The organism is Pseudomonas sp. MIL9 (assembly GCF_016887925.1).
In the GTDB taxonomy this organism is placed as follows: Bacteria; Pseudomonadota; Gammaproteobacteria; order Pseudomonadales; family Pseudomonadaceae; genus Aquipseudomonas; species Aquipseudomonas mohnii.
This window is the reverse complement of record NZ_JAFEHE010000036.1, coordinates 1-55,222: the sequence shown is the minus strand read 5'-3', so window position 1 is coordinate 55,222 and position 55,222 is coordinate 1. Positions and strand designations below refer to the sequence as shown.

At 59.6% G+C, this 55,222-nt stretch carries 55 protein-coding genes and 4 pseudogenes; 25 read left to right on the top strand and 34 right to left on the bottom strand.

Translation table 11 applies throughout. From position 1 onward, the window contains the following. Positions 1-110 precede the first annotated feature (110 nt). From gcvH to JQF37_RS29755, 3 genes are all read right to left on the bottom strand, one after another. Positions 111-494, bottom strand: coding sequence for a glycine cleavage system protein GcvH (gcvH, locus tag JQF37_RS29765; RefSeq protein WP_130211166.1), 384 nt, complete (start codon positions 492-494; stop codon positions 111-113). Between the two features lie 435 nt (positions 495-929). Next, the gene (locus JQF37_RS29760) at positions 930-2,438 is read right to left on the bottom strand and encodes a sigma-54-dependent transcriptional regulator (RefSeq protein ID WP_130211167.1); all 1,509 of its coding nucleotides are present in this window, start codon (positions 2,436-2,438) and stop codon (positions 930-932) included. A 76-nt stretch (positions 2,439-2,514) separates the two neighbouring features. Continuing rightward, a complete protein-coding gene (locus JQF37_RS29755; protein ID WP_130211168.1) occupies positions 2,515-3,438 on the bottom strand; it encodes a LysR family transcriptional regulator in 924 nt (307 codons plus the stop codon). Between the two features lie 150 nt (positions 3,439-3,588). Between JQF37_RS29755 and speB the strand changes: the two genes are divergently transcribed. The 5 genes from speB (at position 3,589) to JQF37_RS29730 (ending at position 10,179) form a co-directional block, all read left to right on the top strand. After that, positions 3,589-4,587, top strand: a complete 999-nt coding sequence (speB, locus tag JQF37_RS29750) for an agmatinase (RefSeq protein ID WP_090323432.1) — start codon at positions 3,589-3,591, stop codon at positions 4,585-4,587. Between the two features lie 53 nt (positions 4,588-4,640). Continuing rightward, positions 4,641-6,152: an aldehyde dehydrogenase family protein gene (locus tag JQF37_RS29745; RefSeq protein ID WP_130211169.1), complete on the top strand. Its 1,512-nt coding sequence runs from the start codon at positions 4,641-4,643 to the stop codon at positions 6,150-6,152. Between the two features lie 187 nt (positions 6,153-6,339). Further along, positions 6,340-7,908, top strand: a complete 1,569-nt coding sequence (locus tag JQF37_RS29740; protein ID WP_130211170.1) for a cytosine permease — start codon at positions 6,340-6,342, stop codon at positions 7,906-7,908. A gap of 2 nt (positions 7,909-7,910) precedes the next feature. Continuing rightward, on the top strand, positions 7,911-9,599 hold the full coding sequence (gene betA, locus JQF37_RS29735; protein WP_130211171.1) for a choline dehydrogenase: 1,689 nt from the start codon (positions 7,911-7,913) through the stop codon (positions 9,597-9,599). A 121-nt stretch (positions 9,600-9,720) separates the two neighbouring features. After that, a complete protein-coding gene (locus JQF37_RS29730; protein ID WP_130211172.1) occupies positions 9,721-10,179 on the top strand; it encodes a GNAT family N-acetyltransferase in 459 nt (152 codons plus the stop codon). A 28-nt stretch (positions 10,180-10,207) separates the two neighbouring features. Here the strand turns inward: JQF37_RS29730 and JQF37_RS29725 are convergent, their stop codons facing one another. Continuing rightward, positions 10,208-10,513 carry an NIPSNAP family protein gene (locus JQF37_RS29725; RefSeq protein ID WP_130211173.1) on the bottom strand — a complete coding sequence of 102 codons (306 nt, stop codon included), beginning with the start codon at positions 10,511-10,513 and terminating at the stop codon, positions 10,208-10,210. A gap of 73 nt (positions 10,514-10,586) precedes the next feature. Continuing rightward, a pseudogene (locus JQF37_RS31595) lies at positions 10,587-10,703 on the bottom strand (LysR family transcriptional regulator); the annotation flags it as partial. A 191-nt stretch (positions 10,704-10,894) separates the two neighbouring features. Here JQF37_RS31595 and JQF37_RS29720 point away from each other — a divergent pair. The 4 genes and pseudogenes from JQF37_RS29720 (at position 10,895) to JQF37_RS29705 (ending at position 12,350) form a co-directional block, all read left to right on the top strand. Then, positions 10,895-11,230, top strand: coding sequence for a hypothetical protein (locus JQF37_RS29720; protein WP_130211174.1), 336 nt, complete (start codon positions 10,895-10,897; stop codon positions 11,228-11,230). A gap of 181 nt (positions 11,231-11,411) precedes the next feature. Beyond that, positions 11,412-11,801, top strand: a complete 390-nt coding sequence (locus JQF37_RS29715) for a cytochrome c family protein (protein ID WP_130211175.1) — start codon at positions 11,412-11,414, stop codon at positions 11,799-11,801. A gap of 190 nt (positions 11,802-11,991) precedes the next feature. Beyond that, positions 11,992-12,081, top strand: a pseudogene (locus tag JQF37_RS31870) (GNAT family N-acetyltransferase); the annotation flags it as partial. Positions 12,082-12,089: 8 nt separating this feature from the next. After that, the gene (locus tag JQF37_RS29705; protein ID WP_130211176.1) at positions 12,090-12,350 is read left to right on the top strand and encodes a DUF2252 family protein; all 261 of its coding nucleotides are present in this window, start codon (positions 12,090-12,092) and stop codon (positions 12,348-12,350) included. Between the two features lie 173 nt (positions 12,351-12,523). Here JQF37_RS29705 and JQF37_RS29700 read toward each other — a convergent pair whose 3' ends face one another. From JQF37_RS29700 to JQF37_RS29635, 14 genes are all read right to left on the bottom strand, one after another. Beyond that, positions 12,524-13,408 carry a ChaN family lipoprotein gene (locus tag JQF37_RS29700; RefSeq protein WP_130211177.1) on the bottom strand — a complete coding sequence of 295 codons (885 nt, stop codon included), beginning with the start codon at positions 13,406-13,408 and terminating at the stop codon, positions 12,524-12,526. A 47-nt stretch (positions 13,409-13,455) separates the two neighbouring features. After that, entirely contained in the window at positions 13,456-14,223 is a 768-nt protein-coding gene (locus JQF37_RS29695) for a heme ABC transporter ATP-binding protein (protein WP_130211178.1), read from the bottom strand. Beyond that, positions 14,223-15,206: an iron chelate uptake ABC transporter family permease subunit gene (locus tag JQF37_RS29690; RefSeq protein WP_189340505.1), complete on the bottom strand. Its 984-nt coding sequence runs from the start codon at positions 15,204-15,206 to the stop codon at positions 14,223-14,225. The genes JQF37_RS29695 and JQF37_RS29690 overlap by 1 nt, the downstream gene beginning before the upstream one ends. Before the next feature lie 50 nt (positions 15,207-15,256). Beyond that, complete coding sequence (locus JQF37_RS29685; RefSeq protein WP_130211180.1) at positions 15,257-16,141, bottom strand: ABC transporter substrate-binding protein; 885 nt, start codon at positions 16,139-16,141, stop codon at positions 15,257-15,259. A gap of 329 nt (positions 16,142-16,470) precedes the next feature. After that, positions 16,471-17,913: a catalase gene (locus JQF37_RS29680; protein ID WP_130211181.1), complete on the bottom strand. Its 1,443-nt coding sequence runs from the start codon at positions 17,911-17,913 to the stop codon at positions 16,471-16,473. A gap of 135 nt (positions 17,914-18,048) precedes the next feature. After that, the gene (locus JQF37_RS29675) at positions 18,049-18,426 is read right to left on the bottom strand and encodes a response regulator (protein WP_130211182.1); all 378 of its coding nucleotides are present in this window, start codon (positions 18,424-18,426) and stop codon (positions 18,049-18,051) included. A 233-nt stretch (positions 18,427-18,659) separates the two neighbouring features. Further along, positions 18,660-19,178, bottom strand: a complete 519-nt coding sequence (locus tag JQF37_RS29670; RefSeq protein ID WP_130211183.1) for a hypothetical protein — start codon at positions 19,176-19,178, stop codon at positions 18,660-18,662. 183 nt (positions 19,179-19,361) lie between these two features. Beyond that, complete coding sequence (locus JQF37_RS29665) at positions 19,362-20,072, bottom strand: AraC family transcriptional regulator (RefSeq protein WP_321197737.1); 711 nt, start codon at positions 20,070-20,072, stop codon at positions 19,362-19,364. A 48-nt stretch (positions 20,073-20,120) separates the two neighbouring features. Further along, a complete protein-coding gene (locus JQF37_RS29660; RefSeq protein WP_130211184.1) occupies positions 20,121-21,575 on the bottom strand; it encodes a PAS domain-containing sensor histidine kinase in 1,455 nt (484 codons plus the stop codon). Positions 21,576-21,837: 262 nt separating this feature from the next. Further along, entirely contained in the window at positions 21,838-22,098 is a 261-nt protein-coding gene (locus JQF37_RS29655) for a transmembrane sensor/regulator PpyR (protein WP_130211185.1), read from the bottom strand. A gap of 96 nt (positions 22,099-22,194) precedes the next feature. After that, entirely contained in the window at positions 22,195-23,397 is a 1,203-nt protein-coding gene (locus JQF37_RS29650) for an NAD(P)/FAD-dependent oxidoreductase (protein ID WP_130211186.1), read from the bottom strand. Positions 23,398-23,620: 223 nt separating this feature from the next. Further along, positions 23,621-23,995 carry a response regulator gene (locus JQF37_RS29645; RefSeq protein WP_130211187.1) on the bottom strand — a complete coding sequence of 125 codons (375 nt, stop codon included), beginning with the start codon at positions 23,993-23,995 and terminating at the stop codon, positions 23,621-23,623. A gap of 97 nt (positions 23,996-24,092) precedes the next feature. Further along, positions 24,093-24,746 (bottom strand): response regulator transcription factor, encoded by a 654-nt coding sequence (locus tag JQF37_RS29640; RefSeq protein ID WP_130211188.1) that lies wholly within the window; start codon positions 24,744-24,746, stop codon positions 24,093-24,095. Between the two features lie 145 nt (positions 24,747-24,891). Then, complete coding sequence (locus JQF37_RS29635) at positions 24,892-26,382, bottom strand: ATP-binding protein (protein WP_130211189.1); 1,491 nt, start codon at positions 26,380-26,382, stop codon at positions 24,892-24,894. A gap of 385 nt (positions 26,383-26,767) precedes the next feature. Here JQF37_RS29635 and JQF37_RS29630 point away from each other — a divergent pair, with 385 nt between their 5' ends. Beyond that, positions 26,768-27,742, top strand: coding sequence for a LysR family transcriptional regulator (locus JQF37_RS29630; RefSeq protein ID WP_130211190.1), 975 nt, complete (start codon positions 26,768-26,770; stop codon positions 27,740-27,742). On the opposite strand, the gene JQF37_RS29625 is transcribed toward JQF37_RS29630, so the two are convergent. From JQF37_RS29625 to JQF37_RS29580, 10 genes are all read right to left on the bottom strand, one after another. After that, entirely contained in the window at positions 27,718-28,146 is a 429-nt protein-coding gene (locus JQF37_RS29625; protein WP_130211191.1) for a nuclear transport factor 2 family protein, read from the bottom strand. The genes JQF37_RS29630 and JQF37_RS29625 overlap by 25 nt on opposite strands. A 25-nt stretch (positions 28,147-28,171) precedes the next feature. Next, positions 28,172-28,903 (bottom strand): SGNH/GDSL hydrolase family protein, encoded by a 732-nt coding sequence (locus JQF37_RS29620; RefSeq protein ID WP_130211192.1) that lies wholly within the window; start codon positions 28,901-28,903, stop codon positions 28,172-28,174. Between the two features lie 107 nt (positions 28,904-29,010). Further along, entirely contained in the window at positions 29,011-29,412 is a 402-nt protein-coding gene (locus JQF37_RS29615; RefSeq protein ID WP_130211193.1) for a hypothetical protein, read from the bottom strand. A gap of 197 nt (positions 29,413-29,609) precedes the next feature. Beyond that, entirely contained in the window at positions 29,610-30,179 is a 570-nt protein-coding gene (locus JQF37_RS29610; RefSeq protein ID WP_130211194.1) for a chorismate mutase, read from the bottom strand. Positions 30,180-30,262: 83 nt separating this feature from the next. Beyond that, positions 30,263-30,562 (bottom strand): hypothetical protein, encoded by a 300-nt coding sequence (locus tag JQF37_RS29605; RefSeq protein ID WP_130211195.1) that lies wholly within the window; start codon positions 30,560-30,562, stop codon positions 30,263-30,265. A 136-nt stretch (positions 30,563-30,698) separates the two neighbouring features. After that, positions 30,699-31,100, bottom strand: a complete 402-nt coding sequence (locus tag JQF37_RS29600) for a hypothetical protein (RefSeq protein ID WP_204149912.1) — start codon at positions 31,098-31,100, stop codon at positions 30,699-30,701. Between the two features lie 232 nt (positions 31,101-31,332). Beyond that, entirely contained in the window at positions 31,333-32,175 is an 843-nt protein-coding gene (locus JQF37_RS29595; RefSeq protein WP_130211199.1) for a DUF2950 domain-containing protein, read from the bottom strand. Positions 32,176-32,255: 80 nt separating this feature from the next. Further along, positions 32,256-33,785 carry a DUF3300 domain-containing protein gene (locus tag JQF37_RS29590; protein WP_204149911.1) on the bottom strand — a complete coding sequence of 510 codons (1,530 nt, stop codon included), beginning with the start codon at positions 33,783-33,785 and terminating at the stop codon, positions 32,256-32,258. 246 nt (positions 33,786-34,031) lie between these two features. Beyond that, positions 34,032-35,588 (bottom strand): glycosyltransferase family 39 protein, encoded by a 1,557-nt coding sequence (locus JQF37_RS29585; RefSeq protein WP_130211576.1) that lies wholly within the window; start codon positions 35,586-35,588, stop codon positions 34,032-34,034. Positions 35,589-35,857: 269 nt separating this feature from the next. Continuing rightward, positions 35,858-36,337 carry a hypothetical protein gene (locus JQF37_RS29580; RefSeq protein WP_130211575.1) on the bottom strand — a complete coding sequence of 160 codons (480 nt, stop codon included), beginning with the start codon at positions 36,335-36,337 and terminating at the stop codon, positions 35,858-35,860. A 278-nt stretch (positions 36,338-36,615) separates the two neighbouring features. Here JQF37_RS29580 and JQF37_RS29575 point away from each other — a divergent pair, with 278 nt between their 5' ends. Then, a complete protein-coding gene (locus tag JQF37_RS29575; RefSeq protein ID WP_103406909.1) occupies positions 36,616-37,110 on the top strand; it encodes a cupin domain-containing protein in 495 nt (164 codons plus the stop codon). Positions 37,111-37,292: 182 nt separating this feature from the next. Here the strand turns inward: JQF37_RS29575 and JQF37_RS29570 are convergent, their stop codons facing one another. Together JQF37_RS29570 and JQF37_RS29565 are read right to left on the bottom strand one after the other, a co-directional pair. Then, a complete protein-coding gene (locus JQF37_RS29570) occupies positions 37,293-37,613 on the bottom strand; it encodes an isochorismate lyase (RefSeq protein ID WP_130211574.1) in 321 nt (106 codons plus the stop codon). Between the two features lie 84 nt (positions 37,614-37,697). Then, a complete protein-coding gene (locus JQF37_RS29565; protein ID WP_130211573.1) occupies positions 37,698-38,627 on the bottom strand; it encodes a LysR family transcriptional regulator in 930 nt (309 codons plus the stop codon). A 323-nt stretch (positions 38,628-38,950) separates the two neighbouring features. Between JQF37_RS29565 and JQF37_RS29560 the strand changes: the two genes are divergently transcribed. The 6 genes and pseudogenes from JQF37_RS29560 to JQF37_RS29535 all read left to right on the top strand — a co-directional run bounded on the left by JQF37_RS29560 (position 38,951) and on the right by JQF37_RS29535 (position 44,179). Beyond that, positions 38,951-40,387 carry an NAD-dependent succinate-semialdehyde dehydrogenase gene (locus JQF37_RS29560; RefSeq protein WP_130211572.1) on the top strand — a complete coding sequence of 479 codons (1,437 nt, stop codon included), beginning with the start codon at positions 38,951-38,953 and terminating at the stop codon, positions 40,385-40,387. 11 nt (positions 40,388-40,398) lie between these two features. Continuing rightward, the gene (locus JQF37_RS29555; protein WP_130211571.1) at positions 40,399-40,737 is read left to right on the top strand and encodes a carboxymuconolactone decarboxylase family protein; all 339 of its coding nucleotides are present in this window, start codon (positions 40,399-40,401) and stop codon (positions 40,735-40,737) included. Next, positions 40,734-41,735: an NAD(P)H-quinone oxidoreductase gene (locus tag JQF37_RS29550; RefSeq protein WP_130211570.1), complete on the top strand. Its 1,002-nt coding sequence runs from the start codon at positions 40,734-40,736 to the stop codon at positions 41,733-41,735. The genes JQF37_RS29555 and JQF37_RS29550 overlap by 4 nt, the downstream gene beginning before the upstream one ends. A 69-nt stretch (positions 41,736-41,804) precedes the next feature. Beyond that, positions 41,805-42,044: pseudogene (locus tag JQF37_RS29545) on the top strand (metallophosphoesterase family protein); the annotation flags it as partial. 445 nt (positions 42,045-42,489) lie between these two features. Next, complete coding sequence (locus JQF37_RS29540) at positions 42,490-43,299, top strand: glycosyltransferase (RefSeq protein WP_130211569.1); 810 nt, start codon at positions 42,490-42,492, stop codon at positions 43,297-43,299. 76 nt (positions 43,300-43,375) lie between these two features. After that, positions 43,376-44,179, top strand: a complete 804-nt coding sequence (locus tag JQF37_RS29535) for a 2OG-Fe(II) oxygenase (protein ID WP_130211568.1) — start codon at positions 43,376-43,378, stop codon at positions 44,177-44,179. A gap of 271 nt (positions 44,180-44,450) precedes the next feature. Here JQF37_RS29535 and JQF37_RS29530 read toward each other — a convergent pair whose 3' ends face one another. Beyond that, positions 44,451-45,089, bottom strand: a complete 639-nt coding sequence (locus tag JQF37_RS29530) for a LysE family translocator (protein WP_204149910.1) — start codon at positions 45,087-45,089, stop codon at positions 44,451-44,453. Positions 45,090-45,441: 352 nt separating this feature from the next. Between JQF37_RS29530 and JQF37_RS29525 the strand changes: the two genes are divergently transcribed. Then, positions 45,442-46,431, top strand: coding sequence for a DUF1254 domain-containing protein (locus tag JQF37_RS29525; RefSeq protein WP_223272744.1), 990 nt, complete (start codon positions 45,442-45,444; stop codon positions 46,429-46,431). Positions 46,432-46,506: 75 nt separating this feature from the next. Here the strand turns inward: JQF37_RS29525 and JQF37_RS31590 are convergent, their stop codons facing one another. Then, complete coding sequence (locus tag JQF37_RS31590; protein WP_130211584.1) at positions 46,507-46,725, bottom strand: hypothetical protein; 219 nt, start codon at positions 46,723-46,725, stop codon at positions 46,507-46,509. A 385-nt stretch (positions 46,726-47,110) separates the two neighbouring features. Here JQF37_RS31590 and JQF37_RS29515 point away from each other — a divergent pair, with 385 nt between their 5' ends. The 5 genes from JQF37_RS29515 (at position 47,111) to JQF37_RS29495 (ending at position 51,689) form a co-directional block, all read left to right on the top strand. After that, entirely contained in the window at positions 47,111-48,076 is a 966-nt protein-coding gene (locus JQF37_RS29515; RefSeq protein ID WP_130211583.1) for an amino acid ABC transporter permease, read from the top strand. Between the two features lie 15 nt (positions 48,077-48,091). After that, positions 48,092-48,862, top strand: a complete 771-nt coding sequence (locus JQF37_RS29510) for an amino acid ABC transporter ATP-binding protein (protein ID WP_130211582.1) — start codon at positions 48,092-48,094, stop codon at positions 48,860-48,862. A gap of 75 nt (positions 48,863-48,937) precedes the next feature. Further along, the gene (locus tag JQF37_RS29505; RefSeq protein ID WP_130211581.1) at positions 48,938-49,777 is read left to right on the top strand and encodes a transporter substrate-binding domain-containing protein; all 840 of its coding nucleotides are present in this window, start codon (positions 48,938-48,940) and stop codon (positions 49,775-49,777) included. 105 nt (positions 49,778-49,882) lie between these two features. Next, a complete protein-coding gene (locus JQF37_RS29500; protein WP_130211580.1) occupies positions 49,883-51,190 on the top strand; it encodes an FAD-binding oxidoreductase in 1,308 nt (435 codons plus the stop codon). 28 nt (positions 51,191-51,218) lie between these two features. After that, a complete protein-coding gene (locus JQF37_RS29495) occupies positions 51,219-51,689 on the top strand; it encodes an Lrp/AsnC family transcriptional regulator (RefSeq protein WP_130211579.1) in 471 nt (156 codons plus the stop codon). Here the strand turns inward: JQF37_RS29495 and JQF37_RS29490 are convergent. Then, positions 51,686-52,369, bottom strand: a pseudogene (locus JQF37_RS29490) (LysR substrate-binding domain-containing protein); the annotation flags it as partial. The gene JQF37_RS29495 and the pseudogene JQF37_RS29490 sit on opposite strands and share 4 nt — an antisense overlap. 303 nt (positions 52,370-52,672) lie before the next feature. Here JQF37_RS29490 and JQF37_RS29485 point away from each other — a divergent pair. Continuing rightward, positions 52,673-53,215, top strand: coding sequence for a DinB family protein (locus JQF37_RS29485; protein WP_130211578.1), 543 nt, complete (start codon positions 52,673-52,675; stop codon positions 53,213-53,215). 388 nt (positions 53,216-53,603) lie between these two features. Next, entirely contained in the window at positions 53,604-55,055 is a 1,452-nt protein-coding gene (locus JQF37_RS29480; RefSeq protein WP_130211577.1) for a DUF1254 domain-containing protein, read from the top strand. Positions 55,056-55,222 lie beyond the last annotated feature (167 nt).

The following is a 55,222-nucleotide window of genomic DNA, read 5'->3' as shown; positions in this document are numbered from 1 at the left end:
GAGTCGAAGCCGAGGCTGTTGAGCATCGCTTGCTCGTCGCCGGCGCGCGGGCCGATGTGGCGGGCGATGAATTCGTTACGGGTGTCGAGGAGGGTGGTCATACGGAATCCTCACGCGTCGGTCTGGTCTTGGATCAGGCGTTCGTAAGCGGCTTGATCGAGCAAGCGGGAGATTGCCGAAGCGTCAGCAGGCTGGAAGCGAAAGAACCAGCCTTCGCCCAGCGGATCTTCGTTGACCAGCTCTGGGTTCGCGTCGAGCGCCAAATTCACTTCCACCACCTCACCGTCCAGCGGCATGCCGATGCTGCTGGCGGCCTTCACCGACTCCAGCACCGACACTTCGGTGCCGGCGTCGAAGCCGCCCAGTTCAGGCACCTGGACAAACACCACATCCCCCAGCGCCTGTTGCGCAAAAGCGGTAATGCCAACGGTGACCGTGCCGTCAGCTTCGGTGCGCAGCCATTCGTGGTCGACGGTAAAACGCAATTCGCTCATGTCTACTCCTCATTGTTCTGGCTCATTCGCTGCAGGTGGCGAATGACGATGGGCAGGCTCGTTTGGGTGACGAGCGTGGCTGGAGGAGTCATAGCAAGGGCGGTGCCAGAATTGATTAATTGTTATTAATCAATGGCTTGAGATGGTTTCTGGCAGTTTCGTGGAGGTCTTGTGTATTGAAATCAATACAGGTAGGCGAAGGGAAGGGTGCGAAATCCGGACCAGACAGGTTGAGAGGGTGTTGTCTTGGATTCAATACGCTGTATCGATTTGTATACATTGTTGGATGGCACTCGAACCCTGTGGGAGCGGGCTTGTCGGGTCGCCGCATCGCAGCGATTGCGGTGTGTCAGATAACGAAAATGGTGACTGACATGGCCTCATCGCGGGCAAGCCCGCTCCCACAGGGATTTTCAGTGTTGCTGAAACCGGCGGTCAGGACTTGGAGGGAATCCCGTACTTGCGCAAGCGAATGGCGATGGCGCTGTGGGAGGTTTGCAAGCGTGCCGCGAGCAATCGACTGGACGGATAGCTGCGATACAGTTGCTCCAGCAGGTTCCTTTCAAAACCTTCGACAGCCTCCTCCAGGCTACCCACCTCGCCATCGTTCTGCCGTTCCACGGCCGTGCGCGCAATGTCGAGGTCGTCGAGGTCGACCAAGGGGTTTTCGCAAATGGCCGCCGCGCGGAAGATCACGTTTTGCAGCTGCCGCACGTTGCCCGGCCAGCGATTGTCGAGCAGGGCGGAAAAGGTGCCCGGCGCCAGGCGGCAGACCGGTCGCTGGATCTGCGCGCACGCTTGCTGCATGAAGTGCTGGGCCATCAACAGGATGTCATGGCCGCGTTCACGCAGCGGCGGCACTTGCAGGTTGAGCACGTTGAGGCGGTAGAACAGGTCTTCGCGAAAGTGACCTTCGCTGACCATTTTTTCCAGGTTGCGGTGGGTCGCGCTGAGGATCCGCACGTTGACCTTGACCTCGCGATCGCCGCCCACCCGGCGGAAGCAACCATCACTCAAAAAGCGCAACAACTTGGCCTGCAGGTACGGCGACATTTCCCCCACTTCGTCGAGGAACACCGTGCCCTGGTCGGCCAGTTCCAGCAGCCCGAGTTTGCCGCCGCGCTGGGCGCCGGTGAAGGCGCCGGGGGCATAGCCGAACAGCTCGCTTTCGGCGAGGCTCTCCGGCAGTGCCGCGCAATTGAGCGCCAGGAACGGCTTGTCGCGACGGCCGCTGATGGCGTGACAGGCGCGGGCCACCAGTTCCTTGCCGGTGCCGGTTTCACCCTGGATCAACAGCGGCGCATCGAGGGCCGCGACCCGCTGGGCCCGGGCCTTGAGCGCGCGGATCGGCGGCGACTCGCCCAGCAGCGCATCGAAGCCTTCGGCGTGATCGTGATGCAGCGCCGACAGGCGTTCGCCGATGCGGTTCGGTTGATAGAGGGTGAGCAGGGCGCCGGCATCGGTGATCGGCATGGCGTCGAGCAGCAGGGTGTGGCCGCCGAGGCTGACTTCGCGCATGGGCAGGCGGAAGCCCTGGGCGATCAACGTCGGTTGCAAGTCGGGATCATCGAACAGCGTGCCCAGGGATTCACCGGCCGGCTCGCGGCCGCACAGGGCGATCAGCGCCGGATTGGCCAGCAGCACATGACCACGTTCATCCACCGCCAGCACGGGGTCGGAACTGGCGGCGAGCAAGGCATCCAGTTGCAGGCGCCGGCGTTGTCCCGGAAGGATGTCGACCAGGGTCACCGCTTGCACGCCACGCACGCCGAAGAGGGCTTCGCGCAACTCCTCCAGGACTTCGGCACCGAGGGTCGGGGCATCGATATAGACGTTCGGCGGCACCATCTCCACGGCGTCGAGGTTGAAGCTGCGTCCGCCCAGCAGGGCCAGGACTTCCTGGGTGATGCCGACGCGGTCGATGAAGGTGACGTGGATGCGCATAGGTGGCCTTGAGCGGTGATGAAGCGAAACGTTGCGTCGATGAGTATGGCCGGGGCTGTTTGAATTTGGCGAGCCGTCAATGCTTCTCGGCTGCAGGCGCTTTACGGGAACAGGCCGCCAGGTCTTCGAGAAACGCCTGCAAAATCGGCGGTGGCGCCGTGCCTCGGCGAGTGATCACGTCGAACGGCGACATCAGCTGCAAGCTGCCGGGCGCCAGTTGGTGCATCTCGCCGGTCTTGATCCACTGCGCGGCGAAGTGCGCCGGCAGAAAGCCCAGGTAAGCGCCGGAGATGATCAGGATTGCCAGGGCTTCGATGTTGTCCACGGTCGCCGCCGCCTTGCTGACGCCCAGGTGTTCCAGGTCGTATTGCTGCATGTAGCCGCGCACGACAATGCGGCTCGCGGCGATCTCTTCGAGCAATTCCTCGCCTTCGGCCTGGTTGCCAAACAGCGGATGCCGTCGCCCGCAATACAGCCCCAGCGCTTCCTGGTACAGCGGCGAATGCAGCAGGCCCGGCACGTGGATCGGGAAGTGCCCGATGGCCAGGTGCAAGCGCCCGTCGAGCACGCGCTCTTCCAGTTCGGCGGGAGTGCCGACGTACACGTTCAAGTGCACATCGTGCCCACGGGAGACGAAGCGCTGGGTGGTGCGCGGGATCGGCGAATCGGGGTCGGTGATGGTGGTGTCGATGATCCCCAGGTTGAGCTTGCCGCTGATGTGCTGCTTGAGCACGTCGGCGTCCATGCAGAAATTTTCCACCGCCGAGAGCAGGCGCTGGGTGGCTTCGTGGATCGCCACGCCTTGCTCGGTCAGGCGAAAACCGCTGCGTCCGCGCTGGCAGAGTTTGACCCCGAGCCGGGTTTCCAGATGGGTCATCTGTTCGCTGATGGTCGACTGGCCGGCGTTCAGCGCCGCCTGCGCGGCCGAGAAGCCGCCGCAGCGGACAATGGTGGCAAACACCCTGAGCAGTTTCAGGTCGACATCATGCAGTTGAATCACTTGGACCTCCCGCGTGTGGATGCATCGGTAATGCCGATATGAGTATCTGATGTTTAGCATTTTTTCCACGAAAAGCTGCGCCCATAGTCTTTCCAACGGCGGTCGCCTTGCAGTCCGCCAGGCCGAAAACAAGAAGTGGAGAGGCTCGACATGTCGAACAATGGTTATGAATCCGGTCGCCTGAACCTGCCATTCGTGGGTCATTGCACCTTTGGCAAGTCCCCGGTGTGCACCGACTGGGATGCCCTGGATGCCGACGTCGCGGTGCTCGGCGTGCCCAATGACATGGGCACCCAGTGGCGCTCCGGCGCACGCTTCGGACCACGCGGGATTCGTGAAGCATCGACGCTGTTTTCCTTCGGTCATGCCGGCGCCTACGACCACGAAGACGACGTGATGTACCTGACCGCCGCCGACGTGCGCATGGTCGACGTGGGGGATGCCGACATCGTCCACACCGATATGGAAACCAGCAACAAGAACACCGAATACGCGGTACGCAAGATTCTCGATGCCGGTGTGATGCCGGTGGTGCTCGGTGGCGACCACTCGGTGCACGCCCCGGTGATCAAGGCCTTCGAAGGCCGTGGCCCGATCCACATCATCCACTTCGATGCGCACCTGGATTTCGTCGACGAGCGCCACGGCGTGCGCTACGGCCACGGCAACCCGCTGCGCCGCGCCTCGGAAATGAACCACATCGTCGGCATGACCCAGATGGGCATCCGCAACGTGTCCTCGTCCAACCGCGACGACTACGAAGCGGCCCACGAAGCCGGCTCGAAAATCCTTTCGGTACGCGATGTGCGCCGTCTGGGCGTCGAAGGCGTGCTGGCGCTGATCCCGCAGAACATCAACTACTACATCACCATCGACATCGACGGTTTCGACCCGTCCATCGCCCCCGGCACCGGCACCCCGAGCCACGGCGGCTTCCTCTACTACGAAGTGCTGGAAATCATCCAGGCCCTGGCCAAGCGCAGCAAAGGCAACATCGTCGGCATGGACCTGGTGGAGGTTGCACCTGTCTACGACCCGACCGGCATGACCTCGATCCTCGCCGCGCAACTGCTGCTCAACAGCATTGGTTTCATCTTCCACGAGCGGGGCAAGGTGCGTGCGGCCCAGAGCGAAGCCACTCCAGCCTGATATCGAAACCACCAAACCCGGCAGGACCCGACTGCCGGGCAGAGAGAATAAAAATGGACACGATCGTCAAAAGTTACCTGCAAAAATTCGGCGTCTCCGAGGCCACCCAGACCTTCCTTGGCAAGGTCCAGAAAATGTTCATCGGCGGCGCCTGGGTCGAGGCCAGCGATGGCCAGACGTCCGAAGTCATCGAGCCATCCACCGAAGGCCTGATCACGCGCATTCCCATGGGCACCACCGCTGATCTGGACCGTGCCGTGCAAGCCGCCCGCGCCCAGTTCGACGGCGGCGCCTGGCGCCAGGCCAAACCGGCCGAACGCGAGCGGATGATGCAACGCCTGGCCGACCTGATCGAACAGAACGCCGCCGAGCTGGCGGAAATCGAATCGATCGACATGGGCAAGTCGGTCGCCTTCGCCAGGGACGTGGATATCCAGGGCACCGTCGATACCTTGCGCTACTTCGCCGGTTGGGCCACCAAACTGCACGGGCGTACCGTCGAGCCGTCGCTGCCGGGCAATTACCTGGCCTACACCCGCAAGGAAGCGGTGGGCGTAGTCGGTGCGATCGTGCCGTGGAACTTCCCGCTGCAAACCATGGCGTGGAAGCTTGGCGCGGCCCTGGCCACCGGTTGCACCGTGGTGGTGAAACCGGCCGAGCTGACGTCGCTGTCGGCCCTGCGCTTTGCCGAGCTGGTACAGGAAGCGGGCATCCCGGACGGGGTGATCAACATCGTCACCGGGCGCGGCAGCGTGGTCGGCGCGGCCATGGCCACCCACCCTGGCATCGACAAACTGACCTTCACCGGCTCGACCCCGGTCGGCCGTACCGTGGGGCGCGCCGCGCTGGATGACATGAAGCGCCTGACCCTGGAACTGGGTGGCAAATCACCGGTCATCGTGTTCGCCGACGCCGACATTCCGGCGGCTGCGCAGGCGGTCGCCAACGGGGTGTTTTTCAACTCGGGACAGGTATGCGACGCCGGCACACGGGCCTATATTCACAGCAGTGTCTATGACGATTTCCTGCGCGAGCTGATCGCCTACACCCGCACCCTGAGGATCGCGCCGGGGATGGACCCGGACTGCTTCATCGGCCCGCTGGTCTCGGCCCTGCAAAAGCAGCGCGTGAGCGAGTACATCGAGACCGGCAAGCAGGAGGGCGCCCAACTGGTCTACGGCGGCCAACCGGTCGAGGGCCCTGGCTTCTTCGTCGAGCCGACCATTTTCGCCCATTGCCGCAACGACATGCGCATCGTCCAGGAGGAGATCTTCGGTCCGGTGCTGGTCACCGCCCCCTTCGACGATGAGGAACAGGTACTGGCGCTGGCCAATGACTCGCCCTATGGCCTGGCGGCGGCCCTGTATTCCAATGACCTGGGCAAGGTGCACAGCCTGATTCCGCGACTGAAGGCAGGCTCGGTCTACGTCAACGCCCACGGCACCCTCGACCCGTCGATGCCGTTCGGCGGCTACAAGCAGTCCGGGTTCGGCAAGGACCTGGGCGCCGAGCAGCTGGACTACCTGCTCGAGACCAAGGCTGTGTGGATCACGCTGCCGGGCTGATGCTGATCAGGTAAGACAAGGAACAATGCAATCCCTGTGGGAGCGAGCTTGCTCCCACAGGTTTTGCGCCAAAGTTGAAAGCAATTGCACATTTGAAATTCGGGAACGGCAAGGACGCGCCCCGGGAGTCGTTCACCCGAAAGAATGCGGTTTTTTCGTCATGATCTTCCAACAATAAGAGTCCATCATGAACACAAACGCCAAGTCCGCCCCGAGCGTGTCGGTCCTCGACGACAAAATCGTCGTCGAAAGCCATTCGATCGATTTCATCCCCGAGCACGAGCGCACCGACAAACTGTCGAGCCAGGGCCCGTTCTGGTTTCTCGGCAATTTCACCTTCTTCACCATGACCATCGGCTTCGTCGGCCCAAGCGTTGGTCTGACCGCGCTCTGGACCACGCTGGCCGGTACGCTGGGCATCATGTTCGGCACGCTGTTCATGGCCTTTCATGGCTCGCAAGGCCCGCACCTGGGCCTGCCGCAGATGATCCAGTCCCGTGCGCAGTTCGGTTATCGCGGAGTGATTCTGGTGCTGTTGGCGACACTGTTCGTGTTCGCCGGTTTCAACATCGTCAACCTCGTGCTGATGATGCAGGGGCTGCACACGCTATTCGGCTTCAACCCCGCCGTGATTGCGGTGGCGGTGACGATACCGGCAGCCGTGCTGGCGATCCTCGGCCATGACTGGATGCACCGCAGCTTCAAATGGGCGCTGTACCTGTCGTTGCCGCTGTACGGTCTGGTGACCCTGGCGGTGCTGATGGGCTGGGTGCCGGATGCGGCGTTGCCGGCGCTCGGCGCCGGAGAAGTGGCCCCGGCGCCGTTGGGGTTCAACTGGACCGGTTTCATCGCGCAATTCGCGGCTGCGGCGAGCTACAACATCGCCTACGCCCCGTACGTGTCGGACTACTCGCGTTACCTGCCGAAGAACACCTCCAGCGGCAAGCTGATCGCGGTGGTGTTCCTGGGCGCTTCGTTGTCCGGTGCCTGGATGATTTCCGTGGGTGGCTGGCTGGCCGATCACCTGCACTCCACTGACGTGCTGGTGGCTCTCGGGCAAGTCGGCAATACCGTATCGCCGCTGATGGGCACGGCGGTCGTGGTGATCACCATCCTGGCGTTCCTGCCAGTGATCGCGATGAACATCTACAGCGCCAAGCTGACCACGCTGACCTGCGTCGACTCGATCAAGCACATCGAACCGACCCGCAAGGCGCGGATCCTCGCCATCGCCTTCGTGATCCTGTTGCAACTGGGCGTGGCCCTGAGCATCCAGAGTTCCGGTAAAGGCCTGTCGGTGCTCGGCATCTACCTGGTGGTGATGCTGTACTTCCTGGTGCCCTGGACCTCGGTCAACCTCACCGACTACTTCTTCGTGCGCAAGGGCCGCTACGCCATCCCGCACTTCTTCATGCCCCACGGCAACATCTACGGCAGCTGGGGCCTGCGTGGCATCGCCGCGTACGCCATCGGCTTCATCTCGATGATTCCGTTCTTCTACATCTTCGACGGCGTCGAACAGCGCGAAGTGTATGTCGGCCCACTCGCCAAGGCCCTGGGCAGCATCGACATCGCCTGGCTGGTCGGGTTGATCGTATCGGGGGTGGCCTATTACGTGCTCAGCCGCTCGATCGATCTCAAGCGCGAAGAAGCGGTCATCCAGCACATCGAAAAAACCTCCCCGCAATTCACCACCGGCGACAAATTGACCAAATCGTCGAGTCCCGTTTTCAGCGAATCGACGGTCCGGAGATAATCATGGCTACGCAAAAATACGACTACATCATCATCGGCGCAGGCTCGGCAGGTTGTGTGTTGGCCAACCGCCTGAGCGAAGACCCGGCCACCTCGGTGCTGGTCCTGGAATTCGGCGGCAGCGACCGCAGCGTGGTGATCCAGATGCCCAGTGCGTTCTCGATCCCGATGAACACCAAGAAGTACAACTGGCGCTACGAAACCGAGCCGGAAACCTACCTCAACGGCCGTCGCATCCACTGCCCACGGGGCAAGGTGCTGGGGGGGTCGTCGTCGATCAACGGCCTGGTGTACATCCGTGGTCATGCCTATGACTTCGACGAGTGGGAATCCCTCGGCGCCCAGGGGTGGGGTTATAAAAACTGCCTGCCGTACTTCAAGCGCGCCGAGAGCTACGAGTCCGGCGGTGACAGCTATCGCGGGCAAACCGGACCGCTGCACACCACCAACGGCAACCACATGAAGAACCCGTTGTACGGGGCTTGGGTCGAAGCCGGCGCAGAAGCGGGCTACATCAAGACCGATGACTGCAACGGCTACATGCAGGAAGGTTTCGGCGCGATGCACATGACCGTGAAAAACGGCGTGCGCTGTTCCACCGCCAACGCCTACCTGCGCCCGGCCATGGACCGTCCGAACCTGACGGTGATCACCCATGCGATGACCCGCCAGGTCATCCTCGAAGGCAAGCGCGCCGTGGGCATCAGCTATGACCACGGTGGCCAGACTCACCAGGTCTATTGCAATAAGGAAGTGCTGATCTCGTCGGGGCCGATCGGCTCGCCGCACCTGCTGCAACGTTCCGGCATCGGCCCGGCCGAGGTCCTGCGCAAGGCCGGAATCGCCGTGCGCCATGACCTGCCGGGGGTAGGGGAGAACCTGCAGGATCACGCCGAGGTGTACATCCAGTTCGGCTGCAAGGAACCGGTGACGCTCAACAGCAAGATGGACCCGCTGAGCAAACTGATGATCGGTTTGCGCTGGCTGCTGTTCAAGGATGGCCTGGGGGCCACCAACCACTTTGAGGCCGGTGGTTTCATCCGTTCCGACAAGGGCCTGCGCTGGCCGGACATTCAGTTCCACTTTCTGCCGGCGGCCATGCGTTACGACGGCAACAAGCCGATCAAGGGCCATGGTTTCATGGTGCTGACCGGGCCGAACAAACCGAAGAGCCGCGGCTATGTGCGCGTACGTTCCGCCGACCCTTACGAGCATCCGGAAATCCGCTTCAACTACCTGGAGCGCGAAGAGGACCGCGAAGGCTTCCGCCGCTGCATCCGCCTGACCCGCGAGATCATCGGCCAGAAAGCCATGGACCGCTTCCGCGATGGTGAGATAGCCCCCGGCGCGCACCTGACCAGCGATGAAGACCTCGATGCGTTCGTGCGTGACAACCTGGAGAGCACCTATCACCCTTGCGGTTCGTGCCGCATGGGCGAGGACGACATGGCCGTGGTGGACTCCGAGTTGCGCGTGCATGGCATCGCCGGGCTGCGGGTGATCGACTCCTCGGTGTTCCCGACCGAACCGAACGGCAACCTCAACGCACCGACCATCATGCTCGCCGAACGGGCGTCGGACCTGGTGCGCGGACGCAAGATGCTGCCAGCGTCGGATGTGCCGGTGGGACTGGTCGAGAACTGGGAAAACAGCCAGCGTTCGACCCTGCCGGGGCGTAATGTGCGGGTGTAACGCGAACCAATGTGGGAGCGAGTTCGCTCCCACAGTTCATCGGTACCGGGAAAAAAATTCCGTTTGCGTTCCATTGTGGTTGCTAGGCTATAGAACCTTGAGACCGCAAAGGAGCACCCTCATGGCTATTCAGGCCCTGCGCGCCGACGCTTCCCACATCGACAAGATCGCCCCGTTATTCGACGCCTATCGCGGCTTCTACGGTCAGCCATCGAACCTGCCGCAATCCCGTGACTTCATCGCCGAGCGCATCGCCCGCGACGAATCGGTGATTTTCTACGCCGAGGACGCCAGCGGCGAAGCCCTGGGTTTCGTGCAGATGTTCCCGACCTTTTCCTCCATCAACGCACATCGCACCTGGTTGCTCGGCGACCTGTTCAGCGCGCCCGCCGCTCGCGGCAAAGGCGTCGCCACCCTGTTGATGAACACCGCCCGCGACTTTGCCCGGTTGAGCGGCGCCATGGGCATGACCCTGGAAACCGCCACCGACAACCTCACCGCGCAGCGCTTGTATGAGTCTCTGGGGTATGTACGTGATCCGGGTTACTACACCTATTGCCTGGACTTGAAGCAGGGCTGAGCCCGGCGCTTCAAGTCGCGGATGTTCCCTAACCGAACACCGGCCGGAAGAAACTGCGCTCATAGCTGAGGATGCAGCGGGTTTCTTCGGCGTACTTGAACGCGGCAATGCACGCCGGGTCGTTCATCGACTCTTGGCGATAGGTTTCATAGGCCGCCAGGCTGGGGAAGGTGAACATCGCCAGGGCAATATTGCTGGCACCCTCGGACGGCAGGAAGTAGCCGTGATGCTGACCACCGAATTTCTCCACCAGTGGAATCCACAACTTGCCGTAGTGCTCGAATGCGTCGAGCTTGTAGGGGTCGAGTACGTATTTCAGGTAGCAAGTGACCATCTGTTTTCTCTCCTTGAGTGACATTTTCATTGCTTGCAGCAATTACCGGGCGACGCAGCATCCGGGCTCGTTTTTACCGGTTGGCGCGAACAAACTCAATGAACGCCTTGAGCGGCGCCGGAACATGGTGACGGCTCGGTCAATAAAGGTGCAATCCGGGGTAGTAGGGGCACCAGTCGGCGAGCACCTTGCCCTCGGAACTGGGGGAGTGGAATGAGCTGGCGCTGTCTATCGATTTCAAGGACTGAAGTCGGCGTTCAAAAAAACAGGTCAATCAGGGTAGGCGCCGATTTTTTGGGTGATATCCAATGGCCACTATCTCCATTAGAATGCGCGCCGCCCGAGAGATGGGTCCCGGGCGCTTTCTCATGGAGTTGTACAGTGAAATACCTCAGTAAAGTCGTTGCCGGTGCCCTGTTTGGTCTGATTCTGGCAGGCTGCAGCGGCACACCGATGAACACCCGGCATTACGACAGCAGCCAGTACACCGTTCTGGGCCACAGCGAAGCGAGCGCCACGGGACTGATGCTGTTCGGCGTGATCCCGATTCGGCAGAACAGTCGTTTTGTGCGCGCACAGGACGAGGCGATCAAAGCCAAGGGCGGCGACGCCATGATCAACACCCAGGTGCAGGAACGCTGGTTCTGGGCGTGGGTCCTGAACGGCTACACCACCAAGGTGTCCGGTGATGTGATCAAGCTGAAAAACGTTCAGTAAGCACGGTAGCCAAAAAAATCCGGCGTCCTGTAACAGGCCCCGGATTTTTTGTTTTTGAGGGGGGCCGTCGCCGGTCAGTGGCATGAGGGTGGACGCGGATTTCGATGAAAGTCTTCGGTCCGTCGCCCAGTCATGATGAAATAGCCGCCACTTTTTGCTGTGCGCAAGACCCGGAGCGGTGATGAAGAAAGCTGTCTTGATGACCTTCGTGTGCATCCTCGGTGCAGGATTGCTCGCTACACAAGCCCAAGCGGCCGGCGATGCCGAGGCCGGGGGCAAACTGTTCAAGCGTATGTGTGGCGGCTGCCACCAGATCGGAGAATCGGCGCGGGCGTTTTTTGGCCCGCAGCTCAATGGCATCGTCGGCCGCGCGGCCGCAAGCACCACCGATTACCAATACTCCGACGCCATGAAGTCATCGGGCGTGGTCTGGACCCGGGAAAAACTCGCCGCGTATATCGAAGATCCAAAGGCGGTGGTTTCCGGCACCCGGATGATTTTCTGGGGCATCAGCGACCAGGAAAAAATCGACGATCTGCTGGCGTATCTGGAGACCTTTCCGGCGCCGTGATCGGCCCGAGAAATTGCACCCCACTTGAACACCTGTTTGCGTTCGACCCGACTACCGATTGCATCGGATTCGACCCGCACGCTTTTGCTGATTCACCATGGGGTGACTGAATTGGGCTACCTTGTTGACGCATTGACGCATTGACGCATTGACGCATTGACGCATTGACTCATCGCTCAGGGAGAGCGCCATGGCTGTGGAAATCAAGCTATCGGAAAACGCCACTGAAGAAGAGCGGTCAGGCATTTTGACCCCGTTGCTGGCCCATAATTTCGCCAACCCTTTGACATGAAGTACACCGCCCCGGTGGAAAAATTCTCGGCTGCGCAGCTCAAACGCTATGCGCAGGTGTGCGGATGGACACTGGCCAGGGCGCATGCCAAGTCCGGAGACGCAGCGAGCATCAGCGGTTATCTGGGGGGGAGCGATACATTTGACCTGGCTCTGGCGGCGTTTGCCCAATCCTATGCGGATGAGACCGAGCGCGATCATGCGGCCCTGGTGGAAGCTGTACGCGCGGGGCGGATACACGCGCAGATCAACGAGTAGCCCGCTTTGGTCATTGGCGGGTCAACGCAAAGGACCTTGACTGACCCCCTGTCGGGCTGACGCTCTTGAGCATAGTGCACCGAGAATCCCGGCAGTTTCCTCGGTGACCCATGCACCTGACAGCGCCGTCAAGCCCATGCAATGACACGCGGCCGGCCCTTTTGCATTTCCGCTCACTGACGCAACGACGCGCAATGATCCTGTTCCGGTTGAGCCGCCGTGTACCACACGTAATCAGCGTTCTCGGCGCTCACGGTCTTGCCCGCTTCGGCCAACACCAACACCACGTTGCCCTGGGCGGCGCCGAGGTCTTTGAGGTGCAACGGCACCCCCAGGTCCTTGCGCACATGGAACGCCCCGGCCAGCAACAGGGCAGGGGTTGGCGCGGTCAGCAGGCGTTCGGCCATGCGCCGGTCGCGCTGCTGTTGCACCGCGAGCATGGCCGGTAGCAGCGCTTCAGGCAGCAACCCGCAATGGGACCCTCGGATGTCGTCCAGCAGCGTGGCTTGAACCTGTGGCGTGGTGGAGGCTTCGCCACTCAGCGTCGGGCGCTGTTGGTAGATCTGCAGGATCTGCGACCGGTCGAGGTTGGCCGCCAGCAGCGGGTAGGGTTGACGCAGCGCGTAGTTGACCACTGCCCCGTAAACACCCCAATCCCAATTGGCTTGCCAGGCCAGCGCCTGATAAGGATCGGCCGGCGGTTGACCGGCACGGCTGGCGGCCTGCGCCGCATCGACCCTGGCTTGTTGGTCGGGGTTGAGCATTTCCATCAGCAGACTGCCCTGGGGACGTTGCGCCGCCAGTTCGCGCAGCAGCCAGAGTTGCAGCGCGTGGTGATCGGGGTTGTCGTGTTGTTCACCGACCAGCAGCCGGGGTGCGCCAGCCAGGTGTTCGACCAGTTCCTGCGGGGTCAGGGCGCGGCCGGTGGCCAGTTCACGGATCACCCCGAAATCGGCGTGATCCCGGCCTTGCGGAGCAATCGGTGCCGGTGGCGCTGCGGCGTGATGGGATTGGCAGGCAGCCAGCAGGCTGAACAGGCAGAGCAACAGAATGCGCATCGGTTTTCCTTATCAGGGCCCTTGATTCACCCCCTGAGGATGGGTGATCAGCGCGCGATAATCAAAGGATGGCCACGTTCCGGGTGGCGCTGAATCAGTACCTGCAAGCCATAGACCGCTTCCAGCGCTTCGGCGGTCAGGACTTCGTCCGGGGTGCCGTAGGCGTGGGGGCGACCGTCCTGCAACAGCAGCAGGTGATCGCAATAACGCGCGGCAAGATTGAGGTCGTGCAGGATCACCAGCACCGCCGCGCCGCGCCCGGCGAAGTCGCGCACCGCTTGCAGGATGGTGTGCTGGTGCAGCGGGTCGAGCATTGACGTCGGTTCATCGAGCAACAGGGTCTGCCCCTCGGCGCCCGGCCACAATTGCGCGAGCACCCGTGCCAGGTGCACGCGCTGGCGCTCACCCCCGGACAGCGCCAGATAACTGCGTCCGGCCAGGTGCAAGGCGTCGGCGGCACTGAGCGCCTCGGCGACGATTTGCGCATCGCGCACCCGGCCACTGGCATGGGGCAAACGGCCCATGCCCACGACTTCATTGACCGAAAAGGCGAAGTTCAGGCTCGAACTCTGGGGCAACACCGCCAGGCGTCTGGCCCGCTCCTGACCCGGCCAGTCGCTCAGCTTTTGCCCGTCAAGGCTGACCGTGCCTTCGCTGGGCGCAAGCTCATCGCACAAGGCCGCGAGCAAGGTACTTTTGCCGGCGCCGTTCGGTCCCAGGACGCCGAGGACCCGGCCCGGATGCAACTGGACATCGATGCCCGCCAGCACGGTGCGACTGCCGCGCCGTACCGCCAGGTTGTTTGCGCGCAACATCAGGAACGCCCCCGCACCAGCAAGTAAAGGAAGAAGGGCGCACCGATGAGTGTCGTGACGATGCCAATCGGCAATTCGGCCGGCGCCAACAGCAAACGGGCGACCAGATCCGCCAGCAGCAACAGGCTGGCACCGGCGAGCAATGACGCCGGCAACAACACCCGATGATCCGGACCGACCAGCAGGCGCATCAGGTGCGGAACCACCAGGCCGATGAAGCCGATCAACCCCGCGGCGGCCACGGCGGCACCGACGCCCAGCGCCGTGCACAACACCAGTTCCCGTTTGATCCGCTCAACGTTGAAGCCCAGGTGACGCGCTTCCGACTCGCCCAGCAGCATCGCATTGAGTGCCGCCGCGCGACGGGGCAACCACAACGCCACGCCCACGGCCACGATCAGCAACGGCCACAAGCGTGAGTAACTGGCACCGTTGAGGCTGCCCAGGTTCCAGAAGGTCAGGGTGCGCAGCGTGGCGTCATCCGCCAGGTAGGTGAACAGCCCGACCCCGGCGCCGGCCATCGCCGTCATGGCCACGCCTGCCAACAGCATGGTCGCAACGTCGGTCTGGCCATTGCGGCGCCCGAAGCGATACACCACCGCCGTGACGATCAGGCCACCGATGAACGCGCTGACCGACAGCAGATAAGGTTCGATGGCTGGCGGCAGTCCACCGATCAGGCTGCCGCCGACAATGGCGAGGGCCGCGCCCAGCGCCGCACCGCCGGACACGCCGACCAGACCCGGATCAGCCAGCGGATTGCGAAACAACCCCTGCATGGCCACGCCGGACAAGGCCAGCACCGAACCGACCGCGATGCCGAGCAAACTGCGCGGCAGACGGATTTGACCGAGGATCAGCTGCGCCTGCTGGGTGTCGGCGCCGTGAACCGGCAGTCCGAACAGCCGCAACCCGGCCAGCAAGGTATCGCTCAGCGGCAGGCTCACCGGGCCCAGGGCCAGGGACAGCCAGAACACCAGCACCAGCAACAGGCCGAGGAACGTCAGCATGGGGCGCGGCCGGACGATCGCCGTCATCGGCTGACCCCGGCTGTCTGGGGCGATGCTGACGGGTAGAACGCGTTCGACAGTGTTTCCAGTGCGTCCGGCACGCGCGGGCCAAGGCCGCCGACCAGCAGTGTCGCGTCGATCTCCAGCACCCGGCCTTCGCGACCGGCCCGGGTTTGCGCCAGGATCGGGTTCTGTTCCAGCAGGGCCGCCTTCGCGGCATCGCCTTGAAGACGGCTACTGGCGATGAGGATCACTTGTGGGTCCAGGGCCAGCATGGCCTCGTTGGACACGGGCTTGTAGCCGTTGTGTTCGGTCAGGTTCTGCCCGCCGGCCTGGGCAATCATCCAGGCCGCCAGCGTGTCCTTGCCAGCGGCCTGAAGGTTGCCGCCGGCATGGCTGAGCAGCATCAGCACCCGAGGCGCAGGCTGTTGCTGTCGTGCCTGTTCGACCCACGCGGCCTGGCGTTCCAGACGCTGCTGATAAGCGGCCATCAGCCCCTGAGCTTCTGTCTCCTTGCCGAGCCATTGCCCGATCCGGGCCAGGTTGTGTTGCAGCGACGGCACGTCCGGCTTGGCCGCGAGCAGTTCAATGCGCACCCCGGCGGCCTTGAGTTGCGCCAGCACCGGTGGCGGCCCCGTTTCGGCGCTGCCCACCAGGATGTCCGGTTTCAACGCCAGAATGCCCTCGGCCGCCAGCGCCCGCTGATAGCCAATGCTCGGCAGGTTGCGCAATGAACGCGGGTACTGGCTGGTGCTGTCGACACCCACCAGTTTGTTCTCGCCGCCAAGGGCCACCACCCATTCGCTGAGTGCTCCACCGGCGCTGACCCAGCGCTGGGGCAGGGCGTCGGCGACGGCCATCTGGCTGAGGAGCACACCGGCACAGGCCAGCAGTGTTTTCATACGCATCGGGGGGACTTCCTTGGTCGATCGGTGGCGGTATCTGCCAGGACGCCGAACAGCTGGATGAGCCGTTCAGGCACCGGAACCTTCGTAACGGGTGATGATGCCATCGACACTCGCCTTGCGCACACGTCACCGCGAGGCCACGCCGGGTTTTGAGCGGCGGGTTGAACAGACGGTCGATAACAGATTGCGCATGATAATTATTAGCAGTTGCGCGTCAAGTCGTTATCTTCATGCCCGACTGAGTCAAATGATTGCAGCCAATGCAGCGCTCACCCTCGCATCAATCGATTTCCCTGTGGCGGCGGGCTCGCCACCACAGGTTGGGTGTGCTACCGATCGAGAGCGGCCAGCGCGCGGGAAACCCCTGCGCCGTAGAACGGGTCGGCCTTCGTGCAGTGGTTGATGTGGCGCTGTTGAACCGCTTGGGATACGCCGCTGAGCGAACGCGCGGTGTTTTCGAACAGCGCTTGTTTCTCCGACTCGGTCATCAAGCGGAACAGCTTGCCGGGTTGCTCGAAGTGGTCCTCATCCACACGATGATCCCAGTGCCCGGCCGCCCCCGACAGGTGCAACGGTGGCTCGCGCCAGTCGGGCTGGTCGGCCCATTGGTCCTGGCTGTTGGGCACATAGGCCAACTGTCCGCCGTAGTTGCCGTCCACGCGCATGGTGCCGTCCCGGTGGAAGCTGTGCACCGGGCAACGGGCGGCATTGACCGGAATCTGATGATGATTGACGCCCAGGCGATAGCGCGCGGCGTCACCGTAGGCGAACAGGCGCGCCTGCAACATCCGGTCAGGTGAAAAGCCGATGCCGGGAACGACGTTCGACGGGGAAAATGCAGCCTGCTCGACTTCGGCGAAGACGTTTTCCGGGTTGCGGTTGAGCTCGAAGTCACCCACCTCGATCAACGGATAATCCTTGTGCGGCCAGACTTTGGTCAGGTCGAACGGATTGACGGCGTGGTCCCTGGCTTGTGCCTCGGACATGACCTGGATGTAAAAGGTCCACTGCGGAAAGTCGCCCGCTTCGATGCTGTCGAACAGATCCCGATGATGACTTTCCCGATCCCGGCCAATGAGATCCTGAGCTTGTTCATCGCTCAGGTTCTCGATGCCTTGCCGGGATTTGAAGGTGAACTTGACCCAATGCCGCTCGTTGTTGGCGTTGATCAGGCTGAACGTGTGGCTGCCGAAGCCGTGCATGTGCCGGTAGCTGCGCGGAATGCCGCGCTGGCTCATGACTATCGTCACCTGGTGCAAAGCTTCGGGCAGTGACGTCCAGAAATCCCAGTTGGTTTGCGCGTTGCGCATGCCGGTACGGGGATCACGCTTGACCGCGTGGTTGAGGTCCGGGAAGCGCAGCGGATCACGGAAGAAGAACACCGGGGTGTTGTTGCCCACTAGGTCCCAATTGCCTTGTTCGGTGTAGAACTTCAAGGCAAAACCCCGGATATCGCGCTCGGCATCGGCCGCGCCACGTTCGCCGGCAACCGTCGAGAACCGGGTGAAAATCGGCGTTTGCTTGCCCACTTCCGAGAACAGGCGGGCCTTGGTGTAACGCGTCACGTCGTGGGTCACGGTGAAGGTGCCGTAGGCACCGGAGCCCTTGGCATGCATGCGTCGCTCAGGGATCACTTCGCGGTCGAAGTGCGCGAGCTTTTCCAGCAGCCAGACATCCTGCAACAAGGCGGGGCCGCGTGGGCCGGCTGTCTGGATATTGAAGTTATCGGCGACAGGGGCGCCGTTGATCGAGGTTAGTTTGTTTTTTGGCATGGACTGGTCTCTTCAAGTTGATGTTTAAAGTTGCGCGGAAGATAGTCGGTTGTAACTAATTGAAGGTGTGGAAGATCCGGGTCGGTTATACGAAAGTGTTAAAGGTTGCTTGTTCTTGAAGTTGGAGGCAGAGGCTCAAGTGCGGCGTTTTTTCAATGCATTTTCAATGCACGCCACCAGTGCGTCCGTGTGGAAAGGTTTGGAGAAATATCCTTCGGGCTTTCGCACACGGGCGCTGAATGCAGGCGGCAAACCGGGCTTTCCGGTGATGAACAGCGTGGGGATATGGGTGTTTCGCGCCGCCAGCGCTTCGTACATCTGTACGCCGCACATGCCGGGCATCTGGATATCCGAAATCAGGCAGTCGGTCTGTTCAGGTCCGCTGGATTGAAGAAATGCATAGGCACTGGCGTAGGTTTTTACCGTGTAACCGTAGGAACGCAATAAACTGTCCAGCGCGATAAGAATGAGTTCGTCATCATCAATAACTGAAATGATAGCTGAGTTGAACATGTAAAAACCTTGCGTCATTGCGAGTGGCGCGAAGTGGCGCCCGCCATACCGGCAAGATACGCGCTCAAAAAAAGCGGAATAGTATACTTGGGTATGTTTAATGGCTTTTCACGGGAGCAGTACCGAAGACTGCGATCATTTGAATTTCTATCGATCCTGATTCGTCTGACTATCAAAAGATCGCAGCTTGCAGCAACTTGTTGTTTGCATTCTGAAAAAGTCACCCGGGTTGTTCAGCGCAAAAGATTGTTCTCGATCAACGCGAGAAAGTACCCGTTGCGCCGAGTGCATTCTTCAAAGAAGCGTTTGCTGGCGCTGTCCTTGTTGGCGACGGCGCTCTCGCGGTAATCACGCAGCAAGGCATCGACGGCGCGCAGTCGAAGCGTCCCTTGGCCGATGCTCGCCAGGCAATCGGAAAAACACTGGGGCTCGCGAATGTCATTGAGGCTATAGAGCGCATAGGTTTCGGTGTAGCCGCCCAGGTCGCCGATGCCGGTGGCGAGGAAGTCGGCGTAATCGGCATTGGCGCGCACCAGGCGGTTGAACAGCTGTTGGACTGGCAGGAAGCTGACGTTACGCAACGTCTGCCGTCCCCGTTCGAGCTGCGCGAGGAGGCTCAGTGCGGTGCCCATTGCGTCGGTCAATGCCTCGATGATTTCCACGCGCTCGGCCGCCGACAGGGAGGTATGCGCGCCATAGCGGCTGATGCGCAGCGGATGACTGACGATGTGCAGTTTCGATAATGCGTTCATGACAACCGTCTCCTGGCCAGCGCATCGGCGCGGTGAGTTGATCCGTTTGATGTGGCCAGCGTAAATCGACGCGTCCTCGATGACACTCCTACCTCAAGACAGCGGGCTAGCCCATGGGGCCAGGTCTTTCATACCAGGGTATGGACGATTGGCGCCCGCGAGGGTGACCTGCCGCAATGTCGATCAGGTGTTGGCGGGATACTGCGATTGCAGCAGCGGACTCCATTGTTCCTGATTGTCCGGGCGTCGGTAGTGCACCACCAGTCGCCGGGCGACCTGCATCGCCAACTCACGGCCGTCATCGGCCTCGATCAGCGCCAGGGCCAGGTCGATCCCGGCACTGACCCCGGCGCTGGTCCACACCGAATCCTGCCGGACGAAAATGGCCCCTCGGTCGAGTTCGACCTGGGGGAACAGACGCTCGAACAGGTCGGCCATCGCCCAGTGGGTGGCCACGCGCAGGCCATCGAGCAAACCGGCCCGAGCCAGCAAAAAGCTGCCGCTGCACACCGACGTCGTGCGCCTGGCGGTGGCTGAAGCAATGCGCAACCAGTCCATCAACGGCGCGCTGTCGGCCATGACCTGGCGAATGTGCGCGGAGCCGGGAACGATCAGCGTATCGATCGGGCGATCGACCCACTCGTCCAGGCGTCGGGTTTCCACCACCAGACCCTCGCCGGTCTGAATCGGTCCGCCGTCCAGACTCGCGGTGTGCAGGGCATAACCGGGCAAGCCGCGTTCGTTCAGGCTGCGGGTCGCGACCCAGAAAACGGTCTGGGCACCGGTCAGGTCCAGCAGGCCCATTCGCGGATAGGCCACAAACACGACGCTGCGCGGTTGTGCTTGTGCGAGCTCGGTGCGTTCAGGGTTGCAGCTCATTGGATTGATCGACACTACAGGGTCTCCATGTCGCCGGCTCGCGGCATCGGGTGTGGATGAGGGCTATTGATCGTGTCTCAGGGCCGTCAGCGGAATCGCAAACAGGAACTGCGTCCCGACCCCCACCGTGCTGCTGACCCAGATCCGGCCGCCATGGAACTCAATGATCGAGCGACAGATCGAGAGCCCCATGCCCAGACCGTTGTGCTTGGTCGTGAAGAACGGGTCGAATAGCGACGGAAGAATGTCTTCGGCAATGCCGGTGCCGGTATCGGCGACTTCCAGCACGACTTCGTGGTCCTGCACCGAGGTGTGAATCCGCAGGGTTCGCGCTCGGTCATGCACGTTGGTCATGGCCTGGCAGGCATTGATGATCAGGTTGATGATGACCTGTTGCAGTTGCACCCGGTCGCCTTTGACATACGCCCCGGCAGCCCCCAGATGCACGTTCGGCCGCACCTGATGATTGGCGGTGTCATGTTGCATGAGAGTCAGCGAATCGTTGACGATCTCATCGAACACTTCGGCCTTGCGCTGCACATCGCTCTGGCGCGACAGCGCCCTGATGCAGGCGATGACTTTCGAAGCCCTGGTGGAGTTCTGGATGATCCGGTCCAGTGAGCGACGCGCCTCTTCGAGATTCGGTTCGGGGCGATTGATCCAGCGTTTGCAGGACTCCCCGCTGGTGATCACCGCCGCCAGGGGTTGATTGATTTCATGGGCGATGGAAGCGGCCAGCTCGCCCATGGACGTCACCCGCGTCACATGCGCGAGTTTTGCCTGGGAGTGAAACAGCGCCTCTTCGGACTGTCGGGAAGCGGTCACGTCCATCAGCGCACCGACATATTCAAGGCGGCCACCCTGGTTTGACAGCGGGTTGGCGATCATCTGCACATGCTTGATCCGCCCATCCGGCATCAGCAGTCGATGCTCCACTTCGATCAGGTTTTCCTTGCGCGCAGCCTGTTCGAAAACGCTTTCGACAATGCTCAGGTCTTCGGGGTGGGTGCGCGCCCTGATCATGGTGGTCGTCGGTGTGACATCCATCGGGTACTCGAAAATTCGTGTGGTTTCGTCCGACCACCACACGGTTTCCTTGTCATCGAAGGTAAAGCCGATGCTGCCGGTATGGCTGAGTTTCTGGGCGCCCAAAAACAGGGCTTCCTTGCGGCGCAACCTGTCGGTCGCGCGCTTGCTGCGCAGGGCCAGCAGGGTGATGGTGGTCAGTGCGATCAGGCAACGCACGAAACCGGCGATGAGGCGGTGATCACGATAGCCTTCCTCGACAACGAAACTGGCGCTCAGCATGGCGATGCAACTCAAGGCGACAGTGAGGAAGACCGGCACAGAGAAAATGTTCGCCGACATGAATACCAGCGTGATGTAGAAGAGGGTCGGTGCGATATCCAGATCGAGGTACGAGTTGGTAATGAAAATCATGCTGCCTGCCGCAATGGCGGCCAGAAAGGCTAAGGCATCGGATAACAAAAGTTGTTTGCAACGTTGAGTGATAGACATTTGTACTTCCAGTGTTTGCTATCGAACGGCAACTCGCACGGCCTATACCGGCAAACTCTTTGTGAGGGGCGTGAGGGGAGTGGAGCAATGGCACTACTGAAATGGGCTGTTCATCCGTCCTTTGGCGCAACTGTTCATCGGGGTTTGCGGGCGATCTGGCTTGAGAAAAAACGCCCGCCAGAAAAAGCAGTGGCGGGCGCTTGGGAAAAGCCCCGATCCAGCAAGGAGGGGGCTGGTCGGGATACAGGCATTGAGCTTCACATCACCGGGCGATGCCCGGCGAATGAATGACAGACTGGCGTCGCAGCCGGTTGATCATCAGCAAGCGCAGCACGTAACCGAGTTTGATGGCTGTCGGACCGAGGATCGTCATGGCATGGGCCGCCACCAGGCTGGGCAGCGATAGATACGGGTCCAGACCATAGGCGAGCGTTGCCCCGACGAGCAGTGCAATCATTCCACCCAGCAGCAGCGCGTGGGACACCTTCAACAGCCGATGCGGATTCTCGAAAAAACCATTCATACCGGTTACCTGGGGGTTTGCGTCATGAGCTGGCGTGAGTGACCACCGCGGACGGGTTGCCGGTATGCGGCCCGGCAACCCCGCGAGGCCTGCGTCTCAAGCCACCGGAATCAGCGGGTCGGCGGCGGCCAGCGCTGCGGCACGATCAGCCGCCGGCGGATAGATCCACACGGTGTTGATCTGGGTCTTGAGTTCCTTGGCCTCGCGGCCCAACAGCTTGACCCGGCGATCCCAGCCCTCGGTGAACACCGAGCCCCAGGCACCCAGGTCCAGACAGGTCACGTACTTGGGTTGGCTGTAGGGGATCGGCGCCACGCCCAGCAGTTCGGCTGCGACGTTGTTGCCGGCGTAGCGGCCCAGGGCAATCGCATGCTGGCAGGACATCGCCGCGAAGTTGCCCAGGTCATCGGTGGCGGCATAGGCGACGTCACCGGTGGCGAACACATCGGCGTGGCCGCGCACTTTCAGGTGCTGGTCGACATGCAAGCGACCCTGATGATCACGGGTGCCCTGGATTTGCCCGGTCAGCGGGCTGGCGCGGAAGCCGACGGTCCAGATCACTGTCTTCGCCTCGATGCGCTGGCCATCGGCGAGCGTCACGCCGTTGGCATCGACCGTCGCCACGGTTGCATCGAGCACCCAGTGAATTCCCAGATGTTGCGATGCCTCGACGATCGAGGGACGAATAGCGTCGCCCATCGCGGCGGCGATCTGTGGGCCACGGTCGACGACGATCACCCGGATATCGGCGTCGTCACCCAGGGCCTCACGCAGGCGGGCCGGCATTTCGGTCGCGGTTTCGATACCGGTGAAACCGCCGCCGGCCACCACCACGGTGTTGCGTGCCGCGCTGACCGGCAGATTCTTCAGCGACTTGATGTGGGCTTCCAGGCGTGTTGCCGCTTCAATCGAGTCAACGTCGAACGCGTGCTCAAGCATGCCATCGACCGGTGGGCGCATCAGGTGGCTGCCGGCGGCCAGCACCAGGCGGTCGTAGCTCAACTGACGCTGAACACCCTCGGCATCGGTGAAGCCGACCTGTTTGTTTTTCTCGTCGATCACCTCGGCCGAGCCCTGGACGAACTTCACCCCCACGGCGTCGAACAATTCATTCAAGGGCGCTTTCATGTTGTGCACGTTGGGTTCGTAGAAACGCGGGCGAATCCGCAACTCGGCCTGAGGAGCCAACACGGTGATCTCGACGTCATTTCGATCGTGCTGGTCCAGCAGGCGGGCAGCGCTCAGTGCGCTCCAGACACCACCGAATCCCGCACCAATTATCAAAATATACTGTTTCATTGTTTGGCTCCTGAAGAACAAAAGGTGTTGCGATGTCAGCGCGACCGCTTTGTTTGAATGGTTGCGAAGTAACCAGGCAAAACAAAACAGACGGCCTCGGCTTGATCTGAAACAGATGTTATTAGAGGGGATGTGTCTCTGGCACTTCTACAAAGGGTCAGCTGGAGTATGACTAGGCATTAACAAGTTATACCAAGGTGTTAGTTGTTCGGGGTGGTCGATGTTAGTTGCATCGGCTCAAGGCCATTTCGATACACTCGAGCAACTTTTCGGTGGAAAAGGGCTTGGGGAAAAAAGCGATCGGTTTCATCGCGCCGGCGCTGATCGGGCGTTGTGCGTCGGGGTTTCCGGTGATGAAGATGACCGGAATGTGAAAGCCCAGGGCCGACAGTACTTCATACATTTTTATTCCGTCCATTACCGGCATCTGGATATCGGAAATCAAACAGGAAGCAGCCTCTGGACCATCGGAGAACAGGAACTCGTGGGCACTTGCGTAGGTGTGCACGCTGTATCCGCTGGAACGCAATAAACTGTCCAGTGACATTCGAACCGATTCATCATTATCGACAACGGCAATGATTTCCTTATTGCGCATAGTTGTGTCCTGCGTGGCAGCGGTAGCACTTAGAGACTGTCCGCCATCATCGCAAGATACGCCGTCCTGAATGGGTGCGCAGTATACGTGCGTATAGTCACCTGATTGCCGGCGAAGCGGAGACCACTTCGGCCATGCGCACCAGGTCGGCGAATGATCGCGCGCCCATCTTGCGCATGGCCTGGCCGCGATGGATCTTCACAGTGATTTCGCTCAAGCCGATTTCTCCGGCAATTTGCTTGTTCATCAAACCCGACGCCGCCAACGCCATGACCGTTTGCTCCCGTGCAGTCAGGGTCTGGTGGCGCACACGCAAATCCTCGGCATGACGCTGGGTTTCGCGACGTTGTTTGTCTTGGGCATGGGCGGCGCACACGGCGTCGATCAAGTCCTGCTCGCGGAAGGGCTTGGTCAGGAAATCCACCGCGCCGGCCTTCATCGCCCGCACCGTCATGGCGATGTCGCCGTGCCCGGTGATAAACACGATTGGCACATTAATGCCGGCGGCGGCCAATTCCTTTTGAAAGTCCAGGCCGCTACTGCCTTGCAGCCGGACATCCAGTACCAGGCAACTGGGCGTGTCCGGTCGCTTGCACTTCATGAATTCGGCCACCGAGCCGAACAACTCGACCCGCAGGCCAATGGAGCGCAACAGGCTGCCGAGGGACTCGCGCAGAGGCGCGTCGTCGTCAACGATAAAAACCATGGATTCGTTGCAGGTGCTTTTATTCAGGGGATGTTGTTCGTTCATTGTTGATTCCCAAGGGAAGTGGACATACAACCGCCCTGCCGTGTTCCTTGCGATGGGCGCTACATTAAGTGCAGGCGGGGCTTGAGACACTCATACCTGTGGGCAGCCACGCCACGCCTTGGCGTGCCCCGGTCATACCTTTGTATCAGATGGCCGCTGCGTAGCCGGCGTCGTTGGCGACCCGTATCGGCAGGGCAAACAGAAACGAGCTGCCCTGGCCGGCGGCGCTGGTGGCCCAGAGCCGCCCTTCATGGAATTCGATGATCGAGCGGCAAATGGAAAGCCCCATGCCCAAGCCGTTTTCCTTGGTGGTGAAGAACGGCGTGAACAATTGCGCCAGCACATCGGAGGCGATGCCCGGGCCTTGATCGGTCACCTCCAGCACCGCCTCGTTGTCCCTCACCCAGGTGCGAATGCACAGCGCCCGGTCGTTGGGGTCGATGGCGTCCATGGCTTGGCACGCGTTGATGATCAGGTTGATGATGACTTGCTGCAGCTGGACGCGATCGGCACTGACCTGGGCGCCGAAAGCGGCGAGCTCGATTTGCGGGGTGATCTTGTGGTGGGCCAATTCGTATCGGACCAGGCCCAGGGTCTCGCTGACGATGTCGTTGAGCGATTCGTTGCGCCGCAGCGGGTCGCACTGGCGGGCCAGGGCCCTGATCCGGCGCGTGACCTCGCTGGCGCGGTTGGCGCTGGCGATGATCCGCTCCAGTGCCAGGCGTGCTTCGACCAGATCGGGCTGCGGTCGGCTCAACCAATTGCGGCAGGCTTCGCCGCTGCTGTAGATCGCCGCCAGCGGTTGATTGACTTCATGGGCGATGGACGCCGCCAACTCGCCGAGCGACGTCACACGGGTGACATGGGCCAACTGGGTCTGGGCACGGCAGAGTGCTTCTTCAGCTTGCCTGCTGGCGGTCACGTCCATCAACGCGCCCAGGTATTCAAAACACCCGTGCCGGGTCAAGAGCGGGGTGGCGAACAGGTGCAAATGCTTGATGCGCCCGTCGGGCATCAACAGGCGGTGTTTGACCTCGATCAGGGTTTCATGGCGTGCAGCCTTTTCGAAACCGGCCAATAGAAGGGGCAGGTCATCGGGGTGCGTGCGCGACAGCAACAAAGGCACAGAAGGGCGCGCGTCCACCGGAAACTCAAGTATCTGCGCGGCCTGTTCCGACCAGGAAATTCTCCCAAGGTCTGCGCGAAAGCCGAAACAAGCGGTCTGGGTCAGGCGCTGGGCACCGACCATGTAGACCTCCTTGTGACGCAGGTTGTCGGAGACCTGTTTGTTGCGCAGCGCCAGAAAGGTAATCGCCGCCAGTACGGCCAGACTGTGCAGCAATTGCGTGGTCCAATCCCAGCTGTGAAACCCGCCCTGATAAAGGTACATCGACGTCAGCACCCCCATGCAGAACAACGCGACGATGATCACCGCGCTGATCGAAAACAGGTTGATGACCATCAGCAGTAACACGATGTAAAGCGTGGTGGCGGGGAGGTCAGTCCGGGTTTCGGCGTTGCTCAATATCCCGCCCGCCACCATCAGACCCAACAGCCACACCAGCGTGTGTTCCAGCGGCTTGAGGTTGATGCCGGTCAGTAGGCGAGAAGTCCTTTGGCCTGTTTTGTACAGCATCTTGCTGCAGGTTCCTTTCAGGAAGAGATGCGCGCTGCGTGCATGGGCAGGCTTTTCGGTTCGGGTTTCGATCATGCGCGCCTCGGTTTTTTTTCGGCTGGGGGCGGAGAATCGGTTCAGTATCCTAGGAGCGCGCCCGCCCATTCCGTTAGGACAAAAAACCCGAAAAAACTGCCATGACGATGTCGCGCCTGCTGTCCGCTGAGTTCGTGCAAGTCATTAATCACATTGGTTTTTTTTCGTTGACGCTATACCGGGGTATCAGCGTGCCCACCTAACGCATGATCGTGATGTCCCCCTGTACGACAGACGTTTTTCATCCGCCGCCATAACCTGTTCACGCCACTTCCCGAACTCAATGGCCACGTGCCGGGTAGTCAACCTCATGAACAGAAACGACCTGCGTCGTGCCGATATCAACCTTCTGGTGGTCTTCGAGACAATGATGCATGAGCGAAATGTCACCCGCGTCAGCAAAAAACTGTTCCTCGGGCAACCCGCCATCAGCGGCGCCCTGAGCCGTTTGCGGGTGTTGTTCGATGACCCGTTGTTCATTCGTTCGGGACGGGTGATGGAGCCGACCGCACGGGCCGAGGAAATCTTCGCCAATCTGGCTCCGGCCCTGGACGGCATCGCCTCGGCATTGAGCCGTTGCCAGTCCTTCGATCCGTTGACCAGCGACGCGAGCTTTCATATCGGGCTTTCCGACGACGTCGAATACGCGCTGTTGCCGCGACTGTTACGACAGCTGCGTGTCGAGGCGCCGAACAGCACCTTGATCGTGCACCGCGTCGATCAGCAGCAGATGTCGCAACGGTTGACGAATGGTGACATCTCCGTGGGCATCAGCCACATCCTGGATCTGCCGGCCAACGCGCACCGCAAAGGCTTGCGGCCGATCCGGCCGATGTTGCTGCGGGCCGACACCCGATCCGGTCCGCTGGGCCTGGAGGAGTTTTGTCGCCGGCCTCATGCGGTGGTGTCGTCCATGGGCAATGCCATGGATGGCACCGACCACGCCCTTGGCCTGCTGGGCCGGCAACGCAAAGTCGTGCTGACCGTCCCGCAGTTCAGCACATTGCCGGTGTTGCTGGCGCAAAGCGACATGCTGGCCGTGGTGCCGGATTACGTCGCCAGGGCCATGACGTCTGTCGGGGGGATGAGGGCCGAGTCGGCGCCGCTGTCACTGCCGACCCGGGAGCTTTCCATTGCCTGGCGCGCGGCGGTGCACAACGATCCTGGCCAGCGCTGGTTACGCTCGCGTTGCTGCGCGTTTCTTGGCGAACCGGTCGAATTGCAGGTGGTGCCGACCTATCGACCGGCGTTGCGCCATGATCAGGCCTTGCTGGCGGCCAGGTAAGCGCCGAGGCGCCGTCCCATTTCCTCGCCCAGGGCCTGCAAGCCACTGAGCGGACGAACCATCACCTCGAACTCAACGATTTTTCCCTGCTCGTTGAAGCGGATCAGGTCGATGCCTTTGAGCTGTTTCTCGCCGACCCTGGCGCTGAATTCCAGCACCACATTCAAGCCGTCGGCGGCGGCCAATTCGCGGTGGTAGGCAAAGTCCTGAAAGACGTTGAACACCGTGTTGAGAATCATCGAGACCACCGGTGCCCCGGGATACGGCGTGTGCGCCATGGGCGAGCGGAACACCGCGTTGGGGTCGAGCAAACCGGGCAGGGCACTGAGGTCGCCGCTGCGGATCATCGCGTGCCACTGCTCCAGGGACGCGGCGGCGTCGGCTTGCAGTTTCAGTTCAGACATTTTCAACTCCTTTTTTTGTTGTTGTTCAAACCTTGCCTGATGCGGTTTCTCGACGGCGCCGGGTAATGGCCTCGACGGCATCGTCCGCCCACACACTGTAGATCGCCGGGCCGGGATGAAAACCATCCCGCGCCATCGAACCGGCCACGGGCGCCAGGCGGGTGGTCAGCATCGTACAGTGATCGTTGCCAGTCGCCAGCCCGGCGAGCCGTGTATTGAAACGCGCCGCCCGATTGCCCAGGTACCAGCGCAGCGGCTGCGGCAATGCTGGAAACAGGTGCATGGGTGGAAGAGGGGACATGACGACCTGCGTCGCCGCGAATTTATCGCGCAGCACATCGATCAACCGCTGTTGCAGGGTGATCCACTGATCGACCGACAACGTGCTGGTGACATCGTTGACGCCAATGGACAGCAGCACCACATCGAAGGGTTGCGGCGGGTGCTGTTCGAGCAGATCCAGCAGCGCCCGCGAGTCCAGGCCGGAGCGCGCCCAGAGCTTCCAGAGCACCCGATGATCCTTGGCCAGACGGCTGACCACTTGACCGCTCAGGGCTTCGGTCTGAGTCGATGCGCCGACACCGGCAGCGGCGCTATCACCCAGAATCAGCACACGAAGGTCCTTGCCGGAGCCCGCCACACCTTCGCGCTCGCCCTCGGCCTCCGGGAGCTTTGGCGTAACCCGCCGGGTGTGCGCACCCTGCATGAGTAACAAGGGGCCGAGCAGGATGTGGGCCAGCGTTTCAATCTTGCTCATGCCGAGGCTCCTGAGAGAAGAGCCATAGATTCGCTTAAAAATCGCCCACGAAAAAGCCCGGCTGATCAGGCCGGGCTTTTTGCGGGTATTGCGGTGAGGCGATGTGTTCAGGCGACGGTGTTGCCTTGCAGGTGGTCGGAGCCATCGGCAGCGACGGTGTTGCCTTGCAGACGGTCGGAGCCATCGGCAGCGACGGTGTTGCCTTGCAGGCGGTCGGAGCCATCGGCAGCGACAGTGTTGCCTTGCAGGCGGTCGGAGCCATCGGCAGCGACGGTGTTGCCTTGCAGACGGTCGGAGCCATCGGCGGCGACGGTGTTGCCTTGCAGACGGTCGGAGCCATCGGCAGCGACGCGGTTTTCGATCAGGCGGTCAGAGCCACCTTCAGCCACACGGCTTTCAATCAGGCGATCCGAGCCGCCTTCAGCGACTACAGGTTGAGCAGAGGTGGCGGCAAAAGCGTTCACTGCAAAGATCGAAAAAGCGATGCTGAGGATGGTTTGGCGTTTCATGATCGTGTGCTCCAAGGGTGTTGTTTGTTGGGTATGGAGCCCATGTTACGCCGCGGATTTTTTAAGAGAACTTCATTGAGTCAATGGTGACTATCGACGCAGTCAATGAATGGACCAAGGCGCTTTGTGCAGTCACTGGCTTGCCGGCGATGGCCATCTCAAGGGCGCCATCACCATCCCGCTGGATATCGCTGGCCTCATTGCTCAGCGATACAAAGCTCCCCGGTGGCGCGTATCAGCGCCTGGCCATGCAGCGCATCCTTGATCAGGCCGGAACGCTGGGCGGCCAACCAGGCCGGGCAGTCCGGGTCCACGCGATAAGGCGCGAAATCGGCGTATTGCTGCAACAGTCGGTTTTGCAATTCGTCCAGTTGTGGCCTGATTTTATTGAGGTCCGGCCGTGGCACGTCAGGCGCCTTGCTCGCCGCTTGCCACTGCGCCAGCAAGCCGTACTGCACCAGTTTGTTGGCTTCGATCTGGGCGGCGATCAACTCGGCTGCGTCCTCCGGGTCCACTTTGTGTTCGATCGCCTGCCGGCGGGCATTGGCGATGACCAGCGTCTCCCGGGCGGTATCCTGGATCGGCTTGCCACTGTCCCATTTGGTCAGTGCCACCTGATCAGCAAGATTCAAGCGCTCGTTGATCGTGGCCAGCAGCGGTTGCAACGCATCGGGTGCCGGGGTGGGAGCAGCGGCCTGGGTGCCGCTGGCGAGAACGCCAAGCAGGGCTCCCGTCAGCAACTGTGAAAGGCGTGGAAAGTGGAGCATAAGCAGACCTCATCGGGCGCGGAGTTCATACAGAGGTGTTATGTAGCACAGGCGCGCCGAACGAACGAGTGGTCGCGGCGCAATCAAGCGGACTCATGCCCGGCCAGCCGCCGCTCAATCTGCGCCAGTTCCCAGGTGCTGAGCAGACTCACCGGGTCGGTGCCGTAACGCTGCCAACCGGCGAGCGTCCGACCGTCCGAGCTGAGGCAATGCAGGCAGTGGCGCAGCTGATGCGCCTCGACCTCCAGCGTCAGGCGCCAACCCTCGATGTCTACCTGCAGCTGGCCGGCCACGGCTTGTTCGTCCAGGCGCTTTAATGTGCGAATGCCTTGGGCGACGTCACGTAATTGCTGATAAACCTCGCGGGCGGTCAAGGGGGGCACAAGTGTCTCCGACAGATACAGGGCAGGGGGGAATGGGGTGGCACAGGATAATCGATCAAGCACAAAACGGGTGCCCATGAAAAAGCCCGGCTGATCAGGCCGGGCTTTTTGCGGGTATTGCGGTGAGGCGATGTGTTCAGGCGACAGTGTTGCCTTGCAGGCGGTCGGAGCCATCGGCAGCGACGGTGTTGCCTTGCAGGCGGTCGGAGCCATCGGCGGCGACGGTGTTGCCTTGCAGGCGGTCGGAGCCATCGGCAGCGACAGTGTTGCCTTGCAGGCGGTCGGAGCCATCGGCAGCGACGGTGTTGCCTTGCAGACGGTCGGAGCCATCGGCGGCGACGGTGTTGCCTTGCAGACGGTCGGAGCCATCGGCAGCGACGCGGTTTTCGATCAGGCGGTCCGAGCCACCTTCAGCCACACGGCTTTCAATCAGGCGATCCGAGCCGCCTTCAGCGACTACAGGTTGAGCAGAGGTGGCGGCAAAAGCGTTCACTGCAAAGATCGAAAAAGCGATGCTGAGGATGGTTTGGCGTTTCATGATCGTGTGCTCCAGGGGTGTTGTTTGTTGGGTATGGAGCCCATGTTACGCCGAGGTTTTTTTAAGAGAACTTCATTGAGTCAATGATGACTATCGACGTAGTCAATGACTGTACGGCGGCGCTTTATGCAGGCGTCGGCTCGTTTTTTTCAAGTGCCCCCCGGTACAGATATCACCGCGCAATCGCCAACTACGAGTACCCGTCAACAACCTGCCGCGCATGACACCTGAATCAATCCGGCTGCTCGTCATCCGCAGGCACCAACTTCCAACTGTCATCCGGATCAAACAGCTTCATCGACTGCGCCAGCTTCTCACCGTCGGGTCCCAGGTCTTTCTCGAATACCTGACCGTCATGGCTGATCATGAAACTCATCACGCCGCTCTCGCCGTACTTCGCCGGCCAGGCGATCAGTGCAAAGCCCCGGCTCATCTTGTCGCCGATCAGGTAGCTATAGGCGCCGCCTGGCGCCGAAGGGCCCTGGCCATCGAGGATGCGGAAGCGGTAGCCATGCCAGTCCTGGCCGGCAATGGTCTTGCCGAACTCGGGGCCCAGCGGGCTGATCTGACCACTGTTGTCGTCCGCCCAGTAGAGCCCGTCGTGCTGGCCCGGGGTACTGAAGATTTTCTGCGCGTATTCAAGTGCGCCGTCACCGTCACGGTCCACTGACGCGTAGTCCATCTGGGCGTCGTGGTAAGCCAGCGCCGATTGCACCGCGGCGAGTTCGTTGCGACCAATTTGACGAGCGCGGATCTCGGCGTTGCCGGCCTTGATGTCGAAGCGCCAACCCTGCGCGCTTTTGACCAGGGGAATAGGCAATGTCCAGTGGTCACTTCCTACCGACAGAATCGCCTTGCCGTCGCTGGTTTTCTCAATGCTGTGTTGCTCGCGGTAATGCTTCAAGAACGCATCCACATCCTTGCGCTCCGCGCCTTCGCGCGGGATGTAGGTGCGCCATTCGTTGCCCAGCAGCTCGGTCAGGCGTTTCTGATCGGCGTGTTTTGTGCCCAGGGCTTCGACGAACGCCTGGGCAGCCTTTTCCGGGGTCGGAAATGCCTGCTGCGCCATGACCATGCATGACCAGGCCAAACCGGCCGTGATCGCCAGGGCATGACCCAGCAGGCCCTTGAAAACCGGTACTCGAGGATGGTTATTCAACGGCGGCCCCCCCTTTGACGCGCTGGTGGAGTGGACGGCCGACTGATCTGTTGACCGGCTGAACGCGAAGCGCTGGGACGCTGGACGGATGCCTGACTGGCCCGGCCACGACTGGCTTGCTGGTTGGCCTGGGACGGCGAGCGCGCGCCGGCGAAGGCATTGTCGCGGGCACTGCCCCGGCTGGCGGGCTTCGCGGCCGGCCGGTTTTGCGTGGTCTGGCGTGCCTGTGCATTGCCCTGTGCGCGTTGATTGCCTTGCGCGTTCTCTTTTCTGGGCTGCTGATTGTCCCGAGTATTCCTGGCCGCGCCCTGGCTTCTGTCAGCCGCTTGCGGTCTATCCGTGGCCTTGGACCTGTCGGCTGCCTTGGGCCTGTCTGCACCGGCTTGCAACCGATTGCCCGAGTCTCGCGCCTGGGCTTCGCGGGCCCGATCCCGGGCTTCGAGGTTGCTGGTGGCGGGGCGTTCGATGCCGTGTTTGTCCATCGAGCTACGGGCCTTCTCACGCGCCTGGGCACGCTGGGCATTGTCCCCCCGGTAGGCCTCACGCTGATTGGCACCGTCCAGTTGACGGCCGTACTGTTCGCGGCTTCTGGTGTCTCGATAGGGCACGCCATTGCGATGCACGGGGTTGTGCTGCCAGCTGTTATTGGTGATTCGGTTGTTGCCGTTGATGTTGTTGTAGCGATTGACGTTGATGTCGACGTCGTTAGTGCCCCAGTCGCATTCCCCCCACAACGCGCCGACGATTGCCACACCGGTCCCGAACGCCAGCCCGGCCATCAACGCCTGACCGGGGTAATAGGCCGGTGGCGGTGGATAGTAGGCCGGCGGCGACGCTGGATAAGGCCAGGTGCCGTAGGTGGTGGTCGGGTTATAGGTGGGGACGTACACCACCTGCGGATCGGCGGGCTGAATGATGATGGTGGAGCTGCTGGCAGGGGCCGGAGCGGGGGCCGAACTCGTCGCGGCGGGTGCCGGTGCCGGGGCGGGTGCCGCCACATTCTGGATCGTCACGTTCTGATACTGGTTGCTCTGCAGGTTGCCGGCGGCTTGCGCCTGACGACGCAAGCGTTGCACCCCCTCCATGACCTCGTCCGGTTGTGCCAGGAAGGCATCACCCAAGCGCTGAACCCACACCGGGTCCTGTCCCAGCGTCGCCAGCACCTGGGGGAAGGCGACCAGCGCCTGCACACTGGGGTCCCATGGCTGGTTTGCCACTTGCTTGACCGCGTCATCGCCCTTGGCGTCCGGATTGGCTTTCGACCAGGTGACCGCTTCGGCGACTTCCCCGGGGTAGGTCGTGGCCATCAGTACCTGTGCCAGCAGCGGGTCCGGGTAAAGCGCGATGGGCGCCAGCATCTGATCCAGTTGCTCCTGGGTAAACACGGCATCTTTCGCGGGCGCCGGGACCGGCGTGTCGGGGGCAGGGTTGGCGGTGGGGGTGGCGGTCTCTGCGGTCTGCGCAATGCAGGGCGCGCCGCTCAAAAAGAGGAACGCTGACAACGCATAAAGAATTGGAAGACGCATCGCAGCTCCCTGTGATCTGGCGATTGGAAAGGAGTGGATCAATGCCAGGGAGGTGACAGCGGACTTTGCAAGCCACAGACCTCGATGCCGTCCAGTAATAGTAGCAAACAAAAAATATCTGCCACTGAGATCGGCGGCGCAGCGAGGGAGGGACTGACTGCGCGGTAAGCAGGTGGGCGCCAGATGGGGCAGTCGGCCGACTACCCCGAAAATCCACGAAGGTTATGCACGCGGAAAAGAGGGGCCTCAGTCGCCCGTTTTCACCTTGGGAATGTACGCGGCACTGCCGGATTCATGGGCGTGAAACAGGCGGGCGCCGTTGTCGGGCCTGGTGGTGATCAACTGATGATCGGCAGTCAGATAACCCAGCGGCAACCGATTGATGTTTTCGTACTGTTCGAAAATGATCGTGCGTTCGGGATTCCAGCGCTCGCCACTTTTCTTCTCCAGCCACGCCATGAGCGCCGTGCTGTCACCGGTTTTTGGGAGGTCCGAGTCCGGCAGTACGTAGTAGAACGGTGAGCCGTGGTTTTGCAGGTACATGGGCAACTTGTTGTCGACGTCTACCAGCACCAGGCGCCATTCGTTCCACGGCGCCGTTTTGCTGGCTTCGGCACGCACATCCCTGGTGAACTGCATGACGCCGCCGTCTCCGCCGTTGGTCCAGGGGTAGGCGACACCCAGAATCAACCATAAAAAAACCGCCGCACCGGCAATGCCCTTGGTCCAGCCGGGGCCGCTGACTTTACCGGCAGCCTCGCGTTCGGTCATGCGCCGGGTGACCCACCAGGCCGCCAGCAACTGGGCAAACGGCACCAGCGGCAATACGTAATAACTGCGCCGGCTGCCACTGGCGGTGAAGAACAGGAACAACAACCCCAGGCCGCCGATCAGCCAGCGAACGTTGGGCTCGGTGTGCTTCCAGCTGCGCACGGCCACCCACAGGCCGAGTATCCAGCAGGGAGCCCAGGGCAGGGTGTAGACCGGCAGATAAAGCAGATAGGTGTAGATCGGGCCAAATTGGTCGAAAGGCTGAAAGAATCGGACCACATTTTCCCGAAAGACCAGCGCAAGCCCGCTCTCTCCATAGGTTGGCGTGCCATAGCGATGCGACAGCAGGAACGGCAGCATATAGAACGCACCCGCCACCAGAATCGCCAGGCACAGGCGTGGATTGAGATGGTTTTTCCAGCGCCCTTCGCCCAACAGGTGCGGCAGCAGGATAAGCCCGGGAAGAATGAACCCGATCAAACCCTTGAACAGCGAGGTCAGCGCCAGTATCAGGAAAAATACGATGTAGCGACTCAGGCGCGTGTCGTTGGGGCCGCGCCAATACCACCAGACCGCGCCCAGGACACCGCAAACCGTGAGGATGTCCGCCGTGGCGACCCGAGCCCAGAACACGAAAAAAAACGTCGTTGCCAGAAACCAGCCAGCGATCAGGCCCGTGCCTTTGCGATACAACTGTTCGCCGATCAGGTAGACCAGCCAGACGCTCAGCCACGCCGACAAGACCGAGGGCAGGCGTAGGGACCAGTGCCCGAGGCCACCCATCAAGTGGGCCGTGGCCGTGATCAACCAATAGGAGGGCAGTGGCTTGTCGTAATAGGGCATGCCCTTGAGATAAGGGTCGAAATAATCGCCAGTTTGCAACATTTGCAGGGCGATGTTGGCCCAACGGGTTTCCGGGCCCCAAAGCTCTCTGGCGCCCAGCCCGAAAAGCAACAAGAGCGCGGACACGCCCAGCAAAAGTAACAGCGCACCCTGATCACTTTTCAGAAAGCTGACTAACGATTTTTTCATGAGTTTTTCGCGCGTTGCGCTCACCGTGACGTCGGCGAAGCGGCTGAATCGTCAAGGCTATCGGTTGAAATGTGATGGAATTGTCAGTAGATCGCGAACAAATCATTGGTTGCGATTCAAGTCCAGTTAACACATGCATTAATGCAGGGCTGTGAACAACGGCATGAACAATTGTTCATGTAAGAACATTAGAGGGTGGAATTGCACCGAACACGAAAAAGCCCGGCTGATCAGGCCGGGCTTTTGCGGGGTACTGCGGAGCGAATGGCTTAGGCAGCGCGGTTCTCGATCAGGCGATCGGAACCACCTTCGGCAACGGTGTTGCCTTGCAGGCGATCCGAGCCATCGGCAGCGATGGTGTTGCCTTGCAGGCGATCGGAACCACCTTCGGCAACGGTGTTGCCTTGCAGGCGGTCGGAGCCATCGGCAGCGATGGTGTTGCCTTGCAGGCGGTCGGAGCCATCAGCGGCGACGGTGTTGCCTTGCAGGCGGTCGGAGCCATCGGCGGCGACGGTGTTGCCTTGCAGGCGGTCGGAGCCATCGGTGGCGACGGTGTTGCCTTGCAGGCGGTCCGAACCATCGGCAGCGACGCGGTTTTCGATCAGGCGGTCAGAGCCACCTTCAGCCACACGGCTTTCAATCAGGCGATCCGAGCCACCTTCAGCGACAACAGGCTGAACAGAGGTCGCGGCAAAAGCGTTAACGGCGAAGATCGAGAATGCGATGCTGAGGATGGTTTGGCGTTTCATGATCGTGTGCTCCGGGGTGTTGTTTGTTGGGTATGGAGCCCATGTTACGCCGCGGTTTTTTTAAGAGAACTTCATTGAGGTGATTGTGAACATCGACGGGATTGATAGGGCGAGCAGAACACCGCTGGTGAGCGTGATGAAGAGGCGAAGCCTATGCGGCGGTACATTGATTACATTGGGTATCAACTGTAATTCGCGATCACGTCATTATCAGTAATGCCCATCAGAAATAGAGTCCGCCTGACGATTTCGTTTACTGCGTAGTTAAGGTGCCTCCCATGATTCAGAGCATGATCAAAACGGCGGGGCTGGCCGCCCTGCTTGTCGCAAGCGCGGCAATGCCACTCGCCCAGGCCCAACCCTTGCCACTCGATAAAGTCGGTGCCTTGCATAATGAAGACGTGGAATGGCGCAACTTTCCGGCTTTCCCGAAAGAAGTGAAACTCGCTGTAATCGCCGGCGACCCCAGTAAACCCGCACCCTATGTAGTGCGAGTCAAAGTGCCCAATGGCATCAAATTAATGCCGCATACCCATCCGGAAGATCGTATCTACACCGTCATGTCCGGTGTGTTCTATATCGGCTTCGGCACTGTTTTCGATCCAGACAAACTGGTGGCCTATGGTCCGGGTAGCGTGGTGATACTCCCGGCCAATACGCCGCACTTTCACTGGGCGAAATCAGGGGAGTACATCTCGCAAGTCTACGGAACGGGGCCGTTGGGGCTTGAATACATCGATAGCCATGACGATCCGCGCAACGCGTCGAAGTGACAAAACCGTGCCCACGCCAATACCCCCTGTAGGAGCGAGCCTGCTCGCGAAAAACCCAAGGTCGCCGCCGGTAACCGGTTGCCAATGAAGCCGGAGCCATCAAGCAGCCCGCGTTTTCACACAGCCCGGTGCGCCACCGAGATAAGCCCGGTGCGCCGGACTGGATATCCGACACTACAGGATTACGTATTGGGCAATTGCGCCGACCAGTGTTTCATCTCTTCGGCAATGAAATGGTTAACCAAGTCGCTATACAACTTTTCGATCGCATCCGGGCTCAGGCCTTCGGCCTCTGCCCATTCGCGACGTGTCGCGAGCATGGCATCGAATCGCTCCCGGGCACGCACCGAGGCCGCAGAGGTCTTGAATTTCGAAGCCGCAAGCACGTACTGGAAACGCTTGCCCAACAGCTTGATAACGGCACGGTCGAGGGCATCGATCTCGCGTCTGATGTCCTCCATTCCGGCGCATTTTGAGGGTTGCAATTGATTGGAAACGTCCATGTGAGTCACTCCCTTTGCTGAAATAAAATGTGAAACGGCTGATGTGTTATTCAGGGTCTTTCTTTCCCGAGAGTCTCGAGCCGGTTACCTACCGATAAGCTCTCTCGCAGTGTCTGCCAATTGGCTACCCACCCGTGCTTTTAGCGTTTCTATGAAGCGGGTTATCTTCGCATCGACAAACTGGCGGGACGTGTAAACGGCATAAACATTGCGCTCGTAGGTATGGTACTCCGGCAAAACGCGCACGAGTTTTCCCGAGCGCAGATCGTCGATGGCCGAGAATCCGGCCAACAAGCCAATCCCCGCTCCGGATCGAACGGCGACTGCCATTGCATCCATATCATTTACGCTAAAGCTCGGCCCGGTGGGTACGAAAGTGGCGGTGCCGGATCTGCTTCTCAGTTGCCATTCATCCCGTGCGTAATCAACGGTGCCCAGCAACAGGCACTGATGATCGTTGAGGTCTTCAGGCGTCGCCGGTGGTGCATGTTGTGCCAGGTAGGCAGGGGACGCGACCAGCACGCAATGACTGACCCCAATCTTTTGACTGACGTACGCTGAATCCGGCAGCGTTCTGGCAATCAGAATTGAAACATCCAGTTGGTCTTCCAGCAGGTTCGGCATCCGTTGGGATAGCAGCAAATCGACCGTGACTTCCGGAAACTCCTTGCGGTACTCAAGGACGGCGCCGGTCACCAGATGACGCGCAAGGCCGGGCACGCTATGAACCCGTAGCGTGCCCTTGGGTTCCAGGATCGAATTACTCGCTTCGGCCTCAGCGTTTTCGAGGTCGGCCAGGATCGCCGTACAGCGTTCGTAAAATCGTCGACCGGCGTCAGTCACGGAAAGACGGCGAGTCGATCTTTGCAGCAGGCGGGCATCGAGCATTGTTTCGAGCGCGGAAACGGCACGGGACACATTGCCGACGGTCGAGTCCAGATGGTTGGCCACTGCGGTGAAAGTGCCCATCTCAACGACTTTTACGAACACAGACATATTTGAAAATTTGTCCATCCCTACCGTCCTTTTCTACCGGTTTAACGCTCAAGTTGCAGAGAGTATCCACTGAGGCTGTTCAGTGCTCGTGAGCGCAACGCCACCACTCACCGACCCCGCATCATGGACGTTGACTGTTGAGGACACAACTCAACGACGGCGCGTGATCTTCCCTCTGCACACAACAATGATTCCCTCGTGGCTATCTAAATCAAACCTGTCGCCCTCCATAGACTGGGTTGCACGGGCCGCCTGAACCGGCTCTGTCGTAAACCACCGAAGCGAGGACTCACGCAGCGCGCTTCGGTCCGATTCCTGACAATCAAGTGAAGGCCACAACTATGAACACGCCATACGACGCGCTCTATCTTTTCATGGGTGGTGAGTGGATCAGCGCTGAAGGGCGCGACACCGCAGCCGTCATAAACCCAGCCACGGAAACTGAAATCGGACGTGTGCCGCTGGCCACTTCATCCGACCTTGACCACGCCCTTGAGGTCGCCCGGCTCAGCTTCCAGACGTGGCGCCAGACGGTGCCGGACCAGCGCGCAAAAATTCTCAAGCGTGCCGCTGATCTCATCCTCGAGCGAGCGCCGCACATCGCATCCCAGATGACGCTGGAGGAGGGCAAACCCCTTGGCGAAAGCATGGACGAGGTCACGCGTGCAGCAGAGTATTTTGAATGGTTCGCCGAAAGCGCCCGTCGTATCGATGGCCGCGTCGTGCCGGCCAACCGCCCAGGCGTGTTGCAACTGGTGAAGCGCCAGCCAATCGGCCCGGTCGCAGCCTTCACGCCCTGGAATTTTCCGGCCATTACTCCGGCGCGCAAGTTGTCAGCTGCTTTGGCGGCAGGTTGCAGCGTCATTCTCAAACCCGGTGAAGAGAGCCCTTCCACGGCGCTGGCCCTTGCTCGCGCCCTTGATGATGCGGGCTTGCCCAAAGGCGTTCTACAAGTCGTTTTCGGTGTACCGGATCAAGTCTCCAGCCACCTGATTGCCTCGCCGATCATTCGCAAGGTGACCTTCACCGGTTCCGTACCGATTGGACGACTGCTGTCGGCCAGGGCAGCCGCAGGCGTCAAGCCAATCACTTTGGAACTGGGTGGCCACGGCCCTGTGCTGGTGTTTGAAGACGCCGACATTGAAAAGGCGGCAGTGGAAGGCGTGGCGAATCGGTTCCGGGGGACAGGGCAGGTCTGTATCTCGTCAACACGCTTCCTGATCCAGCGTGGTGCTTATCAGGCGTTCACCGATCACTTTGTCGCGGCAACCAACGCACTGAGAATCGGCAACGGCCTGGATCCCGATACTCAGGTCGGGCCACTCGCCAACCCAAGGCAATTGTCAAAGATGGAAGAACTGGTGGCTGACGCCGTCGAGAAAGGCGCGCGGGTACTTGCTGGCGGCGAATGCTTGCCAGGACAAGGCTATTTCTTCCAGCCCACCGTTTTGGCTGATGTGCCCATGAACGCTCGGGTCATGCATGAAGAACCCTTCGGCCCCATCGCGATTTTGATGCCCTTCGATACGTTGGCCGACGGCCTGGAAGAGGCCAACCGCCTGCCTTACGGGTTGTCTGCCTACGCCTTTACCGCTAACGCTCGAACCGCCATTGACGTCGCAGATGGCCTCGAGGCCGGAATGATCGGGATCAATCAATACCGAATTGTCGCCACTGAGCTTCCCTTTGGCGGCATGAAGGAGAGCGGTCATGGCTCAGAAGGCGGCATTGAAGGCATCGAACACGATCTGACCAACAAATTCATCAGCCAGATTTAAGGACGCCCGACATGTCGAACATCAATTTCAGCAGCCCTCGTGAAGCGGCCAGAGCGTTCACCCCAAAGCTGTCGCAGTTCGTCGACGCTACGCTCTATCCGCAAATATGGAGCGATCCGGCACTGTCTCCACGTGACCGCAGCCTGATAACGGTGGCTGCGTTGATTGCCGGTGGTCACGCCGAAGAGCTGCCTGCGCACCTGCGGCGCGCGGTCAGCAATGGGGTCACCCATGACGAAATATCCGCAGCGATCACCCACCTGGCGTTCTATGCAGGTTTACCAGCCGCCATCACCGCGTCCGCCATTGCCAATGCCACATTCACTCAATCGCAGGCGAAGCAGCCATGAAAGCCATCACCATTGAAGAATTCGGCAACCCCGACGTGCTGAAGTTGAAGGACGTTCCCGACCCCGTAGTGCGTCCTGCCGACCTGCTGGTGCGCGTCTATGCAGCCGGTGTCAATCGCGCGGATCTGACGCATCGCTCCGGTGGCTACGGGCGTCCTGATTTCGGAGACTCACCCATCATCGGGCTTGAGATCGCAGGCGAGGTCATCGATAAAGGCAATGCCGTCGTTGGTTTCGAAGTGGGGGATCGGGTGATGGGCGTGGTGGGTGGCGGGGCGTATGCCGAGCTGGCACGCATTGACTACCGCATGGCCATGCCAATTCCTGCTCAGCTGGATTACGTGCACGCGGCGGCGATTCCCGAGGTGTTTGTCACCGCTCATGAGGCGCTGATGCACCTGGCTCGACTCAAGCCAGGTGACTCGGTCTTGATTCATGCCGCCGCGGGTGGTGTTGGCTCCGCTGCGGTGCAGCTCGCTTATGCCACGGGTGCGACGGTTTATGCGACTACCGATGGCAGCAAGTTATCCCGCGTCGAGCATTTGGGTGCCGATGTCGCCATCGACTACAAGAACAGTGATTTCGCCGAAGTCATCGCCAGCAAAACCGATGGCCGGGGTGTTGATGTCATCATTGATTTCGTCGGCGAACCTTATTTCGCCCGCAACCTGGCTTCACTCGCTAACGGCGGGCGACTGATCCAGGTTGGTATCCTCGGCGGTGGCGGGAAGGTCGCCCTGGAACTGGAGCACATTCTCTACCGTCACCTGCAAATCATCGGCACGGTCATGAAATCCCGTACCCAGCCGGAGAAGCACGACATGATCAAGCGATTCCGCGAGCACTGGCTTGAACGGTTCGAAGGGGGAGGAAGCCTGGAGCCGGTAGTCGACAGTACCTTCCCCCTGTCACGCGCCGCAGATGCCCATCGCAGGATGGAGTCGTCCGAAAACGTCGGGAAGATCATTCTCACGATGCAGCCTGCGGACTTGCTCTAAGTCTGGTCTTCTGCAAGCGGTGCCTGTCCAAGTTACCTTGTGTCATCCTGGCAGGCATTCACTTGTGCAGATGGCTGGCACACCCTGCTGGTCCACGACATGGCCGACGTCCCGGCAGTGCTCGATGCCAGCACAAGGCTGGTGATGACCGGCCATTCCCTTAAGCCACGCATCGAATGGCGTGGTGAACGGCTGTTCCTCAATCCAGGCAGCGCGGGGCCACGGCGGTTCAAGTTACCGGTGACGTTGGCGTTGCTGGAAGTGCAAGAGGGGGCGATTGAGCCGCGATGGGTTTCGCTTTTTGAATGAGGGGGAAGCTGAAGGCTGGTCGTTCATGTCTTTGACAGACGGGCACCAGGTTCCGTCGAGCGAATGAGTAAAGGGGGCTGGGAAGCGTGCTGCGTCTTTTAGCGAGTGCCTGGATTGAGTCAAAACGGTTTTTTGGAAGGCAGATAAACGGGCCAGGAGCAGCCCCCGCCAGTGTCTACAATCGAGACGGAATCACTGATGTGGTCTAAAGTTGTAACGAATTAATTCATGGGTCATTACCTGTAGAGCAGATTCTTATAGGATGCAGTCCGCTTCTGCTGCTCTCCTTCAAGTCTGGGTGAACCACGATTATTGTGCATGGCAAAGCGACCTGACAAACTGGGCTCTGTAGCGGCGCAAGGTTTTCCGCGGAAGAACAAGCAAAAGCTGGATACAGGTTCAATTACGTCTAAAAATAAATACAGCACTAATGGGCACATGAACAATGAAAAATCCAGTCTTTCCAGCTGAGAGTTACAAATCCTTCAGCATTGTCATAGTGAATTACAAAACGCCCGAAATCACCAAGATATGCCTGGATTTATTGCACCAACACCTAGGTAATGACAACGTCCCAATATGGGTGGTTGACAACAATTCCGCTGATGAAAGTACTGAGTACTTACGAAGTCTCGATTGGATCAATTTAATCGAGCGCTCTGCTCCTGGACCGGAAATTGGTCACATCGCACATGGCAAGGCACTGGACCTGGTTTTACAGCGAGTTGAAACTGATTATTTATTTCTGATGCACACGGATACATTTGTTTTCGACAAAAATGTTTTCCCAATGATGTTGAGCAAGTGCTTGAAAAACCCGAAAGTCGTCGCCGTAGGTTGTGTTGAACAAATCAATCGTGGTACCGCGAGAACGCTTTGGCGCTTTAGCTCACGACTGTTCAAACATCATTACAGACGCCTGAAAATGTCCGTTGGATTACGCTCAAGAGAACCAAAACCGTACAGGGAAGTCTACTTGAAAAGTTTCTGTACATTGTGGAACTGCAAACTTGTCAAGCAACATGACATGCATTTTTCCATGGATGAGCGTGTACCAGGATACACTCTCCAAGACCGCATGACCGAGCTTGGCTATGTCGTAGAAATGTTATCGCCGCGTAAAATATTCAGCTATCTGGATCATATTCAGGCCGGCACCGTCGCAGCAGCTGGCGGCTATGACAAGACTCATAGACGAACCAAAATGTACAACAACATCCTTAATCGCCTGAACAAGGGTGACAGAAGGATCTAAGCTACGAGCAGACGCAGCGTGCTCAAGGTTGTTTCAAGTCACCCACAAGTCTATATGTCAAGTTATTGGAGCGGTAATGGCACCCATCACTCAAGCACTACCTATCACCCTGTCCCCGGAGCTTGATTTCGACCAAAACGCTGCCAGCGCCTTTGGCGACTCACTGATCAGTCACTATGTTAAGGCTACGCCATTTCCGCACATAGTCATCGACAATTTCTTGCGTGAAGAGCTGATTTCGCGTATCTGCTCGCACTTCCCAAGCGAACCGACCAACAATGAAATGCTCTACGAGCGCGGCTATAAAGGTCAACTAAAGCGCCAAATCAACCCCAACGAATGCGACCCTTTCTTGAAAACTGTTTTCAACGCCTTTAACTCGGCGCCCATGTTGCAGTTTCTTGAAAAGCTCACAGGCATTCACGGCTTGATACCCGACCCCTACTTTACCGGTGGTGGCCTGCATGAAACGAAAAGCGGTGGTTTCCTGGGCGTGCACTCGGACTTCAGGCTCAACAAAAAGCTGAACATCGAGCGCAGACTGAATGTCATCATTTATCTGAATGAAGACTGGCGAGAAGAATACGGAGGCAACCTGGAGCTTTGGGATGTCGGCATGAAGACCTGTCTTAAGAAAGTTCTGCCTGTTTACAATCGCTGCGTCATTTTCAACACAGACAAAGACAGCAATCATGGACACCCGGAACCTTTGACGACTCCAGAGCACATCACCCGCAGGTCTATAGCGCTTTACTACTACACCGCCGCAACCATGGCGATCGATCCCACACAAAGAAACAAAACCCACTACAAACCAAGGCCTAAAGATCGTTTGAGCCTGAAGTACTACATCAATAAATTAATCAAGAAGAAAAACTGAAGGGTATCGCCTGACGATCGATTTCGTGCATTTTTTAGCGTCAGGTTGCAAGAATAATGGGGGCGGATTTATATAGTGCAGTGAAAAAATACATACGGCCCCATCTTCCTTGAAAGTCAGCTAACGGCCGATGCTGTTGAAAAAGTCGGCCATGGTTTGCGCAACTAAAAAGTACACCTCCGAGATTGAAATCTTCACTTTCGGCAGAGTCTTCCAGACGCAGATCTCACGTAGCGGCGTGTCAAAAAGCGTTTTCACCAATACTCAAGTCTTAGGCCGTCTGCCTGCGTATAGCGAGAATCGCAGTGCCAAATCCGATGAACGTGACTCCCACCACCCGGCTAACCCAGCGGGCCAACTCGGGTCGTACCAGCAGGCCCTTGGCACGTGAGGCCAGCGCGGCATACAGGCTCAACGACGACACTGAAAGCGCCATGAAAATCGCGGTCAGGATCATGAATTGTGGGAACAGGGCTGCGCCTTGATCGATGAACTGCGGGAATAACGCCGTAAAAAACAGAGTCGCCTTGGGGTTGGAGAGCGCGGTAAAAAACGCCGACCTGTACAGTTTTAGCCGTGTGGGTCTGCGGCTTGGGCCCTCGTGAATGCCATCAGCCAGCAGCGGCGTCTTACTGAGCAACTGCCTCACCCCCAGGTAGAACAGATACCCGGCGCCAACAATCTTCACCATGTTGAACAACCCTTCGGAGCTGGCAAGCAGCGCCCCCAACCCCAGCATTGCAGCCCCCGACAGGCAGAACAGGCCAGTGGCATTGCCCAGCGAGGACCATATCGCGCTGCGTTGTCCATGGGCGAGACTGTTGTTGATCGCCATTAATGTCGCAGGCCCGGGGCTGGCGATGGCAATCGCGGCGACCAGGGTAAAAGCCAGCATCGTGTTCGGGTCCATGGTTCCAGGCTCCTGAATAACTGAGGGTATGCTATCGAATACTTCGTTAGCTGATGACGCAAATTACTCATCATCTACAGGCGTTACCGAAGCCCCGCCAGCGACGCCACGGCAATAGCCACCGTGAACAGCATTGGCAAGCGCCACGCGCTAACCTGCGAGTAATGAGTGATGGGGACGCCCATCAGCCGGTCCCGAACGCAGCTAACGGTCAAGAGCGGATATCCTTTCGACGCCAGACTATAGTGTCGAAGCGATTAACCGGTTCGACACTATCTCTCGGCTAGCTGAAAGGACTCGTATGAAGCAGAAAGCATTGTTCACTTTTTTCGCGTGCACCACCTTCACCTGCATGGCCTGTGCATATGCCGAGGAGCCGCTGCCCAAGCCAGGCGCAACGCCGGTGACGGTTGATAATTTCGTAAGGGCGGAGTCAGACCTGTACATCGGCTCACTGGCGGAACAGGGTGGCCTCGGCAAGCTGCTTCATCGTCGCGAAGCAGCCGACATCGAGCACCAGACCGTCATACGGCTCAATCGAGACACACTTTACAGCTCGGGGGTTTTCGACCTCGATGCGGGCCCGGTAACCATTACGCTGCCCGATCCCGGCAAGCGCTTCATGGCGCTGCAAATCATCAACGAAGACCACTACACCCCGAATGTTTTCTACGGTGCTGGCACGCACACCCTTACCCGCGAAGGCGTTGGCACGCGTTACGTGATCATTGCGATCCGCACGCTGGTCGACCCTAACAGCCCGGATGACGTCAAACAGGTCCACGCGTTACAGGACGCTATCAGCGTGAGCCAAAAGGATCCCGGCGCGCTGGAGCTGCCGCTATGGGATGCCGGTAGCCAGAAGAAAGTCCGTGATGCGCTGCTGGTGCTGTCTTCAACTATTCCCGACTTCAGGAAGGCGTTTGGCACTCGGGTCGACGTAGATCCCGTGCGCCACCTGGTGGGCTCTGCTGCCGCTTGGGGCGGTAACCCGGACAAGGACGCGACCTACCTGAACGTGACTCCGGCCAACAATGATGGGGAAGCGGTGTATCGCCTCACGGTGAAAGATGTTCCCGTCGATGGCTTCTGGTCAGTTAGCCTCTACAACGCTGAAGGGTACTTCGAAAAGAACGCCGCCAATGCCTACACGCTGAACAATCTGACGGCGAAAAAATCGGATGACGGTTCGATCACCATTCAGTTCGGTGGCTGTGACTTGAAGACTGCCAATTGCTTGCCGACCATGAAAGGCTGGAATTACACCGTGCGATTGTATCGGCCAAAAGCGGAAGTTCTCAGTGGCACGTGGAAGTTCCCCGATGCCAGACAGGTTAACTAAGCTCTGAATAATGGGGACGGATTCATATAGGAAAAAATAGATCCGTCACCATTTTCGTCATTTGCGATGGATGTATCAGTCGTCTCTGTCGTCACGATCGCGATAACGGTAATGACGGCTATCGCGGTCATGGTCGCGATGGTCATAACCCTGATCATAGTCATCCCTTTGGTCGTATCCGCGGCGATGATCGTGATATCGGCCATACCTTTCTCCATCATCCCAGTGAGGGCCGCAGCCTGCCAGCAAGAGCGAGCTGGAAATGGCCAGGATCATCATTACTGCGCGATTCATTTGCATGTCCTAAAGGTCAGGGGGATGAGACGGTGGCTGCCCGAAAATTTCGTTTGGCCAGCGTTTAACCGAGGGTATGACTACTCAATAACTTAATGATTCCGTTGAGTAATACAGAGAAGCGTGTATTCACGCCGGAGGCGTGCGCAGTAGATAAAAGCCTTTCAGCGATCGATAAGATCCAGGTCCTCCTTTATGGCGCTCGGGCGCCATTCAAAAAAGCCTTGCCGTCAGAATGGCCGGGAGTCTTGAGCAGATGTCAGGGTCATAACCACCGATATGCCGGAAAAAACCGATAAATCCAATATTCTGCAGGGTCCCGCCCGGCATTTCGCACACTCATAATTGGCTTACAACAAAGGGACACCCCTAAGGAGCGTAAGCCATGTACAAAGACCATATCGTCAAGGCGCGCATGACTGACAGCGCCCTGTTCATGGGGGTAGTCGCTGCAGTCATTTTCATCATCACGCTGGTCTGCGGTGTAGGTGAAGGCCGTCTTTCCACGTTGATGGGGCCAATCGTTCTCGACCTGAAAACTCCTCTGGCGCGTGACATCGCCGTCGGGGGGACCTTCACGATCACGGCCGTGCTGAATCTGTTCATCCTTGGGCGGTTTCCCTTGCGGGCGCAGATCATTACGGTCTGGTGCGAATTGCTGGTGCTGTTCCTTTTATTCTTCGACACCTTCAATCTTTCTTACAGCTTCATCGCGACCAAAGTCGGCTTCATGATTACCCAAGGGGTTTTCACCACCGTCTATGTGTCCGCGATTTCCATTGCCATTGCGTTTGTCCTGGCATTGCTGGGAGCGACGGCCCGTTTATCTTCCAACGGTTTCGCCATTGCCATCGCGAGCTTCTACACCTCGTTTTTCCGAGGTGTTCCGCTGCTCATCCAGATCTATCTCATTTACCTGGGCATTCCTCAGCTCGGCTACGTGGTCGGTGCCGTGCCGGCAGGGATTCTGGCGCTCTCGCTCTGCTACGGCGCCTACATGACGGAGATCTTCCGTGCGGGGATCAGCAGCATCCCGCGGGGTCAGTGGGAAGCCTCCCGGGCGATTGGCCTGAATCCATTTCAAACAATGACCCGGGTCATTCTTCCGCAGTCCATGCGCCTGATCATTCCGCCGACTGGCAACCAGTTCATCTCGATGCTCAAGGACAGCTCACTGGTGTCCGTGATCGGCGTCTGGGAACTGATGTTCCTGGCGCGAACACAAGGACGCGCCGAGTTCCGTCACCTGGAAATGCTCATCACCGCAGCCGTGTTGTATTGGCTGCTGTCGATCGTGCTGGAAACCGTTCAGTCGCGTCTGGAAAAGCACTTCAATCGCGTCCACCGCTGAATCAGGAGCCTTACGATGAATCAGCCGTCAGCTTCAGCAGTCACTGCCCCGTATCCCGCCATATCAATTCACGAGATGCAAAAATGGTATGGCGATTTTCATGTGCTCAAGGGGATCGACCTGCACATTTCCAGCGGCGAAATCGTGGTCGTCTGCGGTCCATCGGGTTCCGGAAAGTCGACATTGATTCGCTGCCTGAATCTGCTGGAAGACTTCCAGAAAGGCAAAGTGTTCATCGACGGAATCGAGTTGACCCGCAATGCCGCCTGCGTGGCCAGCATCCGGCGTCAGGTCGGCATGGTCTTCCAACAGTTCAATCTGTTTCCGCACATGACGGTGCTGGAGAACCTGATGCTGGGGCCGCGCCTGGTGAGCAGGCTCGATGAGTCGCAGGCTCGCCAACTGGCCTACGAGTACCTGGATCGAGTGCGGATCGGGAACCAGGCCGACAAGTACCCCAGCCAGCTCTCCGGCGGTCAGCAGCAACGCGTTGCCATCGCCCGAGCCCTCTGCATGCGACCACGCATCTTGCTGTTCGACGAACCCACCTCGGCACTTGATCCCGAAATGGTCAAGGAAGTGCTGGATGTCATGGGCGAACTGGCGCAGGACGGCATCACGATGGTGTGCGTCACCCACGAGATGGGGTTTGCCCGGCGGGTCGCCGACCGGATCATCTTCATGGATCAGGGTTGTATCGTCGAGCAGGCCAAACCCAATGAGTTTTTTGAGAACCCGCAGCATGAACGCGCCCGAGAATTTCTGTCACAGATTCTCAGCCACTGAGAAGCATCGTCACACCGTCCAACGTCATCGATAAAAACGACAAAGACCTGCACTCAACTACCTGGAGGCTTACTCATGATCTTGATCACTCGCTTCTTCACCACAGCGGCTATCGCCACAGCCGTCACGATCAGCTCAGGCGCCGCCTGGGCGGGCTCGACCCTCGACCGCATCCATGAAACCAAGGTGATCAAAGTGGCCACGGCCGCCAACTGGCCACCACAATCGTTCCTGGGGCCGGACAACAAGTTGCAAGGATTTGATATCGATGTCGCCACCGAAATCGGTCGCCGCCTGGGTAGCAAGGTCGACTTCGTCACCCCGGAATACGGGATCATCACCGCAGGGCGCTGGTCGAATCGCTGGGACTTGTCGGTCGGTTCGATGACGCCAACCACCGAGCGCTCCCGAGTCCTCGACTTCCCCGCGATCTACTACTACACACCCTATGTATTCGCCGTGCACAAGGACGCAGCCGGGGCAAAGGCGGCGGACCTGAACGACAAGATCATCGGCGTCGAAGCAGGCACCACGTCGGAGGACTATATCAATCGCCGGCTCAAGATCGACGCCGCCGATGTGCCGGCGTTCACCTACGACGTCACACCCGGCGAGGTGAAGACGTATGGCGACAGCATGGGCCCTCTGGATGATTTGCGTATGGGCAACGGGGTCCGACTGAACGCCACCCTGTCCGCGCTTCCAACTGTTGTCGCGGCCGTCAAGAATGGCTATCCCATCGTACGCGTGGAAGGTAAACCCGCTTACTACGAACCGCTGGCCATCGCCGTGGATAAAGGCGATGAGGCGTTCAATAGCGAATTGAGCAAGGCCATTGCGCAGATGAAAGCCGACGGAACGCTCAAGCAACTTTCCGAGAAGTGGTACGGCGCCGATCTCACCCAGGTGCAATAAATCCGGGTGCAATAAATTCCAGTGCAACAAACCCAATCACTGCAGGCGCCCGTTCCAAACGCGGCGCCCTGCATGACTGCGCCGCGAAGAAGGACAGGGGACTTCATGTACACGTATAACAACAATTACTACACCGCCACGATGAACGACACGGCTGAGCGCGCGGCGCTGTCAGGCAATGTCCAGGCCGATGTGTGTGTCATCGGCGCCGGCCTGGCGGGGCTGAGCACGGCCTGGGAGCTGGTCTCACGAGGAAAGTCCGTGGTGCTGCTCGAGGCAGGTCGTGTTGCCTGGGGGGCCTCCGGCCGTAACGGAGGCTTCGTTCTTCAGGGCTGGTCCGAAGGATTGTCATCCATCGAGCGGCGCTGCGGAAAAGCGACAGCCGCCGCCCTGTTCAAACTGTCGCTTGAAGGTGTCGACACTGTTCGCGACATGATCGCCCGTCATCAACTGCCAGGTTGCTCGCCAACGCCTGGAAAATTGAGCGTGGTTCGCTACGAGGATGGCGATAATCTCAAGCGTTTGCGCGACAGGATGGCGACGGATTTCGACTTCCACCTCGACTACCTGGATCGTCAGGCCGTGCGTGAAAAACTCAAGACGGAGCGCTATTTCCAGGCTCTGCGCGATACCCATGGATTTCACTTCCATCCCTTGAACTATTGCTTGGGCCTGGGCCGGCTGATTGAACGCAACGGCGCAAAGATTTACGAACAGTCGCCCATGAGCCGTGTCGAGAGCCGAAACGGGCGACACCGAGTCATCACTGACCAGGGCACTGTCGATTGCGCCAACGTGGTGTATTGCTGCGGCGGTTATGGCGGCCCCGAGTTCGGTAAATTACGCCGCGCCTTTCTGCCCATTGCGACCTACGCGGTGCTGACCGAACACTTGGGCGAGCGTCTGGCCGATGCGGTAGGCACCACCGATGCCGTGGGTGATAATCGCCGGGCCTCAGACTATTACCGAATCGTCGAAGGTGACCGACTGCTCTGGGGCGGTCGTATCACCACCAGGAACCTGCAGGACGAAAAGCGCCTGGGGCAGTTGCTGACGGAAGACATTCTCGACGTGTATCCGCAATTGCGCGGCATCAAGATCGAAAAAGCCTGGTCGGGACTGATGGGTTATGCGCGGCACAAGATGCCTCACATCGGCCCTCTCGGGAAGGGGCTATGGGCATGTACATCATTTGGTGGCCATGGTATGAACACGGCCCCTATCGGCGGGCGCGTCATTGCCGAAGCCATTTGCGGCGAGACCCATCGCTACCGTCTTTTCGATGCCTACGGCCTGGAATGGAATGGCGGCCCGCTCGGCCCGGCTGCGGCGCAAACGGTATATGCCGGTCTGAAAATGATGGACAAGTTTCAGGAAACGCGTTCGCAACGCAGGGCGAGTCAAAAAAACTGAAAACCACAGTGAGGTCAAGGCAGTGTTGATGGATGCGCAGAATCCCGGTCCGTTGTTTAACCTGACTGATAAGGACCGGCAGTTGCTTGGCCTGCTGCAGGCCAACGCCCGTGAGCCCACGGCATCATTGGCACGTAAACTCGAGGTCTCACGCTCTTCGGTGCAAGAACGCATCGCCCGCCTGGAAAAGGCCGGGGTCATTACCGGTTACAGCGTGCGCATCGACCAGAACAGACTCCAGCAGACAATCAACTGTTTCACCATGACCTCCTGCACCAACAAGAGTTATACCGATGTCATGACCTCGCTTCGCAAGATGGATGCGGTGCAGGCGGTGTATGCGGTCTCGGGCGAATCCGACTTCATCATCCATCTCGCCACGTCGACGCTGAGTGAACTCAATGCCGAGCTTACCCGGATCAACATGATCAAAGGCGTGGCGCACACCGCATCGCATATTGTGATGGAAACCAAATTCAGCCGGAAATTGACGGTTTAAAGCCTGCCCATCAACTCAGCGACCCAATCGATGAACACGCGCAGTTTGATGCTGATATGCCGGTTCGGGGGAAATGCCACGTAGATGGGCATCGGATCGAGGCTCCAGTTCTCGAACAGGGGCACCAATTCGCCGCGTGCTTCGAAGGTGTTGGACATGTACTTCGGCAGCCAAAGAACACCCAGCCCGGCCAGGCCGGCTGCGAGGTAGGCGTTGTCATCGTCGACTGCCAGTGCGTAGCGACCTTTGATCTGGATACGCTCAGCGTGGTTGTGCAGAGCATAGGGCACGGCTTTACCGGTGCGCGCCCACAAGAAACCGACGATACGATGCGGCGAATCTTCCAGCTCCCGCGGATGCGCTGGGATTCCGACGCGTGCCAGGTAGCTCGGCGCTGCAAAAACGCCAAGCTGGAGGTCGCCTACCTTCCGGGCCATTAACGACTGATCCTTTATCTCGCCGCCGCGCACCACGCAATCGACGTTCTCACCGATCATGTCCACGATACGGTCGCTGACGCCCATGTCGATCTGAATGTCCGGGTATCGCCTGTAAAACTCAGGCAATGCGGGGACCAGAATCATGCTGGCCAGCGGGCTTGGCACATCCACTCGCAATCGGCCCCTGGGCAGCGTCGAGGCGCCGGACAGGCTGGTCTCGGCGTCGTCCATGTCGGCCAGAAACCATCGGGGGATGATCTGGCCGTGAGGGAGCGGTACGGAAAGCGGTCCATCATGAACCGTTGGGCTGCAACGAGTCGCACGTCGGATCCAGGGAAATAATGGGGACGGAAATAATGGGGAAATAATGGGGACTGATTTATATAGTGCAGTGAAAGAACATAGTGAATAAATAGATCCGTCCCCATTTTCGTCAGGGAGATGAGCCTGCGAAATCAGGGGCGATTTAAAAAGCCCTGCTCTAGAATGGCCCCCAAATGAGCGTGGATCGCTTGTCAAGTACTCATTCAAAGGATGAACACGATGGGCCGCATCGACCATATCTGCCTGATGGCGATCTATAACGACAGGATGAACGCAAAGGTTTATGAAGCGGCCAGAAGTCTGACAGATGAAGAGCTGTCAGTGGACAGGAAAGCATTCTTTGGTTCTATTCTCGGGACGTTAAACCACCTGGTGGTCGGGGACACAATCTGGCTAAAGCGATTTGCCCAGCACCCAGCGAATTACTTGGCTCTGGAGCCGATTCGACAGCTTCCTGCCCCCCAAAGCCTCGACCAGTTACTGCTCTCAAATATCCGAGAACTTTCGACATATCGCGGTTGGCTCGATCAGGTAATTGTCGAGTGGTCTCGCGCCATTACAGAGTCAGATTTAGATTACACCCTCAATTACACAAGCATGAAAGGAGCTCCCGCTGACAAGAGCTTTTATGGCTTGGTCATGCATTTCTTCAACCACCAGACTCATCACCGAGGCCAAGCTACTACTTTGCTGTCACAAGCTGGTGTCGACGTAGGCGATACTGATCTGGTAGCCCTCATTCCTTACGAGTCCCGCGCATAATCTAAAAACCAGCACTAGACCGGGATTTTCATTTCGTGTCATACCGGTAAACCAGCGTGGCCATCTTAAATGACTGAAATGGGGGCGGATTTATATCGTGCGTATTACCTAACGGAATTTGAACATCATCTCGTAGTGGTCCTGGCGACAAGGCTTACAGATAACGGGCACGATCTTGGCTGCGCAAGGGGATGCTGGCTTATTGTGATCTACACTCCCGTGGCGGGTGAGTTGGCGCTTCGTCGCAGGAGTTACTCAGTCGCCAGGTAAAGAGACAGCCAGAGTTTCAGTTGGGGCGCGGTCTGGGTGGTGCGTGCCAGTCGACAGCAAAACGTTGCTCAGAACAAACGAGGTGAAAATGAACAGGAAGTCTGACCGGGGCTGGACAATGGCTGCGGCGCTCGTCGTGGTGGGTTCAACGCTTTTCACGGGGTGTGCGAGCAAGAACGACCCCATCGCACAGGCAGACAAGGCGGACGTGGCCAAGGGCGTACCTGCGCCGAGCCTCGAGCAGACCAAGGCGATCGCCGAGGAAGGCTTTATTTACGGCTTGCCGCTGGTGATGAACTACGCCGTGATGAACGAGTTCGCGGTGGACACCAAATCCAGCCAGTTCAAGGCCCCCTTCAATCAACTGCACAACGAGCATCGGGTCGCGACACCCGCTGATACCGCCGTCATTACGCCAAACAGCGACACCCCCTACTCGATACTCTGGACCGACCTGCGCGCAGAGCCCCTCGTGATCACCGTGCCGGCCGTCTCCAAAAAGCGCTACTACTCGGTGCAGCTAATCGACGGCAACACCTATAACTACGGCTACATCGGCAGCCGGGCAACTGCAAGTGCCCCCGGGAGCTATCTGATTGCAGGCCCCGATTGGAAAGGGGCGACACCGCCTGGCATCGATAAAGTGTTCAACTCCACGACTCCCTTCGCGCTGACGCTGATCCGGACCCAGTTGTTCAATCCAGCCGACATGCCCAATGTCGAGAAGGTTCAGGCGGGTTACAAGGTCCAGCCGCTTTCAGCCTTCCTCCATCAACCAGCGCCGGTCGCGGCCCCGAAGATTGATTTCGTACCGGCCACCACGGCTGGTATCAAGGACAATTTTTTCGAGTACCTGTCGGCCGCGTTGGAGTATGTGCCGCCTTCGGCCGACGACAAGGCGATTCGGTCGAAGCTGGCCAGCATCGGTGTAGGCCCCGGCCGGCGCTTCGAATTCAAAGACCTCTCGCTCGAACACAAGGCGGTGGTCCTGCTGGGGATGAAAGCTGGCGATGAGAAGGTTGACAAGTTTCTCTCGAGCGGCATGAAAAACATCAACGGCTGGAACGTCGGCGCGTTCTTTGGCGACCAGGCGTTCTACAAGGGCGACTGGCTGATGCGTGCCGGCGCCGCGAGGGGCGGCCTTTACGGCAATGACGCCGTTGAGGCGATGTACCCCTATACCCGCACCGACGGTAAAGGCCAGACGCTGGATACCAGCAAGCGCAATTACACGCTGACCTTCCCGGCGGGCAAGCTGCCGCCAGTGAATGCCTTTTGGTCGGTGACCCTGTACGACGGCAAGAGCCAGCTGCTGATCAACAACCCGCTCAACCGTTACCTGATCAATTCGCCGATGCTGCCGGCCATGAAGAAAAACGCGGATGGCTCACTGACGCTGTACATCCAGAAGGACTCCCCCGGCAAGGCAAAGGAAAGCAACTGGCTGCCGGCGCCTGACGATACGGTCTATCTGGTGATGCGTCTCTACTGGCCGAAGACCGCACCGCCTTCGATTCTTCCCGCTGGCGAAGGCAGCTGGCAGCCACCGGCGCTGGTGGTTTCGAAGTAGTGCGACCCATTGCCGACACTCGCTGCAGGTTGGTGTTGGCAGGTGCTGCTTGTCGCCAATAGCTGCCGATCATGAAGGGCAGCTATTGGCCGATTCTGTTGAAAAAGTCGGTTTTTCAGGAAGCGTGACACTGAACTTGGCCTTCAACTGAGAACCTATTCACCACT

Excerpts from the sequence above, each read along its gene's own strand:
- speB (WP_090323432.1), top strand. The coding sequence starts at position 3,589 with ATGTCGAACAATGGTTATGAATCCGGTCGCCTGAACCTGCCATTCGTG.
- JQF37_RS29495 (WP_130211579.1), top strand. The coding sequence starts at position 51,219 with ATGGATGCGCAGAATCCCGGTCCGTTGTTTAACCTGACTGATAAGGAC.
- JQF37_RS29725 (WP_130211173.1), bottom strand. The coding sequence starts at position 10,513 with ATGGTCACTTGCTACCTGAAATACGTACTCGACCCCTACAAGCTCGAC.
- JQF37_RS29670 (WP_130211183.1), bottom strand. The coding sequence starts at position 19,178 with ATGAACGCATTATCGAAACTGCACATCGTCAGTCATCCGCTGCGCATC.
- JQF37_RS29645 (WP_130211187.1), bottom strand. The coding sequence starts at position 23,995 with ATGCGCAATAAGGAAATCATTGCCGTTGTCGATAATGATGAATCGGTT.
- JQF37_RS29635 (WP_130211189.1), bottom strand. The coding sequence starts at position 26,382 with ATGCTGTACAAAACAGGCCAAAGGACTTCTCGCCTACTGACCGGCATC.
- JQF37_RS29570 (WP_130211574.1), bottom strand. The coding sequence starts at position 37,613 with ATGGACGTTTCCAATCAATTGCAACCCTCAAAATGCGCCGGAATGGAG.
- JQF37_RS29510 (WP_130211582.1), top strand. The coding sequence starts at position 48,092 with ATGAATCAGCCGTCAGCTTCAGCAGTCACTGCCCCGTATCCCGCCATA.
- JQF37_RS29615 (WP_130211193.1), bottom strand. The coding sequence starts at position 29,412 with ATGAAACGCCAAACCATCCTCAGCATCGCTTTTTCGATCTTTGCAGTG.
- JQF37_RS29730 (WP_130211172.1), top strand. The coding sequence starts at position 9,721 with ATGGCTATTCAGGCCCTGCGCGCCGACGCTTCCCACATCGACAAGATC.
- JQF37_RS29675 (WP_130211182.1), bottom strand. The coding sequence starts at position 18,426 with ATGTTCAACTCAGCTATCATTTCAGTTATTGATGATGACGAACTCATT.
- JQF37_RS29505 (WP_130211581.1), top strand. The coding sequence starts at position 48,938 with ATGATCTTGATCACTCGCTTCTTCACCACAGCGGCTATCGCCACAGCC.
- JQF37_RS29560 (WP_130211572.1), top strand. The coding sequence starts at position 38,951 with ATGAACACGCCATACGACGCGCTCTATCTTTTCATGGGTGGTGAGTGG.
- JQF37_RS29575 (WP_103406909.1), top strand. The coding sequence starts at position 36,616 with ATGATTCAGAGCATGATCAAAACGGCGGGGCTGGCCGCCCTGCTTGTC.
- JQF37_RS29530 (WP_204149910.1), bottom strand. The coding sequence starts at position 45,089 with ATGGACCCGAACACGATGCTGGCTTTTACCCTGGTCGCCGCGATTGCC.
- JQF37_RS29630 (WP_130211190.1), top strand. The coding sequence starts at position 26,768 with ATGAACAGAAACGACCTGCGTCGTGCCGATATCAACCTTCTGGTGGTC.
- JQF37_RS29550 (WP_130211570.1), top strand. The coding sequence starts at position 40,734 with ATGAAAGCCATCACCATTGAAGAATTCGGCAACCCCGACGTGCTGAAG.
- JQF37_RS29700 (WP_130211177.1), bottom strand. The coding sequence starts at position 13,408 with ATGCGCATTCTGTTGCTCTGCCTGTTCAGCCTGCTGGCTGCCTGCCAA.
- JQF37_RS29565 (WP_130211573.1), bottom strand. The coding sequence starts at position 38,627 with ATGGACAAATTTTCAAATATGTCTGTGTTCGTAAAAGTCGTTGAGATG.
- JQF37_RS29695 (WP_130211178.1), bottom strand. The coding sequence starts at position 14,223 with ATGTTGCGCGCAAACAACCTGGCGGTACGGCGCGGCAGTCGCACCGTG.
- JQF37_RS29715 (WP_130211175.1), top strand. The coding sequence starts at position 11,412 with ATGAAGAAAGCTGTCTTGATGACCTTCGTGTGCATCCTCGGTGCAGGA.
- JQF37_RS29535 (WP_130211568.1), top strand. The coding sequence starts at position 43,376 with ATGGCACCCATCACTCAAGCACTACCTATCACCCTGTCCCCGGAGCTT.
- JQF37_RS29515 (WP_130211583.1), top strand. The coding sequence starts at position 47,111 with ATGTACAAAGACCATATCGTCAAGGCGCGCATGACTGACAGCGCCCTG.
- JQF37_RS29680 (WP_130211181.1), bottom strand. The coding sequence starts at position 17,913 with ATGCCAAAAAACAAACTAACCTCGATCAACGGCGCCCCTGTCGCCGAT.
- JQF37_RS29500 (WP_130211580.1), top strand. The coding sequence starts at position 49,883 with ATGTACACGTATAACAACAATTACTACACCGCCACGATGAACGACACG.
- JQF37_RS29640 (WP_130211188.1), bottom strand. The coding sequence starts at position 24,746 with ATGAACGAACAACATCCCCTGAATAAAAGCACCTGCAACGAATCCATG.
- JQF37_RS29540 (WP_130211569.1), top strand. The coding sequence starts at position 42,490 with ATGAAAAATCCAGTCTTTCCAGCTGAGAGTTACAAATCCTTCAGCATT.
- JQF37_RS29585 (WP_130211576.1), bottom strand. The coding sequence starts at position 35,588 with ATGAAAAAATCGTTAGTCAGCTTTCTGAAAAGTGATCAGGGTGCGCTG.
- JQF37_RS29660 (WP_130211184.1), bottom strand. The coding sequence starts at position 21,575 with ATGTCTATCACTCAACGTTGCAAACAACTTTTGTTATCCGATGCCTTA.
- JQF37_RS29620 (WP_130211192.1), bottom strand. The coding sequence starts at position 28,903 with ATGAGCAAGATTGAAACGCTGGCCCACATCCTGCTCGGCCCCTTGTTA.
- JQF37_RS29760 (WP_130211167.1), bottom strand. The coding sequence starts at position 2,438 with ATGCGCATCCACGTCACCTTCATCGACCGCGTCGGCATCACCCAGGAA.
- JQF37_RS29655 (WP_130211185.1), bottom strand. The coding sequence starts at position 22,098 with ATGAATGGTTTTTTCGAGAATCCGCATCGGCTGTTGAAGGTGTCCCAC.
- JQF37_RS29600 (WP_204149912.1), bottom strand. The coding sequence starts at position 31,100 with ATGAAACGCCAAACCATCCTCAGCATCGCTTTTTCGATCTTTGCAGTG.
- JQF37_RS29480 (WP_130211577.1), top strand. The coding sequence starts at position 53,604 with ATGGCTGCGGCGCTCGTCGTGGTGGGTTCAACGCTTTTCACGGGGTGT.
- JQF37_RS29745 (WP_130211169.1), top strand. The coding sequence starts at position 4,641 with ATGGACACGATCGTCAAAAGTTACCTGCAAAAATTCGGCGTCTCCGAG.
- gcvH (WP_130211166.1), bottom strand. The coding sequence starts at position 494 with ATGAGCGAATTGCGTTTTACCGTCGACCACGAATGGCTGCGCACCGAA.
- JQF37_RS29650 (WP_130211186.1), bottom strand. The coding sequence starts at position 23,397 with ATGAAACAGTATATTTTGATAATTGGTGCGGGATTCGGTGGTGTCTGG.
- JQF37_RS29485 (WP_130211578.1), top strand. The coding sequence starts at position 52,673 with ATGGGCCGCATCGACCATATCTGCCTGATGGCGATCTATAACGACAGG.
- JQF37_RS29740 (WP_130211170.1), top strand. The coding sequence starts at position 6,340 with ATGAACACAAACGCCAAGTCCGCCCCGAGCGTGTCGGTCCTCGACGAC.
- JQF37_RS29580 (WP_130211575.1), bottom strand. The coding sequence starts at position 36,337 with ATGAAACGCCAAACCATCCTCAGCATCGCATTCTCGATCTTCGCCGTT.
- JQF37_RS29705 (WP_130211176.1), top strand. The coding sequence starts at position 12,090 with ATGAAGTACACCGCCCCGGTGGAAAAATTCTCGGCTGCGCAGCTCAAA.
- JQF37_RS29555 (WP_130211571.1), top strand. The coding sequence starts at position 40,399 with ATGTCGAACATCAATTTCAGCAGCCCTCGTGAAGCGGCCAGAGCGTTC.
- JQF37_RS29595 (WP_130211199.1), bottom strand. The coding sequence starts at position 32,175 with ATGGTCATGGCGCAGCAGGCATTTCCGACCCCGGAAAAGGCTGCCCAG.
- betA (WP_130211171.1), top strand. The coding sequence starts at position 7,911 with ATGGCTACGCAAAAATACGACTACATCATCATCGGCGCAGGCTCGGCA.
- JQF37_RS29590 (WP_204149911.1), bottom strand. The coding sequence starts at position 33,785 with ATGCGTCTTCCAATTCTTTATGCGTTGTCAGCGTTCCTCTTTTTGAGC.
- JQF37_RS31590 (WP_130211584.1), bottom strand. The coding sequence starts at position 46,725 with ATGAATCGCGCAGTAATGATGATCCTGGCCATTTCCAGCTCGCTCTTG.
- JQF37_RS29685 (WP_130211180.1), bottom strand. The coding sequence starts at position 16,141 with ATGCGTATGAAAACACTGCTGGCCTGTGCCGGTGTGCTCCTCAGCCAG.
- JQF37_RS29525 (WP_223272744.1), top strand. The coding sequence starts at position 45,442 with ATGGCCTGTGCATATGCCGAGGAGCCGCTGCCCAAGCCAGGCGCAACG.
- JQF37_RS29625 (WP_130211191.1), bottom strand. The coding sequence starts at position 28,146 with ATGTCTGAACTGAAACTGCAAGCCGACGCCGCCGCGTCCCTGGAGCAG.
- JQF37_RS29610 (WP_130211194.1), bottom strand. The coding sequence starts at position 30,179 with ATGCTCCACTTTCCACGCCTTTCACAGTTGCTGACGGGAGCCCTGCTT.